This window comes from Paracoccus sp. TRP (genome assembly GCF_000185925.1).
In the GTDB taxonomy this organism is placed as follows: domain Bacteria; phylum Pseudomonadota; class Alphaproteobacteria; order Rhodobacterales; family Rhodobacteraceae; genus Paracoccus; species Paracoccus kondratievae.
On the sequence record NZ_AEPN01000002.1, the window covers coordinates 167,757 to 221,743 of the forward strand.

The 53,987-nt window shown below is 62.3% G+C and carries 57 protein-coding genes and 2 tRNA genes (2 of these 59 cut by a window edge); 20 read left to right on the forward strand and 39 right to left on the reverse strand.

From position 1 onward, the window contains the following. A protein-coding gene (locus tag PARACOCCUSGL_RS0102055) for a cell division protein ZapA (protein ID WP_010392526.1) crosses the window boundary here: on the reverse strand, nt 1-278 show its 5' portion. It extends 85 nt beyond the left edge of the window; only the first 278 of its 363 coding nucleotides appear in the window; the start codon lies at nt 276-278; its stop codon lies off the left edge, out of view. Between the two features lie 3 nt (nt 279-281). Next, nucleotides 282-836, reverse strand: coding sequence for a hypothetical protein (locus PARACOCCUSGL_RS0102060; RefSeq protein WP_010392527.1), 555 nt, complete (start codon nt 834-836; stop codon nt 282-284). A gap of 179 nt (nt 837-1,015) precedes the next feature. On the opposite strand from PARACOCCUSGL_RS0102060, the gene hisB reads away from it, so the two are divergent. Further along, on the forward strand, nt 1,016-1,603 hold the full coding sequence (hisB, locus tag PARACOCCUSGL_RS0102065) for an imidazoleglycerol-phosphate dehydratase HisB (protein WP_010392528.1): 588 nt from the start codon (nt 1,016-1,018) through the stop codon (nt 1,601-1,603). Continuing rightward, entirely contained in the window at nt 1,603-2,232 is a 630-nt protein-coding gene (gene hisH, locus PARACOCCUSGL_RS0102070; RefSeq protein ID WP_010392529.1) for an imidazole glycerol phosphate synthase subunit HisH, read from the forward strand. The genes hisB and hisH overlap by 1 nt, the downstream gene beginning before the upstream one ends. Before the next feature lie 108 nt (nt 2,233-2,340). Here the strand turns inward: hisH and PARACOCCUSGL_RS0102075 are convergent, their stop codons facing one another. Further along, nucleotides 2,341-2,727, reverse strand: a complete 387-nt coding sequence (locus PARACOCCUSGL_RS0102075) for a DUF2147 domain-containing protein (RefSeq protein ID WP_010392531.1) — start codon at nt 2,725-2,727, stop codon at nt 2,341-2,343. A gap of 168 nt (nt 2,728-2,895) precedes the next feature. Between PARACOCCUSGL_RS0102075 and hisA the strand changes: the two genes are divergently transcribed. Genes hisA through PARACOCCUSGL_RS0102090 form a run of 3 tightly spaced genes read left to right on the forward strand, consistent with a single transcriptional unit; the run spans nt 2,896 to nt 4,724 of the window. Further along, nucleotides 2,896-3,612 carry a 1-(5-phosphoribosyl)-5-[(5-phosphoribosylamino)methylideneamino]imidazole-4-carboxamide isomerase gene (gene hisA, locus PARACOCCUSGL_RS0102080; RefSeq protein WP_010392533.1) on the forward strand — a complete coding sequence of 239 codons (717 nt, stop codon included), beginning with the start codon at nt 2,896-2,898 and terminating at the stop codon, nt 3,610-3,612. Nucleotides 3,613-3,639: 27 nt separating this feature from the next. Beyond that, nucleotides 3,640-4,401, forward strand: coding sequence for an imidazole glycerol phosphate synthase subunit HisF (gene hisF, locus PARACOCCUSGL_RS0102085; RefSeq protein ID WP_010392535.1), 762 nt, complete (start codon nt 3,640-3,642; stop codon nt 4,399-4,401). Next, on the forward strand, nt 4,398-4,724 hold the full coding sequence (locus PARACOCCUSGL_RS0102090; protein WP_010392536.1) for a phosphoribosyl-ATP diphosphatase: 327 nt from the start codon (nt 4,398-4,400) through the stop codon (nt 4,722-4,724). The genes hisF and PARACOCCUSGL_RS0102090 overlap by 4 nt, the downstream gene beginning before the upstream one ends. Nucleotides 4,725-4,778: 54 nt before the next feature. Here the strand turns inward: PARACOCCUSGL_RS0102090 and rnd are convergent, their stop codons facing one another. The 3 genes from rnd to PARACOCCUSGL_RS0102105 form a co-directional block, all read right to left on the reverse strand. Next, nucleotides 4,779-5,957 (reverse strand): ribonuclease D, encoded by a 1,179-nt coding sequence (gene rnd, locus PARACOCCUSGL_RS0102095; protein ID WP_029371322.1) that lies wholly within the window; start codon nt 5,955-5,957, stop codon nt 4,779-4,781. Between the two features lie 121 nt (nt 5,958-6,078). Further along, nucleotides 6,079-7,209: a tRNA guanosine(34) transglycosylase Tgt gene (gene tgt / locus PARACOCCUSGL_RS0102100; protein WP_010392542.1), complete on the reverse strand. Its 1,131-nt coding sequence runs from the start codon at nt 7,207-7,209 to the stop codon at nt 6,079-6,081. A gap of 43 nt (nt 7,210-7,252) precedes the next feature. Next, the gene (locus PARACOCCUSGL_RS0102105) at nt 7,253-8,008 is read right to left on the reverse strand and encodes a GNAT family N-acetyltransferase (protein ID WP_040601627.1); all 756 of its coding nucleotides are present in this window, start codon (nt 8,006-8,008) and stop codon (nt 7,253-7,255) included. A gap of 103 nt (nt 8,009-8,111) precedes the next feature. Here PARACOCCUSGL_RS0102105 and msrB point away from each other — a divergent pair, with 103 nt between their 5' ends. Continuing rightward, entirely contained in the window at nt 8,112-8,522 is a 411-nt protein-coding gene (msrB, locus tag PARACOCCUSGL_RS0102110) for a peptide-methionine (R)-S-oxide reductase MsrB (protein ID WP_010392546.1), read from the forward strand. 38 nt (nt 8,523-8,560) lie between these two features. Here msrB and PARACOCCUSGL_RS0102115 read toward each other — a convergent pair whose 3' ends face one another. After that, nucleotides 8,561-8,992 carry an outer membrane protein assembly factor BamE gene (locus tag PARACOCCUSGL_RS0102115; RefSeq protein WP_010392547.1) on the reverse strand — a complete coding sequence of 144 codons (432 nt, stop codon included), beginning with the start codon at nt 8,990-8,992 and terminating at the stop codon, nt 8,561-8,563. 138 nt (nt 8,993-9,130) lie between these two features. Here PARACOCCUSGL_RS0102115 and PARACOCCUSGL_RS0102120 point away from each other — a divergent pair, with 138 nt between their 5' ends. Next, complete coding sequence (locus tag PARACOCCUSGL_RS0102120) at nt 9,131-9,661, forward strand: DUF177 domain-containing protein (protein WP_010392549.1); 531 nt, start codon at nt 9,131-9,133, stop codon at nt 9,659-9,661. On the opposite strand, the gene betA is transcribed toward PARACOCCUSGL_RS0102120, so the two are convergent. From betA to betI, 3 genes are all read right to left on the reverse strand, one after another. Further along, the gene (betA, locus tag PARACOCCUSGL_RS0102125; RefSeq protein ID WP_010392550.1) at nt 9,636-11,315 is read right to left on the reverse strand and encodes a choline dehydrogenase; all 1,680 of its coding nucleotides are present in this window, start codon (nt 11,313-11,315) and stop codon (nt 9,636-9,638) included. The two genes, PARACOCCUSGL_RS0102120 and betA, sit on opposite strands and share 26 nt — an antisense overlap. An 81-nt stretch (nt 11,316-11,396) precedes the next feature. Beyond that, nucleotides 11,397-12,842, reverse strand: coding sequence for a betaine-aldehyde dehydrogenase (gene betB / locus PARACOCCUSGL_RS0102130; protein ID WP_010392553.1), 1,446 nt, complete (start codon nt 12,840-12,842; stop codon nt 11,397-11,399). Beyond that, complete coding sequence (gene betI / locus PARACOCCUSGL_RS0102135; RefSeq protein WP_029371329.1) at nt 12,839-13,408, reverse strand: transcriptional regulator BetI; 570 nt, start codon at nt 13,406-13,408, stop codon at nt 12,839-12,841. Before betI ends, betB begins: the two co-directional genes overlap by 4 nt. Before the next feature lie 131 nt (nt 13,409-13,539). Between betI and PARACOCCUSGL_RS0102140 the strand changes: the two genes are divergently transcribed. The 3 genes from PARACOCCUSGL_RS0102140 to choV all read left to right on the forward strand — a co-directional run bounded on the left by PARACOCCUSGL_RS0102140 (nt 13,540) and on the right by choV (nt 16,576). Continuing rightward, nucleotides 13,540-14,493: a choline ABC transporter substrate-binding protein gene (locus tag PARACOCCUSGL_RS0102140; protein ID WP_010392557.1), complete on the forward strand. Its 954-nt coding sequence runs from the start codon at nt 13,540-13,542 to the stop codon at nt 14,491-14,493. A 168-nt stretch (nt 14,494-14,661) separates the two neighbouring features. Continuing rightward, nucleotides 14,662-15,513, forward strand: a complete 852-nt coding sequence (gene choW, locus PARACOCCUSGL_RS0102145) for a choline ABC transporter permease subunit (RefSeq protein WP_010392559.1) — start codon at nt 14,662-14,664, stop codon at nt 15,511-15,513. After that, nucleotides 15,506-16,576 carry a choline ABC transporter ATP-binding protein gene (gene choV, locus PARACOCCUSGL_RS0102150; RefSeq protein ID WP_227493350.1) on the forward strand — a complete coding sequence of 357 codons (1,071 nt, stop codon included), beginning with the start codon at nt 15,506-15,508 and terminating at the stop codon, nt 16,574-16,576. The genes choW and choV overlap by 8 nt, the downstream gene beginning before the upstream one ends. 34 nt (nt 16,577-16,610) lie before the next feature. Here the strand turns inward: choV and PARACOCCUSGL_RS0102155 are convergent, their stop codons facing one another. Continuing rightward, a complete protein-coding gene (locus PARACOCCUSGL_RS0102155) occupies nt 16,611-17,525 on the reverse strand; it encodes a DMT family transporter (protein ID WP_029371332.1) in 915 nt (304 codons plus the stop codon). A gap of 39 nt (nt 17,526-17,564) precedes the next feature. Then, entirely contained in the window at nt 17,565-18,164 is a 600-nt protein-coding gene (locus PARACOCCUSGL_RS0102160; protein WP_010392566.1) for a LysE/ArgO family amino acid transporter, read from the reverse strand. An 84-nt stretch (nt 18,165-18,248) separates the two neighbouring features. Between PARACOCCUSGL_RS0102160 and PARACOCCUSGL_RS0102165 the strand changes: the two genes are divergently transcribed. Then, nucleotides 18,249-19,118: a LysR family transcriptional regulator ArgP gene (locus PARACOCCUSGL_RS0102165; protein ID WP_029371334.1), complete on the forward strand. Its 870-nt coding sequence runs from the start codon at nt 18,249-18,251 to the stop codon at nt 19,116-19,118. A 31-nt stretch (nt 19,119-19,149) separates the two neighbouring features. Here PARACOCCUSGL_RS0102165 and PARACOCCUSGL_RS0102170 read toward each other — a convergent pair whose 3' ends face one another. The 10 genes from PARACOCCUSGL_RS0102170 to PARACOCCUSGL_RS0102215 all read right to left on the reverse strand — a co-directional run bounded on the left by PARACOCCUSGL_RS0102170 (nt 19,150) and on the right by PARACOCCUSGL_RS0102215 (nt 25,599). Further along, nucleotides 19,150-19,890 (reverse strand): YebC/PmpR family DNA-binding transcriptional regulator, encoded by a 741-nt coding sequence (locus PARACOCCUSGL_RS0102170; RefSeq protein ID WP_010392569.1) that lies wholly within the window; start codon nt 19,888-19,890, stop codon nt 19,150-19,152. Between the two features lie 38 nt (nt 19,891-19,928). Further along, nucleotides 19,929-20,201 (reverse strand): ribbon-helix-helix domain-containing protein, encoded by a 273-nt coding sequence (locus PARACOCCUSGL_RS0102175; protein WP_010392570.1) that lies wholly within the window; start codon nt 20,199-20,201, stop codon nt 19,929-19,931. After that, entirely contained in the window at nt 20,194-20,403 is a 210-nt protein-coding gene (locus PARACOCCUSGL_RS0102180; RefSeq protein WP_010392572.1) for a DUF4169 family protein, read from the reverse strand. Before PARACOCCUSGL_RS0102180 ends, PARACOCCUSGL_RS0102175 begins: the two co-directional genes overlap by 8 nt. Nucleotides 20,404-20,405: 2 nt before the next feature. Further along, nucleotides 20,406-21,800: a class II fumarate hydratase gene (gene fumC, locus PARACOCCUSGL_RS0102185; protein WP_010392574.1), complete on the reverse strand. Its 1,395-nt coding sequence runs from the start codon at nt 21,798-21,800 to the stop codon at nt 20,406-20,408. Nucleotides 21,801-21,885: 85 nt separating this feature from the next. Further along, nucleotides 21,886-22,440, reverse strand: coding sequence for a class I SAM-dependent methyltransferase (locus tag PARACOCCUSGL_RS0102190; protein WP_010392575.1), 555 nt, complete (start codon nt 22,438-22,440; stop codon nt 21,886-21,888). 82 nt (nt 22,441-22,522) lie between these two features. After that, on the reverse strand, nt 22,523-22,987 hold the full coding sequence (locus PARACOCCUSGL_RS0102195) for an SspB family protein (RefSeq protein WP_029371339.1): 465 nt from the start codon (nt 22,985-22,987) through the stop codon (nt 22,523-22,525). 176 nt (nt 22,988-23,163) lie between these two features. Next, a tRNA-Asp gene (locus PARACOCCUSGL_RS0102200) sits at nt 23,164-23,240 on the reverse strand. 27 nt (nt 23,241-23,267) lie between these two features. Further along, nucleotides 23,268-23,344: transfer RNA gene (locus PARACOCCUSGL_RS0102205), tRNA-Asp, on the reverse strand. A gap of 142 nt (nt 23,345-23,486) precedes the next feature. Next, a complete protein-coding gene (locus tag PARACOCCUSGL_RS0102210; RefSeq protein ID WP_010392579.1) occupies nt 23,487-24,338 on the reverse strand; it encodes a PRC-barrel domain-containing protein in 852 nt (283 codons plus the stop codon). A gap of 160 nt (nt 24,339-24,498) precedes the next feature. Then, nucleotides 24,499-25,599: an anhydro-N-acetylmuramic acid kinase gene (locus PARACOCCUSGL_RS0102215; RefSeq protein WP_010392581.1), complete on the reverse strand. Its 1,101-nt coding sequence runs from the start codon at nt 25,597-25,599 to the stop codon at nt 24,499-24,501. A gap of 58 nt (nt 25,600-25,657) precedes the next feature. Here PARACOCCUSGL_RS0102215 and tyrS point away from each other — a divergent pair, with 58 nt between their 5' ends. Beyond that, the gene (gene tyrS, locus PARACOCCUSGL_RS0102220) at nt 25,658-26,902 is read left to right on the forward strand and encodes a tyrosine--tRNA ligase (RefSeq protein ID WP_010392584.1); all 1,245 of its coding nucleotides are present in this window, start codon (nt 25,658-25,660) and stop codon (nt 26,900-26,902) included. Between the two features lie 45 nt (nt 26,903-26,947). Here tyrS and PARACOCCUSGL_RS0102225 read toward each other — a convergent pair whose 3' ends face one another. From PARACOCCUSGL_RS0102225 to PARACOCCUSGL_RS0102245, 5 genes are all read right to left on the reverse strand, one after another. After that, nucleotides 26,948-27,508 carry a DUF2585 domain-containing protein gene (locus PARACOCCUSGL_RS0102225; RefSeq protein WP_010392585.1) on the reverse strand — a complete coding sequence of 187 codons (561 nt, stop codon included), beginning with the start codon at nt 27,506-27,508 and terminating at the stop codon, nt 26,948-26,950. A gap of 56 nt (nt 27,509-27,564) precedes the next feature. After that, entirely contained in the window at nt 27,565-28,020 is a 456-nt protein-coding gene (locus tag PARACOCCUSGL_RS0102230) for a YaiI/YqxD family protein (RefSeq protein ID WP_010392587.1), read from the reverse strand. A gap of 256 nt (nt 28,021-28,276) precedes the next feature. Continuing rightward, the gene (locus PARACOCCUSGL_RS22330) at nt 28,277-28,492 is read right to left on the reverse strand and encodes a hypothetical protein (RefSeq protein WP_010392589.1); all 216 of its coding nucleotides are present in this window, start codon (nt 28,490-28,492) and stop codon (nt 28,277-28,279) included. A 582-nt stretch (nt 28,493-29,074) separates the two neighbouring features. Then, nucleotides 29,075-29,644: a peptidylprolyl isomerase gene (locus PARACOCCUSGL_RS0102240; RefSeq protein ID WP_369750402.1), complete on the reverse strand. Its 570-nt coding sequence runs from the start codon at nt 29,642-29,644 to the stop codon at nt 29,075-29,077. A 22-nt stretch (nt 29,645-29,666) separates the two neighbouring features. Beyond that, nucleotides 29,667-30,176, reverse strand: coding sequence for a peptidylprolyl isomerase (locus PARACOCCUSGL_RS0102245; RefSeq protein WP_010392591.1), 510 nt, complete (start codon nt 30,174-30,176; stop codon nt 29,667-29,669). A gap of 166 nt (nt 30,177-30,342) precedes the next feature. On the opposite strand from PARACOCCUSGL_RS0102245, the gene pgk reads away from it, so the two are divergent. The 3 genes from pgk to ftsY all read left to right on the forward strand — a co-directional run bounded on the left by pgk (nt 30,343) and on the right by ftsY (nt 33,967). Next, a complete protein-coding gene (gene pgk, locus PARACOCCUSGL_RS0102250; protein WP_010392592.1) occupies nt 30,343-31,539 on the forward strand; it encodes a phosphoglycerate kinase in 1,197 nt (398 codons plus the stop codon). A gap of 283 nt (nt 31,540-31,822) precedes the next feature. Then, complete coding sequence (locus PARACOCCUSGL_RS0102255) at nt 31,823-32,752, forward strand: class I fructose-bisphosphate aldolase (RefSeq protein WP_010392593.1); 930 nt, start codon at nt 31,823-31,825, stop codon at nt 32,750-32,752. A gap of 132 nt (nt 32,753-32,884) precedes the next feature. Beyond that, nucleotides 32,885-33,967 (forward strand): signal recognition particle-docking protein FtsY, encoded by a 1,083-nt coding sequence (gene ftsY, locus PARACOCCUSGL_RS0102260; RefSeq protein ID WP_010392595.1) that lies wholly within the window; start codon nt 32,885-32,887, stop codon nt 33,965-33,967. Nucleotides 33,968-33,970: 3 nt separating this feature from the next. On the opposite strand, the gene PARACOCCUSGL_RS20190 is transcribed toward ftsY, so the two are convergent. Genes PARACOCCUSGL_RS20190 through hisS form a run of 4 tightly spaced genes read right to left on the reverse strand, consistent with a single transcriptional unit; the run spans nt 33,971 to nt 37,613 of the window. Beyond that, nucleotides 33,971-34,339 carry a hypothetical protein gene (locus PARACOCCUSGL_RS20190; protein ID WP_010392597.1) on the reverse strand — a complete coding sequence of 123 codons (369 nt, stop codon included), beginning with the start codon at nt 34,337-34,339 and terminating at the stop codon, nt 33,971-33,973. 54 nt (nt 34,340-34,393) lie between these two features. Beyond that, nucleotides 34,394-35,068 (reverse strand): ATP phosphoribosyltransferase, encoded by a 675-nt coding sequence (gene hisG / locus PARACOCCUSGL_RS0102270; protein ID WP_010392599.1) that lies wholly within the window; start codon nt 35,066-35,068, stop codon nt 34,394-34,396. Continuing rightward, complete coding sequence (locus tag PARACOCCUSGL_RS0102275; RefSeq protein WP_010392600.1) at nt 35,065-36,132, reverse strand: ATP phosphoribosyltransferase regulatory subunit; 1,068 nt, start codon at nt 36,130-36,132, stop codon at nt 35,065-35,067. Before PARACOCCUSGL_RS0102275 ends, hisG begins: the two co-directional genes overlap by 4 nt. After that, on the reverse strand, nt 36,129-37,613 hold the full coding sequence (gene hisS, locus PARACOCCUSGL_RS0102280) for a histidine--tRNA ligase (RefSeq protein ID WP_010392603.1): 1,485 nt from the start codon (nt 37,611-37,613) through the stop codon (nt 36,129-36,131). Before hisS ends, PARACOCCUSGL_RS0102275 begins: the two co-directional genes overlap by 4 nt. 48 nt (nt 37,614-37,661) lie before the next feature. Here hisS and PARACOCCUSGL_RS0102285 point away from each other — a divergent pair, with 48 nt between their 5' ends. After that, nucleotides 37,662-37,877, forward strand: coding sequence for a SlyX family protein (locus tag PARACOCCUSGL_RS0102285; RefSeq protein WP_010392606.1), 216 nt, complete (start codon nt 37,662-37,664; stop codon nt 37,875-37,877). 28 nt (nt 37,878-37,905) lie between these two features. Here the strand turns inward: PARACOCCUSGL_RS0102285 and PARACOCCUSGL_RS0102290 are convergent, their stop codons facing one another. The 4 genes from PARACOCCUSGL_RS0102290 to PARACOCCUSGL_RS0102305 all read right to left on the reverse strand — a co-directional run bounded on the left by PARACOCCUSGL_RS0102290 (nt 37,906) and on the right by PARACOCCUSGL_RS0102305 (nt 45,247). Further along, the gene (locus PARACOCCUSGL_RS0102290; protein ID WP_010392608.1) at nt 37,906-38,430 is read right to left on the reverse strand and encodes a DUF4177 domain-containing protein; all 525 of its coding nucleotides are present in this window, start codon (nt 38,428-38,430) and stop codon (nt 37,906-37,908) included. 176 nt (nt 38,431-38,606) lie between these two features. Then, entirely contained in the window at nt 38,607-40,118 is a 1,512-nt protein-coding gene (gene gatB / locus PARACOCCUSGL_RS0102295) for an Asp-tRNA(Asn)/Glu-tRNA(Gln) amidotransferase subunit GatB (protein ID WP_010392610.1), read from the reverse strand. A gap of 81 nt (nt 40,119-40,199) precedes the next feature. After that, entirely contained in the window at nt 40,200-42,110 is a 1,911-nt protein-coding gene (locus PARACOCCUSGL_RS0102300; RefSeq protein WP_010392611.1) for a monovalent cation:proton antiporter-2 (CPA2) family protein, read from the reverse strand. Next, complete coding sequence (locus tag PARACOCCUSGL_RS0102305; RefSeq protein WP_010392613.1) at nt 42,110-45,247, reverse strand: hypothetical protein; 3,138 nt, start codon at nt 45,245-45,247, stop codon at nt 42,110-42,112. Before PARACOCCUSGL_RS0102305 ends, PARACOCCUSGL_RS0102300 begins: the two co-directional genes overlap by 1 nt. A gap of 198 nt (nt 45,248-45,445) precedes the next feature. Between PARACOCCUSGL_RS0102305 and PARACOCCUSGL_RS0102310 the strand changes: the two genes are divergently transcribed. Then, on the forward strand, nt 45,446-46,294 hold the full coding sequence (locus PARACOCCUSGL_RS0102310; RefSeq protein ID WP_040601652.1) for an SIMPL domain-containing protein: 849 nt from the start codon (nt 45,446-45,448) through the stop codon (nt 46,292-46,294). Nucleotides 46,295-46,342: 48 nt separating this feature from the next. Here the strand turns inward: PARACOCCUSGL_RS0102310 and PARACOCCUSGL_RS0102315 are convergent, their stop codons facing one another. The 4 genes from PARACOCCUSGL_RS0102315 to PARACOCCUSGL_RS0102330 all read right to left on the reverse strand — a co-directional run bounded on the left by PARACOCCUSGL_RS0102315 (nt 46,343) and on the right by PARACOCCUSGL_RS0102330 (nt 50,887). Next, nucleotides 46,343-47,629 carry an O-acetylhomoserine aminocarboxypropyltransferase/cysteine synthase family protein gene (locus PARACOCCUSGL_RS0102315; RefSeq protein WP_010392616.1) on the reverse strand — a complete coding sequence of 429 codons (1,287 nt, stop codon included), beginning with the start codon at nt 47,627-47,629 and terminating at the stop codon, nt 46,343-46,345. Between the two features lie 291 nt (nt 47,630-47,920). Continuing rightward, nucleotides 47,921-49,048 carry a Hint domain-containing protein gene (locus PARACOCCUSGL_RS20195; RefSeq protein WP_010392619.1) on the reverse strand — a complete coding sequence of 376 codons (1,128 nt, stop codon included), beginning with the start codon at nt 49,046-49,048 and terminating at the stop codon, nt 47,921-47,923. Between the two features lie 34 nt (nt 49,049-49,082). Beyond that, nucleotides 49,083-49,487: a hypothetical protein gene (locus PARACOCCUSGL_RS0102325; protein ID WP_138918263.1), complete on the reverse strand. Its 405-nt coding sequence runs from the start codon at nt 49,485-49,487 to the stop codon at nt 49,083-49,085. Between the two features lie 908 nt (nt 49,488-50,395). Then, complete coding sequence (locus tag PARACOCCUSGL_RS0102330; protein ID WP_010392623.1) at nt 50,396-50,887, reverse strand: ferritin-like domain-containing protein; 492 nt, start codon at nt 50,885-50,887, stop codon at nt 50,396-50,398. A 479-nt stretch (nt 50,888-51,366) separates the two neighbouring features. On the opposite strand from PARACOCCUSGL_RS0102330, the gene PARACOCCUSGL_RS21960 reads away from it, so the two are divergent. The 3 genes from PARACOCCUSGL_RS21960 to PARACOCCUSGL_RS0102355 all read left to right on the forward strand — a co-directional run. After that, on the forward strand, nt 51,367-51,531 hold the full coding sequence (locus PARACOCCUSGL_RS21960) for a hypothetical protein (RefSeq protein WP_010392625.1): 165 nt from the start codon (nt 51,367-51,369) through the stop codon (nt 51,529-51,531). Nucleotides 51,532-52,007: 476 nt separating this feature from the next. Beyond that, a complete protein-coding gene (locus PARACOCCUSGL_RS0102350) occupies nt 52,008-52,295 on the forward strand; it encodes a hypothetical protein (protein WP_010392633.1) in 288 nt (95 codons plus the stop codon). 681 nt (nt 52,296-52,976) lie between these two features. Further along, nucleotides 52,977-53,987, forward strand: the 5' portion of a protein-coding gene (locus PARACOCCUSGL_RS0102355) for a hypothetical protein (protein ID WP_138918264.1). The gene runs 624 nt beyond the window's last position; 1,011 of the gene's 1,635 nt are visible here — the first part of the coding sequence; it begins with the start codon at nt 52,977-52,979; the stop codon falls past the right edge of the window.

Below are 53,987 nucleotides of genomic sequence, written 5' to 3' on the forward strand. Positions count from 1 at the left end.
GGCACCACCGGCACTTCGACCCGCTGCGGATTGGTCTTGTGCCGCGCCAGCTCACGCTCCAGCGAGGCGACACGATCCTCAAGCGCCGAGGTCCGGTCTGCGAGCATCAGCCCGGCAAGCAAAAGCAGCCGCGGCTCGGGCATGCGGCCTGCCTGCGCCAGAATCGCCTGCGCCTCGTTATCCAGCAGTGAGGCAGCGCGTTTCAGCAGCCGCTCCTCCCCCTCCTGACAGGCCAGAGTGTAGGATTTGTGTCCGATCGAGAAGTCGACTTCGGCCATGGCTCAGCCCCTTTCCTCGTCCAGATTGGAACCTTCCTGCGGGCCATCCTGCCCCTTGGACGCAGCAGGCAGCGGCGCGGTGCCGATCATGCGATCAAGCGTCCCGATGATATCGTCCATCTGCGCGCGTTCGGCATCACGCGCGGCGCGAAGCGATTCGATTTCGGCCTCAAGCGCGCAACGGATATCATCCTGCGACTCGTCAGAGGAGCGGTCCTCGATCAGGGCGCGGTTGGCAGTCGCCAGCACCTCATTTGCACGGGCAAGCCGCGCGATCTCTTGCCCGGCATGAACAAGGCGCTGGTGCGCTTCGGCCAGTCGTGCCTCGCAGGTCGCCAGGGTTTCGGCCTGACGTTCGTGCTGGACCGCAAGTTCCTGTGAAAGACGCTGATTTTCGGCGCTGATTTCCTGCAGCCGCGCCTCGGCCTCGCCCTCTGGCGCGGCGTAGGGTGCATCCGAGGAAGTGGCGCCGGTTTGCGCCACACGGTCGATAAATTGGTCAATGCGGTCCAAGGCCGCGATCAACCGCCGTTCGCTGCCGTTCAGGTCATCTCTCATCGGCCAGGATCCTTTTCGGGTCGCTCGTCCTTTGCGGGTCGCCCGTCACTTTTCGCATTGCGTCGGCCATATGACAAGAACAGGCGGAAATTGCCGTCGGATCCTTGCTTGCGCATCGGCTTTTCAGGCGGCGGCTGCGGCCCTATAAGACAGCAAGCCTGCATGAGGAGAGACGCCAGATGCGCCGCGCAAAGATCACCCGCAAGACGGCAGAGACCGAAATCGAGGTCGAGATCAATCTTGACGGCAGCGGTCGCTATGACAACCAGACCGGCGTTGGCTTTTTTGACCATATGCTGGACCAGCTGGCCCGGCACTCTCTCATCGACATGAGGGTGCGGGCCAAGGGCGATCTGCACATCGACGATCACCACACCGTCGAGGATACCGGCATCGCCCTTGGTCAGGCGCTGACCAAAGCCCTGGGCGACAAGGCTGGTATCCGGCGCTATGGCTCGTTCCATCTGGCGATGGACGACGCGCTGGTGCGGGCGGCGCTGGATCTGTCAGCGCGGCCGTGGCTGGGCTGGAACGTCGACTTTCCGGCGCAAAAAATCGGCAGTTTCGACACCGAGCTGGTGCGCGAATTCTTTCAGGCGCTTTCGACCCATGGCGGCATCACGCTGCATGTCGATCGCCTGCATGGCGTCAACGCCCACCACATTGCCGAGGCGACCTTCAAAGCGATAGCACGGGCGCTGCGCGAAGCGGTCGAGCCCGACCCGCGCATGGCAGGTGTGCTGCCTTCGACCAAGGGCGCTCTCTGATGCGGGTTGCGCTGGTCGATTACGACAGCGGCAACCTGCACTCGGCCGAAAAGGCTTTCGCGCTCATGGGACGCGAGACAGGTGCTGAGGTGGTCGTGACATCGGACCCTGAGGTGGTTGCCCGTGCGGACCGGCTGGTGTTGCCCGGCGACGGCGCCTTTCCGGCCTGCCGTGCGGCGCTGGAGGCCGTGCCCGGCATGGTCGAAGCATTGCGCGAGGCAGTACTTGCCCGCGCCGTTCCCTTCATGGGTATTTGCGTCGGCATGCAGATGCTTGCCGAGATCGGGCATGAATACCGTGATACCGCGGGCCTTGGCTGGATCGGGGGAGAAATCGACCCCATCCGCGCGCCGGGGCTAAAGGTCCCGCATATGGGCTGGAATGATCTGACCGTGCTGCAGGCGCACCCGCTGCTTGATGGCATCTCGACCGGGGACCATGCCTATTTCGTCCATAGCTGGCAGTTTCGCGTGAACGATCCCGCGCATCTTTTGGCGACCGCCGATTACGGCGGGCCGGTAACGGCTGTGGTCGGGCGCGACAATATCGCCGGCACCCAGTTCCACCCCGAGAAATCTCAGGCCGTGGGTTTGCGTATCATTGGCAACTTTCTGCGCTGGAACCCGTGAGCGAGGGTGAGGGGGGGGGGGGGGGCCCCCCCCCCCACGCCCCTGAGGCCCCTCAACGGGGCCTCAGGGGCGTTCCCCCGGGATATTTGGGCACGAAAGAAGCCGGGGCTATTTGACCCGTACCCAGCGCTGTGTCTTGCAAAAGACCGCGACACAGCCCGAGACGTTCAGCGTTTTGCCGTCGAACTGCATCTTGGACTTGTAGGTTTTGTCCGCGCCCGGATCCCAGATCGTACCACCCGAGAATTTGCCGCCTCCGTCATCGTTCATCCCGGCGACGATGTTCTTGCCGGTATGAGGCGAAGAGATTTCCTTACCCGCCTTGTCAAAGCTTTTGATCAGACGGCCGCAATATTTGCCGCCGCAGTCATAGAACTCGACCATGCCGACATTGCCGTCGTCATTCGCCTGGGTCTGAAAGATGCCGCTGATGCCGTCGGCCTGGGCAATGGTGCCGACAAGGCAAAGCATGGCTGCGAAAGCCGGTATCTTCATTCTGATTCCCCTCCCTGGGATGTGGTTATGTCGGCAGGATGAGGGTGCGGGATATCGCCGATCAAGCCTGACGTGGGGTCGCTTTAGCGGCGCGTGTTGCAGGGCCACGGGTCTTTCGGATCGGCTCTGGCTGTGGCAAAGGTGCGCCACGCTATCAGGAGAGATGCGATGATCCTTTATCCCGCGATCGACCTCAAGGACGGCAACTGCGTGCGCCTGTTGCGTGGCGATATGGAGGCGGCGACCGTCTTTGGTACAGACCCGGCCGCGCAGGCGCGCGCCTTTCAGGACGCCGGGGCGGAATGGTTGCATCTGGTCGATCTGAATGGCGCCTTTGCTGGCAAGCCGGTCAACGCGGCCGCTGTCGAAGCGATCCTTGCCGCCGTCGATGTACCCGCCCAACTGGGTGGCGGTATCCGCGACATGGCGACCATCGAGAGCTGGCTTGAACGCGGGTTGGCGCGGGTCATTCTGGGCACAGTCGCAGTGGAGAACCCGGCGCTGGTCCATGAAGCATCAATGGCTTTCCCGGGCAAGATCGCGGTTGGTATCGACGCACGCGGCGGCCGGGTTGCAACGCGCGGCTGGGCCGAGGAAACCGATGCGATGGCAGCAGACCTCGCCCGCCGTTTTGAGGACACAGGGGTCGCCGCGATCATCTATACCGACATCGACCGCGACGGGGCCATGGGTGGTCCGAACATTGCGGCAACCGAAGCGCTGGCGCGGGCAGTGAATATACCGGTTATTGCTTCGGGCGGCGTCAGCTCGATGCAGGATCTGCTGGCACTGCGCGACACAGGCGTCATCGCCGGGGCAATCTCAGGGCGGGCGCTTTATGACGGCGCGATCGACCTGCACGCCGCGCTGAAGGCGCTGGCCTGAACGCGCAGGACAAGGTAGCAAAGCGTCATGCTTAAAACCCGTGTGATCCCCTGTCTGGACGTTGCCGATGGCCGAGTGGTCAAGGGCGTGAATTTCGTCGATCTCGTCGATGCGGGCGATCCGGTCGAGGCAGCGCGCGCCTATGACGCGGCTGGCGCGGATGAGATCTGCTTTCTCGACATCCATGCCACCCATGAAAACCGTGGCACCATGTTCGATCTGGTGACACGTACCGCCGAGGCCTGTTTTGTGCCGCTGACGGTTGGAGGTGGTGTGCGCAGCCATAAGGACGTGCGGGATCTGCTGCTGGCGGGCGCAGACAAGGTCAGCTTTAACTCGGCTGCCGTCGCAAACCCCGACGTCATCGCCGAGGCGGCCGACCGTTTTGGCAGCCAATGCATCGTCTGCGCCATTGACGCCAAGACCGTGGCCCCGGGGAAATGGGAGATATTTACCCATGGCGGGCGCCGACCGACCGGCATTGATGCGGTTGAGTTTGCCCGCACCGTCACCGCCAAGGGCGCGGGCGAGATCCTGCTGACCAGCATGGATCGCGACGGCACCAAATCCGGCTTTAACATCCCGCTGACCCGGGCCGTCGCCGATGCCGTCTCGATCCCCGTCATCGCCTCGGGCGGGGTCGGCGCGCTGGAACATCTGGCCGAGGGCGTGCTGGAAGGCCGTGCTTCGGCCGTGCTCGCAGCCTCGATCTTTCACTTTGGCACTTTCACCATCCGCGAGGCCAAGGAGCATCTGGCCGCCGCGGGCATCCCGGTACGACTGACATGAGCGACCTGCCCCAGACCGGCCTTTACCGCCTGGCCGAAACCATCGCAGCGCGCCGTGGCGCCGATCCCGAAACCAGCTGGACCGCCCGGCTGCTGTCGCGGGGACCCGAAAAATGCGCCGAGAAGTTCGGTGAAGAAGCAATCGAGGCGATCATCGAGGCGGTTAAAGGCGACCGCGAGCGGCTGATCAGCGAGGCGGCGGATACGCTATACCACCTGCTTGTCATGCTGGCCGCGCGCGATGTGACGCTGATCGAGGTCGAGCATGAGCTTGACCGTCGCGAGGGCCGTTCGGGCATCGAAGAGAAGGCCGCGCGCAAGTAACGCATGACCTGCCCGATCCGCCCACTGGATCTGGGCGGACCGGCCCGTATCCGATCAGGATGCGATCGGCACCGGCACGACGCGGACCGAACCATTCTGGGCCGAAAGCGCAATTTCGCCAGCCGCCAGCCGTAGCGCATCATTGCCAAAGACCTCGGCCCGCCAACCAGCCAGCGCGGGCAGATCGCGTGCGCCCGACGCGATGGCATCCAGATCCGACGCCGAAGCGATCAGACGAGGCGCGACCCCTGCGGCATCAGCTTTGGCCTTTAGCAGCACGCGCAAAAGCTCGGCCAGCGCAGCGTTACCGGGGCGGCCCGGCTCTTCCGGTGCGGGTTTGGGAAGATCCTGCGTCTCGACCCCCACCTTGACGGCGGCGAGGATGCCATTCGCGATCTCGCCCCGGCGCGCATCGCGCAAAAGCAGCCGCGACTTGGCAAGATCGCCTTCGGTCAGCGGGCGGGTCGAGGCCAGCTCGATCAGCGCGTCATCTTTGAACACGCGGGCGCGCGGGATGTCGCGCTCTTGCGCATAGGTCTCGCGGAAACGTGCCAGTTCGCGCACCACCGCAAGGAAACGGGGTGAGCCCGAGCGAGTGCGCACCCGCTCCCACGCGTCCTCGGGGCGGGTAATATAGGTCTCGGGGTTAAGCAGAACCGCCACTTCTTCGGCCAACCACGGCGCGCGGCCGGTCTTTTCTAGCTGCGCCGAGAGGAATTCATAGATCGCGCGCAGATGTGTCACATCAGCCAGCGCGTAGGATGCCTGCGCATCGGACAAAGGGCGGTGCGACCAGTCGGTAAAGCGCGAAGATTTGTCCAGCGGCTGGCGGGCAATCTTACGCACCAGCGTTTCATATCCGACCTGTTCGCCAAAGCCGCACACCATGGCAGCGATCTGGGTGTCAAACAACGGATCGGGCATGACACCCGCATCGTGGAAAAAGATCTCCAGATCCTGCCGCGCCGCGTGAAAGACCTTTACCGTCGGCTTGTGGCGGAACAGGTCGTAAAGCGGCTCAAGCGACAGCCCCTCGGCCAGCGGATCAATCAGCACTGCCACGCCACCCGGCGTCCTGGTGACCGAAGCCGGAGGCAGCGCAGCCTGAATCAGACACAGCTTGGAATAATAAGTCCGCTCGCGCAGGAACTCGGTGTCAAGCGTCACGTAGGGCTGGGCTTTGGCAAGTTTGCAGAACTCGGCCAGCTCGGCAGTCGTGGTGATGGTACGGATATTGTGTTTCTGATCGTTCTTGACGTTTGCGGGCATCGGGTTCTTTCAAGTGGCGGGGTGCCGCCTGCGATTCTTTCGGGATATCGCAGCATCACGAGATTTCAAGGCTCTACCCGACATATTATAACGGTTCGATATCGCCCTGTGCCCGCATTGCCTCGAATTCGGTCACGAACTCGGCCAATGTTCCCGCAGCAATGGCCTGACGCAGCCCCTCCATCAACTCCTGGAAGTAATGCAGGTTATGCCAGGTCAGCAACATGCCCGAGATCATCTCTCCGGCGCGGAAGACATGGTGCAGATAGGCGCGCGAATATCCGGTGCAGGCCGGGCAGGTACAGGCTTCGTCCAGCGGCCGGGGGTCGTCGGCATGGCGCGCGTTCTTGATATTGACCTGACCACGGCGGGTCCATGCCTGCCCCGTCCGCCCCGAGCGCGAGGGCAGAACGCAGTCCATCATATCAACGCCGCGCACGACAGCGCCGACGATATCGTCAGGCTTGCCCACGCCCATCAGATAGCGGGGTTTGTCGTCGGGCAGGCAGCCGGGGGCATAGTCGAGCACGCCGAACATCGCCTCCTGCCCTTCGCCTACGGCAAGACCGCCGATGGCATAGCCGTCAAAGCCGATGGATTTCAGCGCCTCGGCGCTTTCCTCGCGCAATTCACGGGTCACGCCGCCCTGCATGATCCCGAACAGCGCATGGCCCGGCCGATCGCCGAAAGCGTCGCGCGAGCGCTGCGCCCAACGCATCGACATGCGCATGGATTTCGCGACCTCTTCCTCGGAAGCAGGCAGGGCCGGGCATTCGTCAAAGGCCATGACGATATCCGAGCCAAGCTGGCGCTGGATCTCCATGCTCGTTTCAGGCGACAGAAAATGCTTCGAGCCATCGACATGGCTTGAAAAGGTCACCCCATCTTCGGTCAGCTTGCGCAGGCTCGACAGCGACATGACCTGAAAGCCCCCCGAATCGGTCAGGATCGGACGAGGCCAGTTCATAAAGCGATGCAACCCGCCCAGCCGGGCAATACGCCCGGCGCCGGGACGCAGCATCAGGTGGTAGGTATTGCCCAGAAGAATGTCCGCGCCGGTGGCGCGCACCGATTCGGGCATCATGGCCTTGACCGTGGCAGCAGTGCCCACCGGCATAAAGGCAGGCGTGCGGATATCGCCGCGCGGCGTGTTGATCACACCGGTACGGGCACGGCCATCAGTGGCCAGCACGGAAAACTGGAATCTGTCGCTCATGCCCGCGCAGATAGGAGGTTTTCCCGCCAGATGCAAAGGTGCCCTATGCCCCGGCCGCGCGTAAGAGTTTCGCCCGTGCGGGAGGAATGGCCCGGATTTCAAGCCCGGTGAACACATGCAAGGTGTCCAGCTGGCGATCCACCACCGCGTGATCGCTGACCCAGCCCCCCATCGCAAGATATGAGCGCAAGAGCGGCGGCATCGCCTCCATCGCCCGCCGGGGATCGGGTTTGCGCAGCCTCAGCGCGCGGGCGAAACGGAATACCTGCGGCGCTTTGACGCGCGGCAGCCAGCGTTTCGGGGCCAGATGCCGCTCACGCAGCATGGCAAAGGCATCCTCATAGCCATGAACATCAGTGCCGACAAAGCTGGAGCAGCCAAACAGCATCTCTATTTTCTGCTCATCGACATGCCGGGCAAGCGCACCCCAGGCCAGCCGCAGGATATCAGGATCGTGCCATTCAGGATGAATGCAAAAACGGCCGATCTCGACCATCCGGCCCTGAAAGCCGCTAAGCCGCGACAGATTGTAATGCCGGGCCGAATAGCTGCGCCCGATCTCGGCCCCTCCCGCAAGGGTCAGCATCCGAAAACAGCCAACCATAGAGCCGCTGGCACGTTCGCGAATCAGTACATGATCGCAGCCTTCGTCGTAATCATCGGCGTCCAGCGCGCCCTCGGTCGCGGGGCCATCATGCCCGCGGCGCAGGAAACACAGCCAACGCAGACGCTGTGCTGCGCGGATATCCTCGGCGCTTTCGGCGAATACGACCTCGAAACGACCTTTGCGCAATGCCATGTTCACATCTTTGTCCGATCCATGGACCGGCCCCGATCCGGCTTTTCTACCGCCCATCCTGCACCTATCTTGTAACAACAGCAAAGCAGGATTGAACAGGAAGATGGCAGACCGGATTTTTAAGACTGACGCCGAGTGGCGGGCCGAGCTGGACGCCGAGACCTATCGCGTCACCCGGCAGGCCGGGACCGAGCGGCCCTTTTCCCATCCGGGCTTTCCCAACGGCCCTGGACATTACGCATGCGTATGCTGCGGGGCGCGACTTTTTGAGGGGGATGCCAAGTTCGAAAGCCATTGCGGCTGGCCCAGTTTTTCACGACCCGGCGGCAATATCGACGAACATCTGGACCTTAGCCACGACATGATCCGCACCGAGGTACGCTGCCATCGCTGCGACGCACATCTGGGCCATGTCTTTCCCGACGGGCCTCCGCCCACCGGGCTGCGCTATTGCATCAACGGCGTTGCGCTGCGCTTTGTGCCCGAAGGCGAGACCGGCGAAGGGGCGCCCTGACGGCGCCACCCCCTCGCACATCGGACCTTGCCTTGGGTCTAGTCGCGCAGGAAGTCGCTGGCCTGCACGCGACCAACGTTGCCCAGCAGCTGACGGATCAGGCCAAGGCTGCTCACACCCGCATCGGTGACGCGACGCGACAGCACCACGACCTGCCCGCGCTCAAGCCCAAACCGCTCGACGTTGCTGACGACGCCATTCTCGGCAAAGCTGACGGCCACGACCTGACGGTCAATCTCGCGCGGTTCACGCGGACCGTAGAACTGCCAGCGCGAGCCGACGTAATACCAGGCCGAGCCGGTCAACAGCCCCTGCGCCGAGGGCCGGCCCAGCAGCCCCTCGATATCGGCTTGCGTGGTCTGGCCAACAACGACCTGGGCCAGCTGCTCCTCGGGGGGAACATAACCATGGTTGCGATAAGTGGCCTGACAGGCGGAAAGGCCAAGAGGTGCGGCCAACGCAAAACCCATGAGTTGCCGCCTGGAAATCTTCATCTTCTCTCTGTCCCCTTACGCGCCTGTTGACGCCGCTCGACCGGCTTAGCAAACTCGTGCCTCACGCTCAAGAATATCCAGACCAAGGGCAGATTTGCCCGCGAAAGGCCACCGATGACCACTTCCCCAGCCCCGCAGAGCCGCTTCCGCGTGGCGCATCTGAACCCCCGGCAGCCGACCGAGTTCGCGTTGGCCCCAGATACCACCGCCCGCGATGCGCTGGCGGATGAGTTGGGAATCAATGCCCTGCCCCGGCTGCGCTTTTCCGGCAGCATTCGCGCCATCGCGAATGACAGTTGGGAGGTGACCGGGACGCTTTCGGCGCGCGTCGTACAACCCTGTGTGGTCACACTCGCTCCGGTGGCGACGAATCTGCAGGAAGAGGTCCACCGCCTGTTCTCGCCCCATGTCGATTCGCCCGAAGGCGAAGAGGTCGAGATGCCGGACGAGGATGTCGAACCCCTTGGCCAGTTCATCGACGTCGAGGCAATCATGGTCGAGGCGCTGACACTGGCTCTGCCTCTTTATCCCCGCGCCCGGGGGGCCGCTCTCGACGCCCCTGAACCCAAAGAAGAAAAAGAAGAGCCGCGCAAGCCCTTTGCCGGGCTTGCCGATTTGATTAAAGACTCGAAGAAGCGCCCGTAACCCATTCGGTACGTTGCTTTTCCTGCCAATCCGCCGGGATTTCCGGCCCAAGATTCAGCCGCGGCAACATTCCCTGCCCTAGGATATGATCGGCGGCCTTTTCGCCGGTCATGATCGAAGGGGCGTTGAGGTTGCCGTTGGTGATGCGCGGGAAAATCGAGCTGTCGGCAACCCGCAGCCCCTCGACGCCAATCACCCGCAATTCAGGATCAACGACCGCCATCGGGTCATCCGCCCGCCCCATCCGTGCCGTACCGCAAGGATGAAAAGCCGACTCGGCATGGTCGCGAATGAATGCATCGATCTGTTCGTCCGACACCACTGCCTCGCCGGGCTGGATCTCATAGCCCTTGTATTCGGCAAAGGCAGGCTGGGTGAAAATCTCGCGCGTCAGCCGAACGCAGGCACGGAATTCAGCCCAGTCGTCCGGGTGCGACATGTAGTTAAAGCGGATCTCGGGCGCCTCCTTGGGATCGGCCGATTTCAGCCGGATCGTGCCGCGCGATTTTGAACGCATCGGCCCGACATGGACCTGGAAACCATGCCCCTCGGCCGCTGCTTTCCCGTCATAACGCACGGCAAGCGGCAGGAAATGATACTGAATATCGGGATATTCGACCCCGGCGCGCGAACGGATAAAACCGCAGCTTTCAAACTGGTTCGAGGCGCCAAGCCCGGTCCCGGTCGCCATCCATTGCGCCCCGATCGAGCCCTTCCCCCAAAGGTTCCAGTGCTTGTAAAGCGTGACCGGCTTGGTCGCAGTATATTGCATGTAGATCTCAAGGTGATCCTGCAAGTTCGCACCAACGCCTGGGCGATCCGCAAGAACCTCAATTCCATGCTCGCGCAAATGCTCGGCCGGGCCGATACCCGACAGCATCAGCAACTTGGGCGTATTGATCGAGCTTGCTGAAAGTATCACTTCATGTTTTGCGCGGAATACATTGATACCGCGCGTATTTTTAACCTCAACACCAACCGCCCGGCCATCCTCGATAATAATCCGCTGAGCAAGGCCGCGCCGCAGGCGCAAAAGGCCGGTTTCCTGCGCCGGGCGCAGATAGGCATTGGCCGCCGACCAGCGCCGGCCCTCCCAGATCGTCGCCTCCATGGCGCCAAAGCCTTCCTGACGGGCGCCGTTGTAATCTTCGGTCATCGGATAGCCGGCTTCGCGTCCGGCACGGATGAATGCGTTAAACAGCGGGTTCTTGCGTGAACCACGCGTTACATGCAGCGGCCCCTCGGTGCCGCGATAATCGCTGACCGCCCCGTGCGAGGTTTCCATCCGTTTGAAATAGGGCAGCACGTCGGCATAGGCCCAACCGTTCGCACCGCTTTCAGCCCAGAAATCATAATCCTTGGCATGGCCACGCACAAAAACCATGCCGTTGATCGAAGAGGACCCCCCGATCACCTTGCCGCGCGGGGTCACCAGCCGCCGCCCGCCCAGATGCGGCTCAGGCTCGGTCGAAAAGCCCCAGTCATAGCGGCGCATGTTCATAGGATAGGACAGCGCCGCAGGCATCTGGATAAAGGGGCCGATGTCACTGCCGCCATATTCAATGATATCAACGCGCTTGCCCGCCATCACCAGGCGATAGGCCAGCGCGCAGCCGGCAGAACCTGCACCGACGATCACATAATCCGGGATCATGCCTGTCCCTCCTTGGCCAAACCTGCTGATTTCTTCCGTGTAAAAATATCCATGCCTGCGCGAGCACAGGCGCGACGCCGGTCAGTAAGGCGCATCAACCCCTCCCGTGCCGACATAGACGGACTTCAGTTGCGAATAATGCTCGATGGCCGCCGCCGAGTTCTCGCGCCCGATCCCGGACAGCTTGACCCCGCCAAAGGGCGCCTCGACCGGGGTCAGGTTATAGGCGTTGATCCAGGTCGTCCCTGCCTCAAGCGCCGCCGCAACCCGATGTCCGCGCGCCAGATCGCGGGTAAAGACCCCCGCTGCCAACCCGTAGGGTGAGGCATTGGCGCGCGCAACCGCCTCTTCCTCGGTCTCAAAAGACAGAACCGACATGACCGGCCCAAAGATTTCCTCGCGCACGATCCACATCTCGTCACTGGCATCGGCAAAGACTGTCGGCGGGATGAATGCCCCCTCGCCCGCGCCGCCGCAGACCAGCCGGGCGCCTTCCTCACGGCCGCGCTCGATTGCCGCGCGAATCTTGGCGGCCTGTGCCGGGCTGACGATAGGGCCGTGCTGGGTTTCTTCATCCAAAGGATCGCCGATCCTGATCTTGCCCGCACGCTCGGCCAGCCGATCAAGGAATGCCGGCAGAATGCCACGCTGAACAAAGACACGCGTCCCGTTCGAACAGATCTGCCCCGAAGAGTAGAAGTTCGCCAGCATCGCCGCACCCACCGCATCATCAAGAGAGGCGTCGTCAAAAACGATCAGCGGCGACTTGCCGCCAAGCTCCATGGTCACATGGCGCATGCCCTCGGCTGCGGCGGCATAGACCTTTTGGCCCGTTGCGACCGATCCGGTCAGCGAAACCTTGGCCACACGCGGGTCCGTCACCAGTGCTGCACCCACAGCGCCGCGCCCTTGCACCACATTGAAAATGCCAGGGGGCAAGCCCGCCTCGGTCAAGATCTCGGCCAGTTTCAACGCGCCAAGCGGCGTTTCCTCGCTGGGTTTGAACACCATCGCATTGCCCATCGCCAGCGCGGGCGCGGCTTTCCAACAGGCGATCTGGCTGGGATAATTCCACGCACCAATCCCGGCGCAGACCCCCAAGGCCTCGCGGATTGTATAAACGAAATCACCGCCAAGCGGGATCATCTGCCCGGTGACAGTGGGAGCAAGCCCGCCGAAATATTCCAGCGCATCCGCCCCCGAAGGCCAGTCAGCGACACGGGTTTCCTGAATGGGTTTGCCGGTATCCAGCGTCTCCAGCCGGGCCAGTTCTTCGGCACGCTCACGAATGATCGCGGCAGCGCGAATCAGCACCCGGCCACGCTCAACCGGGCGCAGGGCTGCCCATGCCGGCTGGGCTGCTGCTGCGGCGGCGGTGGCGCGGGCAACCTGATCGCGGCTCGCCTCGCGCAGAGTGGCAATCGTCTCGCCGGTATAGGGATAGTGAACGGGCAGCGCCTCGCCCTCACCCTCGACATAGGCGCCGTCGATATAGAGGCTCGCCTGCGGTTGCGCGTCATGGCTCATGGCAGCACCTTTTCCAGATAGTCCAACGTCATACGTTCAGCGACGGCGGCATTCGCGTCATTCGAAAGCGCCGCGCGCAGATAAAGCCCGTCGATCAGCGCCCCAAGAGTACGGGTAATGCGCCTGGCCCCCTCGCCCGCCAGAGGCCGCAGCGCCACCATCAGGTTCGAGTTGAGCCGCCGGTGATAGACGCGCAAAAGGCGCGCCGCTTCGGGTTCGACCAGCGCCAGCGCGTAAAAATTCAGCCAGGCGGCAATGGTGTCGCGTTCAAAGTTCACACTGTCGAAACTGGCCGCCACGATGGCGTTCAGACGCTCACGCGGGACTGTCGCCCCACGCAGCGCCGCGCGGGTCGCAAGGCCATATTGCGTCAGGATATGTCGCATTGCGGCGAGAAAGATCCGCTCTTTCGAACCGAAATAGTGATGGGCCAGCGCCGAGGACATCCCAGCCTCGCGCGCAATCTGCGCCACGGTCACATCAAGCGAGCCCGCTCGCCCCACTGTGACGATAGCGGCGTTGATTAATGCGGCCTTTCGGATAGGTTCTGCACCAACTTTGGGCATGCTCAGGATACCATTTCGCCGTTCGGCTTCAAAATTCGCGTGGAAGACCCGCATCTGGCAGATCTTTGATTGACTCGTCAATCAATAAAAGCCTTAATTGACGCACCAGTCAACAAACCAGGGAGAACAAGATGACATTTCGCCGCACCACCGCCGCCCTTGCTGCCGGGCTCGTAGCTTCGCTCGCCACGGCAGGAACGGCAGCGGCAGAAGAACCCGCCGAGTGCCGCAAGATCGTCTTTTCGGATGTCGGCTGGACCGATATCAGCGCCACCACGGCGCTGGCGTCAAACGTCCTGCAAGCACTGGGATATGAGACCGAGACCAAGATCCTGTCCCTGCCCGTCACCTATACGGCCATGGCCAAGGATGACGTGGACGTCTTTCTGGGCAACTGGATGCCCAGTCAGGAAAACGATATCAAACCTTATCGCGACGCCGGCACGGTCGAGGTGCTGCGCTCAAACCTGACCGGGGCGAAATATACGCTGGCGACCAACAAGGCCGGCGCCGAACTCGGCATCGACGATTTCAGCAAGATCGCCGCTCATAAGGACGCGCTGGACGGCAAGATCTATGGGATCGAGCCCGGCAATGACGGCAACCGCCTGCTGCTGGAAATGGTAGCCGAGAACAAATTTGACCTTGGCACTTTCGAAGTGGTCGAAAGCAGCGAACAAGGGATGCTGGCCCAGGTCGCCCGCGCCGACAGTTCGGGCAAACCGGTGGTCTTTCTGGGCTGGGAACCGCATCCGATGAACACGCAGTTCCAGATGACCTATCTGGGCGGCGGAGATGATGTCTTTGGCCCCGATTTCGGCGGTGCCCGTGTCGATACCAATATCCGCGCCGGCTATGTCGAGAAATGTCCCAATGTGGGCAAATTCCTGCAAAACCTCGAATTCACCCTGCCGATGGAAAGCGAGGTCATGGGCCTGATCCTGAACGACGGTTCCGATCCCATGAAAGCGGCCAGCACATGGCTGAAGGCGAACCCAGATGCGGCCAAACCCTGGCTTGAGGGTGTGACCACCGTTGATGGCGGCGATGCCATTGCTGCGCTGGAAGCGGCCCTGTCCAAGTAAAGGACGGCAGGGCGGGCCCCGTCTCCCTGGCCGCCCTGCCCCGCCTTTACTACTATTCTTCATCCACCCTTGCCGGGAGTTCCCGCCCGAGCCACACTGTCGCAGCCTGATTTTTCAGGGCGGCGTCCGGGCGTCTGATCATCCCCGTTGGCAGAAAGAAAGGGACGCATGGACCAACTGACCGCATATCTGACCGACACAAAGATCCCGGTGGGCAAGACCGCCAAGGCGATCTTTGACTGGCTGAACGCCCATGCCGCGGTGGTCTTCAACTTCATCTCACGAGTACTTGACGGGCTGATCAACGGCATTCTGCATGCGCTTGAATTCCCCCATCCGCTGATCTTTACTCTGCTGGCTGTAGCCCTGACCTGGGTCCTGCAACGCAGCTGGAAGACCTGCCTGCTGGTCGCTCTGGGCTTTCTCTTTATCCTGAACCAAGGATATTGGGATCCGACGATGCAATCGCTGACGCTGGTGCTGTCGGCCTGCGTGGTTTGCATGGCAATCGGCGTACCCATGGGTATCGCTGCCGCACATCGGCCCCGGCTTTACGCATGGATGCGCCCGGTTCTGGACCTGATGCAGACGCTGCCGACCTTTGTCTATCTGATCCCCGCCATCGTCTTTTTCGGCATCGGCATGGTGCCCGGCCTGATCGCCACGGTGATCTTTGTACTGCCTGCGCCGATCCGGCTGACCCATCTGGGCATCAGCTCGACACCACAATCACTGGTCGAGGCAGGCACCGCCTTTGGCGCAACCCCCCGCCAGCTTCTGTGGAAAGTCGAACTGCCCTCGGCCCTGCCCCAGATCATGGCCGGCCTGAACCAGACCATCATGCTGTCGCTTTCCATGGTCGTCATCGCGGCGCTTGTCGGCGCCTCGGGTCTGGGCGTGCCGGTGGTACGGGCGCTTAACAGCGTGAACACCGCGCTGGGTTTTGAAAGCGGCTCCATCATCGTGGTGGTCGCCATCATGCTGGACCGCATGTTGCGGGTAAGGGAACGCGATGACTGAGGGGACGACGAAAGACATGCAAGCCGCCCGCAATGCCGTCGAATTCGACAATGTAAATATCGTCTTTGGGGACTCGCCCCAGGCTGCTCTGCCGCTGATGGATCAGGGGCTTGATCGCGGCCCGATCAAAACCGCAACCGGTCAGGTGCTTGGCGTGCACAACTGCTCGCTTACCGTGCGCGAGGGCGAAATCCTTGTGCTCATGGGTCTGTCCGGCTCGGGCAAATCCACGCTTTTGCGGGCAGTGAACGGGCTTAACGCGGTTTGCCGCGGCGAGGTGCGGATCTGGGACGGGGACCGCATGGCCTCGGTCACGAAAGCCTCGGGGGCCGAACTGCGGCGACTGCGGCGCGAACGTATCGCCATGGTGTTTCAACAGTTCGGCCTGTTGCCCTGGCGCACGGTGCGCGAAAATGTCGGGCTGGGGCTGGAACTGGCGGGCATCCCGGTCTCCGAACGCCGCAAGCGCGTCGATGCGCAGCTTGCGACCGTCGGCCTTACTGAATGGGCCGAACGCAAGGTCGGTGATCTGTCGGGTGGGATGCAACAGCGCGTCGGCCTTGCCCGCGCCTTTGCAACCGAAGCGCCGATCCTGCTGATGGACGAGCCTTTTTCGGCGCTTGATCCGCTGATCCGCAACCGGCTGCAAGATGAGCTGCTGGAACTGCAGGAACGTTTCCGCCGCACGATCATCTTTGTCAGCCATGACCTTGATGAAGCGTTCCGTATCGGCAACCGCATTGCGCTGATGGAGGGCGGCCGCATCGTTCAGGTCGGCACCGCGCGCGAAATCATCGCCAATCCGGTCGACGCCTATGTCGAGGACTTCGTAGCCCATATGAACCCTCTGGCAGTGCTGACAGCCGAGGACGTGGCCGAAGGCGGCGACGCCCCGGGTGAGCCCCTCGACCGCGAAACCCCGGTGCGCGAAATCATCCAGCACATGACCGAGACCGAGGCAGATGCCCTGCCCCTGCAGGGCGGCGGACGGGTGACGCGGCAAGGGATCATGTCGCGGCTGGTCGCCCAGCCCGGCAAAGGCGGCGGGGCTGTCGAGCATTAAGACCGCCCTTGGCGGCGCGATTGTGGGGGCATGTTCAGCTTTCCCGCGTCGCGCCCGCCAAAGGTGTGATCGCGCGCTGACGCAACCGCGCCTCGCGCCAGGTGATATAGCTGATCGCACCGATCATGATCGCGCCACCGAGCAGCACCCAGATCTCGACCGGCTCGCCAAAGGCCAGCGCCCCAAGCAGGCTGGCCCAGATCAGCTGCAAAAAGGTTATCGGCTGGGTGACTGTCAGCGGCGCAGCGACAAAGGCGCGGGTCATCGCATAATGCCCGGCCGTCGCAAAGACCGCCGTGCAGGCCAGCACGGCATATTGCACCAGCGTCGGCTGTATCCAGACCAGGGCCGCAATCGGTGCAAGACCGACGCAGACTGTCAGCGACATCATCGCCACGACTACGGTTGCCGGCACCAGCTCTGACAACCGCTTCGCCACCAGATAAGAAGAACCAAAGGTCAGCGCCGCACCAAGCTGGGCGAAATGCCCCGATTCAAGCGCGCGAAAGCCGGGGCGCAGCACAATCATCGCCCCCGCCAGCGCCACACCGATGGCCAGCCCCCGCCGCCAGGAAATCCGCTCTCCCATCAGCAGGGCCGCGCCCAGCGTCACCATGATCGGGTTTAAGAAACCAATGGCGGTGACCTCGGCCACCGGGATGCGAGCCATGGCATAGAACCACAGGATCACCGCCACAACATGCAGCGCCCCGCGCAGGGTGAACAGCGCCCAGACACGCGGCGCAAAACCTTGTCGCAGCGCCGGCCACAGTACCGGGATCAGGAACAACAGGCCAAAGGCAAAGCGGATAAAGGCGTTTTCAGCAGCGGGCAGGTCCTGCCCCAGCCAGCGCACCGTACCATTGACACCGACAAAGCACAGGCCAGCTGTCAGCATCCACAGGATACCCGACAACTCGCTGCGAGTGACTTGAGAAAGCCTGATCATCCGGCCAGCCTTGCCCTCTAAGACGGGGCAGCGCAAGGCTCAGCCGTTAAGGATCAGCCCCAGCGCAATTGACCACATGATGACCCCCACCAGCGCGTCAAGCACCCTCCACGCGACCGGGCGCGCAAACAGCGGGGACAGCCAACGCGCGCCATAGCCAAGCGCGAAAAAGAACAGCACCGAGCCCGAGGCAGCCCCGAACGCAAAGCCCGCCTTGCTATCCCATGAAGCCGAGACCGAGCCCAGCAGCACCACAGTGTCCAGCCAGACATGAGGATTCAGCCAGGTCAGCCCTGCCAGCACCAGCAGCGTGGCCCCCAGCCCGGCCGTCCTTCCCGACCCGGCTTGCAAGGCCTCGCCACCCCGCCATGCGGCACGAAAGGCACGCGCGCCATAGATGATCAGAAAAGCCGCCCCACCCCAGCGCATGGCCTGCAAAAACCACGGCGCCCGGGCAGCAAGCGCCCCTGCCCCCATCACCCCTGCAACGATCAGGATGGCGTCCGAAAGCGAGCAGAATGCGCAGGTCGCCAGCACATGCCGGCGCATCAGCCCCTGTTTCAGCACAAAGGCATTCTGCGCCCCGATGGCAACAATCAGCGACAGCCCGGTTCCCAGACCGGCAAGATAGGCACTCATGGTTTTCTCCTTTGTGCCCGTTGTCTTGCTCCAAGGCTGTCGTTCAGGCAAACTCAAAATCCTTATGTAGATTCAGGTATTCTAATGATGGACTACGCGGCCCTGTCCGCCCTTGCCGAAATCATCCGCCGCGGCAGTTTCGAAGCGGCGGCAGCGGCACTGGGCGTAACGCCCTCAGCCGTGTCGCAGCGCATCAAAGGGCTGGAAGAGCGGCTGGGACAGGTGCTCATCCATCGCGGACCACCCGCGACAGGGACCGAAACAGGTTTGCGACTGATGCAGCATCTGGATCAGGTGCGACTGTTGGAAAGCACACTCGCGGCCAGTCTGCGCCCGGCTGGCGGGCCGGCGGTGCTGCGGCTTGCGGTGAACGCCGACAGTCTTGCGACCTGGTTTCTGCCCGTGCTGACGGCGCTGCCCTTGCTTTACGATCTGGTGGTCGATGATCAGGACCATGCCCGCAACTGGCTGCGGCAGGGCCAGGTCTCGGGCGCGATTTCATCCGAGCCGGTACCGGTACCGGGTTGTGACGCAATCGCCTTGGGAAATATGCGCTATCTCGCATTGGCGACACCCGATTTCATCGCCCGTTATTTCCCCGACGGCGTGACCGAGGCCAGCCTGCGCACCGCCCCGGCCATCATCTTTAATGCCAAGGATGCGCTGCAATCGCGCTGGGTACAGCTTGCCACCGGCCGCAGGCTGCATGTCCCGGGCCACCTGATCCCGGCATCCGAGCCCTTTGCCCGCGCGGTCGAGCTTGGCCTTGGCTGGGGCATGATTCCCGAAACCATGGCTGAGTTGGCGCTACGTGCAGGCCGCATGCAGCCTTTGCGCCCTGATCTGCCGCTGGACGTGCCGCTGTACTGGCATGTGCAACGCGCGATGGCCCCGGCACTCGCCCCTCTGACCGCCGAGATAAGAAAAAGGGCCGCAGCAGACCTGCGACCCTGATCCGTTTTGACTTTCCGACGCAGGGAAAGGATCAAAGCTGGGCGGCGACATCCTCGGGAATGTCAAAATTCCCGGTGACGTTCTGGACGTCGTCGTCGTCTTCCAGCGCCTCGATCAGCTTCATCAGCTTCTGGGCGGTTTCCAGATCGACCTCGGTCGGGGCCTGCGGTTTCCAGATCAGCTTGGAGTGTTCAGATTCGCCAAGACTGGCCTCAAGCGCCTGCGAGACTTCGGCCAGATCGGTATCCGAGGTGTAGATCCAGTGGCCATCTTCATCGCTTTCGACGTCCTCGGCCCCGGCCTCGATCGCGGCCATCATCACCGTATCGGCGTCCCCTGCTTCGGGCTTGTAAAAGATCTCGCCCTTGCGGTCGAACATGAAGCTGACCGAGCCGGTCTGACCCAGATCGCCGCCATGTTTGGTGAAATAGCTGCGCACATTCGATGCGGTGCGGTTGCGGTTGTCCGTCATCGCCTCGACGATGATGGCGATGCCGTTCGGGCCGTAACCTTCGTAACGGATTTCGTCATAGTTCTCGGCGTCGCCGCCTTGCGATTTCTTGATCGCGCGCTCGATCACGTCCTTGGGGACCGAGTTCGTCTTGGCCTCTTTGACCGCAAGCCGCAGACGCGGGTTCTTTTCCGGGTCGGGATCGCCCATCTTAGCGGCGACGGTGATCTCTTTGGCCAGCTTTGAGAACAGCTTCGAGCGGATCGCATCCTGCCGCCCCTTGCGGTGCTGGATGTTCGCCCATTTGGAATGGCCTGCCATGGTTCTGTCCAAATCCTGTGGATGTATTGCAGGCGCTTTTAGTCAGCACTCCCCAGTCCTGCAAGCTTTTGCCTTAGCGCGGCCAGCACATATAACCGCAGCGCGGTGGCAAGCCCCACTTCGGGCGGGCGCGCAGCGTCGATTTCAGCAATCAGCATGGCGGTAGTGCGCTGGCTCTCACGGGCCAGATCGCGCAGCTCGCGCCAGAACCCCTCTTCCAGACTGACCGAGGTGCGATGCCCGCCAATGGTGACCGAGCGTTTGACCGGGGCCGTCAGGACCGGCAGCAACAGCGGCGGCCGATCAGTCATTGGCGTCCTCTGGCCGGTCGCGGCGATGCTGGTCAAGATGACGGGCCATACGTTCGGCCGCCTGTTCTTCGGCCAGCCGGGCCGCCTTGCTGCGACCGAATTTCGCTGCGTTCTCTTCACCCTGACGACGCGCAGCCGCACGGGCGGCGGTTTTACGCGCCGCCCGCAGGTTGATGACCTTGCCGGAATCCGGGCTGGTCAATTTCAGTCTTCCGGACCGATCATCTGCTCGGGGCGGACAATCCGGTCAAAGGTTTCGCCATCGACAAAGCCCAGGTTGATCGCCTCTTCGCGCAGAGTGGTGCCGTTCTTATGCGCGGTCTTGGCCACCTTGGTCGCATTGTCATAGCCGATGGTCGGAGCCAGCGCCGTCACCAGCATCAGCGATTCCTTCATCAGCTTGTCGATGCGGGCGATATTCGCCTGCGTGCCGACGACCATATTATCGGTAAAGGACGAAGCTGCATCGCCCAGAAGCTGCATGCTTTGCAGGACGTTGTAGCTCATCATCGGGTTATAGACGTTCAGTTCGAAATGGCCCTGGCTGCCGGCAAAACCGACGGCAGCATCATTGCCCATCACATGCGCGCAGACCATGGTCAGGGCCTCGGCCTGGGTGGGGTTCACCTTGCCCGGCATGATCGACGAGCCGGGCTCGTTCTCGGGCAGGATCAGTTCGCCCAGACCCGAGCGCGGCCCCGAACCCAGCAGGCGCATGTCGTTGGCGATCTTGAACAGTGATGCCGCCACCGTCTTGAGCGCGCCCGAGAACATGACCATCGCGTCATGGGCAGCCAAAGCCTCGAACTTGTTCGGGGCGGTGACAAAGGGCAGGCCCGAGATCTCGGCGATCTTGGCCGCGATGGACGTGTCCCAGCCCTTTTTCGTGTTCAGCCCGGTACCGACCGCCGTGCCGCCCTGCGCCAGTTCATAGATATCGCCAAGCGCGGCTTTCACACGCTCGATCCCTTTGGCGACCTGGTGGGCGTAGCCGCCGAATTCCTGACCCAGCGTCAGCGGCGTCGCATCCTGGGTGTGGGTGCGTCCGATCTTGATGATGTCCTTGAACTCCTCGGCCTTGGCGACCAGCGCCTTGTGCAGCTTTTCCAGACCGGGCAGCAGCACGTCACGTGCCTGAAGGGCGATGGCCACATGCATGGCCGTCGGGAAGGTGTCGTTCGACGACTGCCCCATGTTCACATGATCATTCGGGTGAACAGGCTTTTTCGAGCCCATCTCGCCGCCAAGGATTTCGATGGCGCGGTTGCTGATGACCTCGTTGGCGTTCATGTTCGACTGGGTGCCCGAACCGGTCTGCCAGACGACCAGCGGGAAGTTGTCGTCAAACTTGCCTGCAACCACTTCCGAGGCAGCTTGCACCATGGCCTTGCCGATCGCCGGGTCCAGCTTGCCCATGGCCATGTTCACCTCGGCCGCGGCCTGTTTGATGATGCCCAGCGCCCGGATGATCGGCACAGGCTGTTTTTCCCAGCCGATCGGAAAGTTCAGGATCGAACGCTGCGTCTGCGCCCCCCAGTACTTGTCGGCAGGAACCTCCAGCGGGCCGAAGCTGTCGGTTTCGGTGCGGGTCTTGGTCATGTCGGATACCCCTTGCGATTTTGCCGGCCTTGTAGCCCCGAAGCGCCAGATTCGCAAATAGTATGCGAAAGTATGCAGTTAGCGCTCATGCTCCCTGACGAAAGACATAGACGCGGGCTGGGGGCAAATTCGCCCAGATTCTAGGGCTTTTCACATGGGTCAGGTTAAAGCGCGCCCGCACCACCTCGGACAGCGGGGGCCGCGGACCATAGGTGATCTGCACGAAAGGCGCGCCCCGTTTCATCCTCGACAATGCCGCACCTACGATTGCCGCTTGCAATGCATCAGGCATCAGCAACGTCGGCACGCCCGAGATCACTGCATCCAGTTCCCGGTACCCGACGTTGACCATCTCTTGCGCAGGCAGGTTGTGGACAACGGTACGGGGAAAGCGTTGGCGCAGCCGGTCGCAGAACGCGGCGTTCAGCTCATAAAGCTCCAGCCGTTCAGGGGACAGGCCCGACGCAAGAATGGCGCGGGTGATTGTGCCGGTGCCCGCGCCGATTTCGGCCACGGCCTCCATCTGCCGGGTGACGGGCCGCGCCATCTCATTCGCGGCTGCGCGCCCGGTTGGAACGATGGCACGGATTTCAGAGGGACGGCGAAGGAATTGGCCAAGAAACAGCGACAGATCGGACAAGCGGAAACCTCCTGCTAGCAAGCCGGTCTCCGCCTTTATTACCTGGCCGTTACAGTGATGTGACGTTCAGGCTGGTGCGGAATCATTTGCGCCATTTGTCGAGGCTGACCACCTCGGCACCGCCCTTTGGAGTATCGTCATCGGGCTTTTCGGGGGTGGCCTCTTCGGCCTCTTCCTCTTCATCCTCGTCTTCTTCGTGGTTTTCAAACCGCAGGCCGAATTCGACCGAGGGGTCCACAAAGGTCCGCAGGGCGTCAAAGGGGATGTAAAGCGGCTCGGGCGAGTTGCCAAAGTTCAGCGTGACGCTGAACCCATCCGGCGTTACCGAGAGATTGTCAAACCAGTGCTGCAACACAATGGTCATTTCCTCGGGGTAACGCTCGCGCAGCCAGTCAGCCATCTGCACGTCCGAATCGCGGGTGTCGAAGGTGATAAAGAAATGATGCTCACCGGGCAGCCCCTCACGCGCCACCGAGTCCAGCACATCCGCAATCAGCCGCTGCATGGCCCGATGCATCATTCCGCCGTAATCTATTCCGCGTGCCATGGCGTCCTCCGTCGTGCTTGGGGGCCAGCATAGGGAATTGGGACGGCTTGAAAAGCCCCTAGCGACAACCTCAGCGTGGCAAACGCTGTCGCCGTTCACGCCTGCAGGCGGCGGAAAACCTGTAGCAAGGCAGTACTTGCGCGGATCGAAAAAATTCTGGGATATCAGAGAGAAGATGGCGCGGTTGACGGGGCTCGAACCCGCGACCCCCGGCGTGACAGGCCGGTACTCTAACCAACTGAGCTACAACCGCGCATCGTTTCGGCGATATATGTGGTGGTGGCGCGGTTGACGGGGCTCGAACCCGCGACCCCCGGCGTGACAGGCCGGTACTCTAACCAACTGAGCTACAACCGCGCAGACCACTTTCCCCGGATCGCCGTCCGGGGTGCGAGGGGGTTTACGCATGGGGGCGCGTGGCGTCAAGGCCGATCTTGTGCAAAAAACAAATGGGCGCCCCGAAAGGCGCCCCGCTTTGTGTCAGAAAAGGTGTGCGGCCTTACTTTCGCACGGTCTTTACGTCGAAATCGGGCAGCGCCTCGAGCTCGGCTTTGGTGTAATTGGTGGCAAAGAAAGTGTCATTGCCGATGGTCACCAGATGGATCGCATCCTTGCCAAGCAGCACTTTCTTGGCACCGATTCCCAAAAAGCCCCCGATATCGGCGATATAGCCGACGACCTGGCCCGAATCATCCAGCACGATATCGTTCACCTTGGCGATGTCCTGCCATTCGGCCGGACGCTCTTCGACCGCAGGATCAACCCATTCGGTGGTCGAGGGCTGGTTGGTGGTCCAGATGCGACGGCTGGTCAGCCAGCTCGACAACACGCCGGGATCAGCCTCGGAAATCGCGGGCGGATTGACGTCGGGCGGAGCGACCACAGCCTCGGCAGCCGCTTCTCCCGCGGCAGCAGCGTCGTCCGCAGCAGTGGCGGCGGCGTCAGCGGCACTATCAGCCGCCGCGGCAGCATCCTCGGCCGCATCAGTGGCGGCATCCGCAGCGGCATCGCCCATCCCGGTCGCGGCATCCGCCGCGTCATTCGCAGCATCGGCGGCCGCGTCACCCGCCTCGGCCGCAGCGTCGGCGGCGGCATCCGCGGCCTGACCCGCGGCATCGCCTGCCTCGGCCGCCGCTTCAGCAGCAGCCCCGGCAGCATCGTCTGCCGCATCGGCTGCGGCAGCGCCAGCGTCTTCGGCGGCCTGCATGGCCTGATCAGCAGCATTCTCGGCTGCGGTAGCGGCGTCCTGAGCCTGCTCGGCCGGAGTCACGGGCAGCGTCGCCGGTTCGGTTTGCGCAAAGGCAGGACCGGCAAGGGCCAGCGTGGTGGCAGCAATGACAAGAGGTTTCATGGACGTTGTCCTTTCCGGTTGTCGTTGTCTCGAACGGCGCACGCGCCGTCATTACGTTCGTCCAACGCCCCTGTCAGAGGCATCGTTCCCCCCAGAGTGGTGCTGGAATGATCACAAGGCGGAAATCCGCCCGTGAGCGGTGGCGTCACCCGGTCCCGTTTTAGCGACGGCGCGGATGGCTGATGCGACCACCGCAAACCGGCCCGGGTGCACCCGTGGTGCCAGGACCCGAGGTCGGCAGCCCCCGCAACACCCGCACTGCGAGCCAGCCAAAGGCCTGCGCCTCAAGCATGTCCCCGTCGAGCCCCGCGTCCTCGACCGGCGCGACATGGGCAGGCAGCCTTGCAGATAGCGCCGCCATCATCGCCGCATTGTGACGCCCGCCACCGCAGACAAGCACCCGTTCCACCGGGGTCAGCGCCGCCAGCCCCGCCGCCACCGCCGCCGCCGCCGCATGGGTCAGAGTCGCCGCCGCATCGGCATCCGAAAGCCCCGCGACCTCGGCCACAAGAGCGGGAAAGGCGTCGCGATCAAGCGATTTGGGCACCGGTCGGGCAAAATAGGGATCGCACAGGAAACGGGCGATAACCTCTTCGGCGGGCGTGCCTTGCAACGCAAGCTGACCGCCCTCATCCCTTGCCAGCCCGTGACGGGCGCGCATCAGGTCATTGATCGGCGCATTGGCGGGGCCGGTATCAAAGGCAATACAGCCCCCCGGTGCCTCGGGCGATGCAGCGGCTGGATCAACCAGTGTCAGGTTGCCGACGCCGCCAAGGTTCAGAAACGCAACCGGCGCGCGCGGCAAAAGCCCCTGCCCCATTGCCCATTCCGCGCAGGCCCAGTGGAAAAAGGGGGCAAGCGGCGCGCCTTCGCCGCCCTGTCGCACGTCCTCGGAACGGAAATCCCACACCACGGGCCGGTCAAGCAGTTGCGCGAGTGCCGCGCCGTCTCCGGCCTGATGTGTGCCACGACCGCCCGGATCATGGGCAAGCGTCTGGCCGTGATAGCCGACCAGCTCGGCCTCGGGAAAGGTTTCGGCCAAGGCCGCATGGGCCGCAACGGACAGCGCAGCGGCCTCGGCCACATCAGGCCCGCCCGGCCATTGGCCAAGCGCGGCGTGAAGCAACCCCGCCTCATTATCCGAATAACCGCGCCACGTGCTGCGACCAAAACCAGCGATACGCTGACCGTCCGTTTCGATCACCGCCGCATCCACCCCGTCAAGCGAGGTTCCCGACATCATCCCCAGCGCCCGGATCATCGCGCTTTCCCTTCGCTGTTTCCCCCGGTATATCCGCGCCAGTGGAAAGGAACAGCCCATGACATATCGTGCCAAATCCGATTTTCTTAACGTGATGATCGAGCGTGGCTATCTGGCAGACTGCACCGACCTGCAGGCGCTGGATGAGGCCCTGATCAACGGAGCGGTGACGGCATATATCGGCTATGACGCGACCGCGGCCAGCCTGCATGTCGGGCACCTGCTGAACATCATGATGCTGCGCTGGTTCCAGAAAACCGGCAACCGTCCGATCACCCTGATGGGCGGCGGCACCACCAAGATCGGCGACCCGAGCTTTCGCTCGGAAGAGCGTCCTTTGCTGACGCCCACTCAGATTGATGAGAACATCGCCGGTATGAAGCAGGTCTTTGCCCGCTACCTCGATTATGGCGAGGGGCGCGCGATGATGCTCAACAACGCCGAGTGGCTGGATAGTCTGAACTACCTCGATTTCCTGCGCGACATCGGCCGGCATTTCAGCGTGAACCGGATGCTGTCGTTCGAATCGGTCAAGTCCCGGCTTGACCGCGAACAGTCGCTAAGCTTCCTCGAATTCAACTACATGATCCTGCAGGCCTATGATTTTCTTGAACTGCACCGCCGCTATGGCTGCCGGCTGCAGATGGGCGGCTCGGATCAGTGGGGCAATATCGTCAACGGGATCGACCTGACCCGCAGGGTGCTCGACGCCGAGATCTGGGGCCTGACCTCGCCGCTGCTGACCACCTCGGACGGGCGCAAGATGGGCAAGTCGGCGGGCGGGGCTGTCTGGCTGAATGGCGCGATGCTGTCGCCCTATGAGTTCTGGCAGTTCTGGCGCAACACCACCGATGCCGATGTCGGCCGCTTCCTTAAGCTTTATACCGAGCTGCCGGTGGATGAGTGCAACCGTCTGGGCGCGCTGTCCGGGTCGGAAATCAACGCCGCCAAGATCATCCTTGCCAATGAGGTGACGACGCTGCTGCACGGGGCCGAGGCCGCCGCCAGCGCCGAAGCCACCGCACGTCAGGTCTTTGAACAGGGTGGCGCCGGCGGCGATCTTGAGGTGGTGACGGTCAGCCCCGACGCTCTGGCGGCCGGGCTGACGGTGGTGCAGCTGCTGACCCAGACCGGCATCACCACCTCGGGCAAAGAGGCCAAGCGCCTGATCGCCGAAGGCGGGCTGCGGCTGAACAACGAGGCTGTCTCGGACCCCTTGCTTGCGGTTGACGCGGCGCTGATCGGGGATGGGCTCAAGGTCTCGGTCGGCAAGAAAAAGCACCGTATGGTGCAAATGGGATAACCCAAAAGGCCGGCAGAAACGCCGGCCTTTTTCATCACCCCGCCCTTAGCCCGCCTGCCAGACCCGTACCGCCTCAAGCGGCCAGACCAGCATCAGCACATTCAGGATCAGCCCGTCGCGGATCAGCCAGGTAGTCAGCGCCTCGAACCCCAGAACCAACAGGACAGAGGCCCAGACCGGCAAGCGCGAGGCCAGCATAAAGCCCAGCACCATCGCCAGAATATCCGCGACCGAGTTCAGCACGCTGTCGCCATAATAATCGAGCGAGATGGTCACCGAGCGATAGCGTTCGATGATCGCATCCGAGTTCTCGACCAGCTCCCATGCCGCTTCGACCAGCGTGGCGATGGCCAGTCTCCAGCCAAAGCTGATCCGGCGCGCAACCAGCCATAGTCCCGCATAGAACAGGATGCCGTGGATGATATGAGAGGGCGTGTACCAATCCGCGATATGCTGCGAATTTTCAGAGGTCATGGTCTGGCCATACCACAGCTTGATATGGCCACATTTGCAGATCGGCTCGCGTCCGATCCACAGTAACCAGGCCGCAGCCAGAAGGATGATGAAAAAGGTGGCCCAGTAAGGGGCAAGGCGGCGTGTAAACATAAAGGAAACTCAAATCATTCTCGCGGCCCGCTGTCCATGGGGTGAATCGCGACGCCTCAGCCTGCGCGCAGCGCCGCCGCCATCACCCTGTCCAGCGCCTGCAAAAAGCGCGCCCGCTCGGGCTTGCCAAAACTTCCGCCCCGACCCTGATGAAAGGGATCGGCGGCGCGGATATCCTGCATCAGATCGCGCGTCGCCAGCCTGGGACCGATATTCGTCGCGGTCAGCACCTCGCCGTCGTGCTGCACCACCTGCGCCCCGGCCTTAATGCAGCGATCCGCCAAAGGCAGGTCAGAGGTCACCACCACATCGCCCCGCCCACAATGCGAGGCGATCCACCGGTCCGCTGCGTCCAGCCCTTCTGACACGATCACAAGCGAGACGAGCGGATTGGCCGGAGGCCGCAATCCGCCATTGCAGACCAGCACCATTGGCACGCGCAGCCGGGTTGCGACCCGTTCGGCCTCGGCCTTGACCGGGCAAGCGTCGGCATCAATGTAAAGCGTCGTCAACGGGCTCTCCGTTCAGAGGAAATGGGGTCTCTGCCCTGCGCCTCAGGCGGCGCGATGGCGGTTTCGGGCGATTGCCGTGATGCAGCCGAGGTTTCTCACGCCTTCTTTGCCTGCAAAAGATAGGTCATGGGGATCGGCGCCTCTCACCCCTCATAAATGTCATATCCGGGTTCCCGTATCGAGTGTCCGAATTCCTTTAGTGACGTAATAGCCAGTCCGGCCACGGCACAGGCGTCACGATTTCGCCAAGCGTATGTCAAAACCAGTAACCAGTGGCACCAGCGCCATGATCTATGCCGTCATATGAGATCAGGCCGTCCTCTTTGATCGGGTCTTTATGGAAATAGCAGATAGCAGGCTCATGCAGCATGGCGCTGTCTGGGTCGAACATTTGCATGGCAGGGTGGGTTTCATAAATTACCAGATGGCCACCCGGAGAAAGAAGCTTGGCGACGATCTGAAAGAACCCCATCAAGGGCGGAAATCCAGTTCAGCACGCCAATTGCGATCAGAACCAGATCAAAGGTGCCGATGTCCTTTGGCAGACCATATATATCAGCCTTGATCAGGCGAGGTTTCAGGCCGACCTCCGCTGCAAGAAGCCTCGCCTGCCCAAGAAAAGCGCCTGACTGATCTATACCTGCCGACGGCTGAATGCCTGGTGACACCAGCGATAGCAGTTCACGGGCACTATTGCGTCCCGCCTGAACCGCCGGTTTCCATCAAGGCCAAGGGTCTGGATTGTCCCTGTCAGCACCTGATCCAACACGGAAAATCCTGACTGGACGGCTTGCTCTAAAAGTCGCTTCCATCTCTCTCCCTGCCCGTGCAACGAGGCGGACGCATCCCATCCAGCCTTGTTTGCGGCTGTGAATGATGTGATCGGGTCCGTCATGACGAATGCTTCTCGGCAATGACAGCGTTACGAACCCGCCCGAGGGTTAACGGAATATGGGCGCAGAGTAGCGGCTGAAACGCCTCAGGCTGTCCGGGCAGATATCTCCCGACAAAAAAAAGCCCCGCACAGGCGGGGCTTTCGGGTCTGTTGGCGGTTTTATTCCGCGACCGTCACCTTGACCATGTAATCAGGATCGACCACCGCGCCATTGGCGGCCGGATCGCCCTTTTTGACCGCGTTAAGCACATCCCAGCCGTCGATCAGCTGACCAACCACGGTATATTGCCCGTCAAGGAAGGTCGCCGGGGCCAGGTCGATAAAGAACTGGCTGTTGGCGCTGTCCGGGTCCTGCGAACGGGCCATGCCCACGGTGCCAGCCTGAAAGCTGACATCGTTGAACTCGGCTTTCAGGTCAGGCAGGTCCGAACCGCCCATGCCGGCGCGGGCGGTGTCGCCGCCGTGCTTGCCGAACTCGACATCGCCGGTCTGGGCCATAAAGCCGTCGATCACGCGGTGAAAGACCACCCCGTCATAGGCACCCGATTTCGCCAGCGTCACCAGACGCTCGACATGTTTCGGGGCCTTGTCGTTATAAAGGTCCAGCACGATGCGGCCCTTGGGATTACCCTTGGAATCGGCAACCTCGATCACAAGGTTCGGCCCCGGACCGTCGGTCACCCCCGGCAGCCCCTCGGCCATGGCGGTATGGGCGGCCATGCCAGCCATCAGCGATGCGGAAAGCAGAACCTTACGCAACATCGGCCGCCACCTTTACCGAGATCATCCGGTCGGGGTTCGCCGGCGGCTCGCCGCGAGCGATGCGGTCCACGTGCTCCATCCCCTCGATGACGCGGCCGTAAACGGTGTATTGGCCGTTCAGAAAGTGGTTGTCCTTGAAGTTGATGAAGAACTGGCTGTTGGCCGAGTTCGGGTTCATCGACCGCGCCGCGCCCAGCGTGCCACGGTCATGTGGCAGACGCGAGAACTCGGCCGGCAGGTCCGGCAAGTCCGAACCGCCGGTCCCCGCGCGCGAGGGGTTCCAGCCGTTTTCCATATTGGCATGTTCGACATCACCGGTCTGGGCCATGAAGCCCTCGATCACGCGGTGAAAGGCCACGTTGTCATATTTCCCGGCGCGGGCCAGCTCTTTCATGCGATCGACATGTTTCGGCGCAACATCGGGCAGCAGCTCGATCACCACCGGGCCGTCCTTCAGCTCGATGATGACCGTGTTCTCGGGATCCTTGATCTCGGCCATGGGGGTCTCCTTCTGATGGCTTGGGCAAAGGCATAAGCGTTTCGCCCCGCCCAGACAACGCCACCATTTGCCGAGGCGATCCCCCGCCGGCGCTGGTTGACGAAAATGTCATGATGCAGGAAAACAGCGCCGGGGCGGCGGAGCCCAGCATGAAAGGGACGAGAGCATGGCGGATTTCAACACGATCGACGACCTGGATCTTGACGGCAAGGTGGTGCTTGTCCGCGTGGACGTGAACGTCCCGGTCGAAAATGGTCAGGTCACCGACGCTACCCGGATCGAAAAGATCGTGCCGACCGTCAAGGATATTCAGGCCAGGGGCGGTATCCCGGTGCTGCTGGCCCATTTCGACCGCCCCAAAGGCAAACGCGTCGACAGCATGAGCCTGAAAGTCGTCGTTCCGACGCTGGAAAAGGCGCTTGGCCAGCCGGTGAAATTCTCGGAAGAGGCCATCGGCGGCCCGGCGAAACGTGCCGTCGCCGATCTGGCCAGGGGCGATGTGCTGCTGCTGGAAAACACCCGCTTCTATCCGGGCGAGGAAAGCAACGACCCGACCTTTGCCGCCTCTCTGGCCGCGCTGGGGCAGGCCTATGTTAACGACGCCTTCTCGGCCGCGCATCGCGCCCATGCCTCGACCGAAGGGATCGCGCGGCTGCTGCCCGCCGCCGCCGGCAGGCTGATGGAGGCCGAGCTGAAGGCGCTGGACGCCGCGCTTGGCAATCCGCAGCGCCCGGTCGTCGCGGTGGTCGGGGGCGCCAAGGTCTCGACCAAGCTCGACCTGCTCGGCAACCTCATCGAAAAGGTCGATCACCTCGTCATCGGCGGCGGTATGGCAAACACCTTCCTCGTCGCTCAGGGGATCGAGGTCGGCAAATCTCTGGCCGAACGCGACATGGCCGATACAGCGCGTGAGATTCTGGGCAAGGCGGAACAAGCCGGATGCACCATTCACCTGCCGGTGGACGTGGTTGTCGCGCGCGAGTTCAAGGCGGGTGCCGAGAATGAGACTGTGGCGGCGGATGCCTGCCCGGCCGATGCCATGATCCTGGACGCTGGTCCGGCAACGGTGGCCAGGATCACCGAAGTCTTTGACACCAGCCGCACGCTGATCTGGAACGGCCCGCTTGGCGCCTTTGAGATTCAGCCCTTTGACGCAGCGACCAATGCCGCCGCGCAAGAGGCCGCCCGCCTGACGCAGGAAGGCAAGCTGATCTCGGTCGCCGGTGGCGGCGATACGGTGGCAGCCCTGAACAAGGCAGGCGTGGCAAGCAGCTTTACCTTTATCTCGACCGCCGGGGGCGCGTTCCTTGAGTGGATGGAGGGCAAGGAACTGCCCGGCGTCGCTGCCTTGCAGAAGCGCTGAAACCGCAAGGATGGGATCAGGGGCCGCAATGGCCCCTTTTTTCCTATCTGTCAGCCCCGCATCCCGGCACGCCCCCTTGCGAATCTCCTGGATGGTCACAGACAGGGGAAAACCCGGCGCGGCGGAAATCGTGGCCAAACCCCGACAAAAATGGCACGCACTGTGCCTTCTTTCCCGACAGGCAGGCGGGGTCCGGCCTGACAGATGCGCCGTTAGCGCAATCTGAATTGCCCTTGCCAACCGGTCTGCTAATCACCGCCTCAAGTCAGAAATGGAGTTCCCGATGCAGATGACCGATACCGTCCGCAAGATCCTCGCCAATTATGAAGGCGAAGCACCGGGCGTGAAGGCCCAACTGGCCCGCATGCTGATGACCGGCAAACTGGCCGGCACCGGCAAGATGATCATCCTGCCCGTGGACCAGGGGTTCGAACATGGGCCGGCGCGCAGCTTTGCCCCGAACCCTGCCGGCTACGACCCCCATTATCACTATCAGCTCGCCATCGACGCCGGGCTGAACGCCTATGCAGCGCCGCTGGGCATGATCGAGGCAGGTGCCGACACCTTTGCCGGCCAGATCCCGACCATCCTCAAGGTGAACTCGGCCAACTCGCTGATGTCGGACACCGCCGGCAAGAACCAGGCGATCACCGCTTCGGTCGATGATGCGCTGCGGCTGGGCTGCGCGGCCATCGGCTTTACCATCTACCCGGGCAGCGACATGGCGCTGGACATGATCGAAGAGATCGTCGAGATGCGCCGCGAAGCCGCCGCCAAGGGTGTTGCGACCGTGATCTGGTCCTATCCGCGCGGCGAAGCGATCTCGAAAGACGGCGAAACTGCGATCGACATCGCGGCCTATGCAGCCCAGATCGCGGCCCTGATCGGTGCGCATATCATCAAGATCAAACTCTCGACCGATCACCTTGAGCTGCCCGAGGCCAAAAAAGTCTATGAATCCAATGGTATCGACATTTCGACCCAGGCCAAACGGGTCGAACACTGCATGCAGGCCGCCTTTAACGGCCGCCGTCTGGTGGTGTTCTCGGGCGGTGCTGCCAAGGGCGCGGATGCGGTTTACGACGACGCTCGCGCCATCCGTGACGGCGGCGGCAACGGCTCGATCATCGGCCGCAACAGCTTCCAGCGTTCGCGCGAAGATGCGCTGCAAATGCTGCAAAAGCTGGTCGATATCTATCTGGGCAAAGCCTGATCTCAGGCCCCCGGCGAGGAAGATATCCCCGCGGAATATCTGGTCGAAACAAGCGGCGTCCCTTGCGGGGCGCCCTTTTCCTTTGGGCCAAGATTGCCTAGTCTCTGGCCCGACAGACAGAAGGATGGGTGCATGTCGTTTTTCTCAAAGCTGCGCGACCGGTTGACGCGATCCTCGTCGAAGATCGGCGCGGGGCTGGAGGATATCGTCTCGGACGGAGCTGCACAGACCCAGCCACCGGCTTCCGAACCGGCCCCCGCCCCGGCAACCCCAGCCGCGCCCCCCGCCCCGGCACCGGACACCGCCCCGGCGGCTGAAGCCGAGACCCGGCCCGGCGTTCTGGGTCGTCTGTTTGGCCGCGCCACAGCCCCCGCCGAACCCCGGCGCGAGCTTGACGATGCGATGCTGGAAGAGCTGGAAGAGATGTTGATCCAGGCCGATATGGGCGTCGAGACCGCGCTGCGCGTCACCGCGAATATCGCTGAAGGCCGCATGGGCCGTCGCGTCTCGGCGACCGAGCTGAAAGAGCTGCTGGCCAATGAGATCACCCGCATCATGACGCCGGTGGCCAAGCCCCTGCCCATCTATCCCAAACGGCCGCAGGTGGTTCTGGTGGTGGGCGTTAACGGCTCGGGCAAGACGACGACGATCGGCAAGCTTGCCAGCCAGTTCAAAGCGGCGGGCAAGAATGTCGTGATCGCCGCAGGCGATACATTCCGCGCCGCTGCCGTCGAGCAATTACAGGTCTGGGGCCAGCGCGCCGGCGTGCCGGTGCTGACCGCGCCCGAAGGGTCCGACCCTGCAAGCCTTGCCTTTGACGCCATGACCAAGGCCGAGGCCGAGGGCGCGGATCTGTTGATGATCGACACGGCCGGACGGCTGCAAAACCGTCAGGACCTGATGGAAGAGCTGGCAAAGATCGTCCGCGTCATCCGCAAAAAGGACCCGTCAGCCCCGCATAACACCCTGCTGGTGTTGGACGCGACCACGGGCCAGAACGCGCTGAGCCAGGTCGAGATCTTTCAAAAGCTGGCCGATGTGTCGGGTCTGGTGATGACCAAGCTGGACGGCACGGCGCGCGGCGGCGTGCTGGTGGCGCTGGCCGACCGCTTTGGCCTGCCGATCCATGCCATCGGCGTCGGCGAACAGATCGACGATCTGGACGCCTTTGACGCCAGCGATTTTGCCCGCGCCCTGGTCGGACTGGACAGCTAAAGCTTACGGCTTGACCAGATGCGCGTCGGTCCGGGTATCCTCGGCCGGGGCGACATTGCCGACCGGATCAGCCTCGGGCATCGTCACCTCTTGCGGCGGGGTAAAGGCCGCGGTCAGCTCGGCGGTCTTTTCCTGTTTGTCATAGATGCAGACATAGCGGTCGGCCGCCCCATCCTCAAAGGCGGTAATCAGCAAAGCCGCGCCATAGCTTTCCGAGCCAAAGGGGTTGACCTCAATCATGGTCTCGCCCTCTTGGGGGGCAAGCGCCGAACAGGCGGTCTCGACATCCTTGCGGAACTGTTCCCACTCGGCCTCGGAAGAGGCAAGCGCGGGGCCGACGGACAAGAGCAGCATCAGGATGGCGTGGCGCATCGGCTTTCTCCCTTTTCGTGCGACAAACCTAACGCGCCAGAACGCCTTGGGTTTCTAAATCCCCAGCAGGGCAGCGAAATCCCTTACCTCACCCTCATCCCCGGCAGCAACGGAACGCAGCAGCGTCGCCTGCGACTGCAAGACAGGTTCGCCAATGACCTTGAGGTGGTTGGCACGCAGCGTCTCGCCCGAGGATGTGATATCGGCAATCGCCTCGGCCGTCAGGTTCGCAACCGTCCCTTCAGTCGCGCCCTGACTGTCAACCAGCTGATAATCCGCGACTTCTTCGGCTGACAACCAGGCACGCACCAGCCTGTGATATTTGGTGGCGATACGCAGGCGAAAGCCGTGTTCCGCCCGGAAATCGCGGGCAATGGCAGCGAAATCGTCCAACGTTTCGCAATCGCTCCAGCAGGCAGGAACGGCAAGGATCAGGTCGGCGTGGCCAAAGCCCATCGGGGCCAGTTCTTCGACATGGCTGCGCCAACCGGCCAGCTTTTCCCGAATCAGATCAATGCCGGTCACACCCAGATGGATGCGGCCCGCCTGCAATTCACGCGGGATCTCACCCGCCGACAGCAACACCAGCGTCACATTCGCAGCGCCCTCAACCCGGCCCGCATATTCACGCTCCGAGCCCGCGCGCGACAGGCGCACGCCACGGGCGGCGAACCAGTCAAAGGTCTGCTCCATCAGCCGCCCCTTGGACGGCACGCCCAGCCGGATCATGACAAGCCTCCCAGTTCATGGACAAGGCCCGGGCGGATGATGCCCCCGACAGCAGGAATCGAGCGACCCCGCGCCTGCCCCAGCACCGCCGCCAGCGCGTCATAACGCCCGCCCGAGGCGACCGGAGGCCAGTCCTCGCGTCCCAAAGCGGCAAAGCTGAAGGTCATGCCGTCGTAATATTCCATCGTATGCCGACCATGGCTTGCATCGAACCGGATCGCGCCAACGTCGATGCCTCGGGCCGACAGCGCAGTCAGGTTACGCTCAAGCCGGTCCACGGCCTCGGCGATATCGGGGATTTCGGCACTGAGGATGCGCAGTTGGCGCAGCGCCTCGGGCGCAGGTGCAGAGATAGCGAAAAGCTGTTCAAGCCGCGTAACCCATTGCGCGGACAAAGGCGCCTCGGCAACATCGCTGCGCAACCGGTCAATGCGGGCCTGCATCTCATCGGCCGAACGCAAGCCCGTCCAGGGCGCGGGGTTGTCGGGAAACTCGCGCGATTCGGCCGGCGCGGCAAAACGCGCAAGCAGCCGGGCAAAGCGCCGTGGCCGCCAGATATGATGCAGCAGCGCCGCGCGCCGCGCGCCCGACAGCGGCAGGGCGCGCACCGCATCCATCAGCAGGTCCATATCGCCCATGGTCGCCTGCAAACGCAGTGGCGCAAGGATGTCGTGAAAAAGCGCAAAGACCTCGGCATCAGCATCCGGGTCGCGGGCGAAAAGCTCAAACCCCGCCTGCAGATATTCGTTGTCGCGCGGATGTTCGGGCCGGGTTTCGCCGTGGTCCTGTTTGCGGAAAACCTCGCCCAGATAGCAATAGCGGGCCGGCTCGGCACCGTTTGCCATATGCATCTGCACCACCGGCACGGTGAAATCGGGGCGCAACATCATCTCACCCCGGATCGGGTCCTGGGTGACATAGGCGCGGGCGCGAATGTCCTCGCCATAAAGGTCAAGAAGCGTCTCGGCCTCAAGCAGGATGTCGGGCGCGACCTCCTGCGCCCCCGCAGCGCGAAAGGCGGCAAGGATCTGCTGGCCGATGGCCTGTTTCTCGCGCTTGCTCATCCGAGGATACGCCGCACTTCCGCGACAAGCTGGTCGCGGGGCACCTCGGTCTGGGCCGGCTGGGCCTTCCATTCCTCATGGCTGGCCTCGGCTGCGATCCTGGCCCCAAGGATCAGGTCCTTGACCTGCACGACGCCCCGCTGGGCTTCATCCGTACCCTGGATGATGGCGACGGGCGCGTTGCGCTTGTCAGCATATTTCAACTGGTTGCCAAAGTTCTTGGGATTGCCAAGATATACCTCGGCCCGGATGCCGGCGGCGCGCAATTCAGCGGCCATGGCCTGATATTCCGCCATACGGTCGCGGTCCATGACGGTAACGACTACCGGGCCCTGATCGGAGCCGCCCATCAGCCCCTTGGCGCGCAACGCAGCAAGCAGCCGATCCACACCGATCGACACGCCAGTCGCCGGGACCTTCTGCCCGGTAAAACGCTCGACCAGCCCATCATAGCGCCCGCCGCCCGCGACCGAGCCGAATTGACGCTTGCGACCCTTTTCATCAAGGATCTCAAAGGTCAGCTCGGCCTCGAATACCGGGCCGGTGTAATAGCCAAGCCCGCGCACGATCGAAGGATCGATGACGGCACAATCCTCACCAACCCCCATGGCGGCCAGCATCGCAGCGATCTGTTCCAGCTCATCAACGCCCTCGACCCCAATGGCAGAGGTGCCGACAGCGGCGCGCAGATTGGCCAGTGTCTGGGTATTGTCCGCGCCCTTCGAGGTCAGGAAGGCCAGTACCGGCGCAGCCTGTTCGGCTGTCAGCCCCACACCCTCGATAAACGCACCGCTGTCATCCTTGCGCCCCGTCGTCAAAAGCTGGCGGACGCCCTCTTCTCCAATCTTGTCGAACTTGTCGATGGTACGCAGGACAGCATCGGCAGCCTGTCCCTCGGTCACGCCCATAGCCTCAAGAATGCCGTTCAGCACCTTGCGGTTGTTGATGCGGATCAGGTAGTCGCCGCGCCGGATCCCCGCATGCTCCAGTGCCGCAGCCAGCATGGCGCAGATCTCGGCATCCGCCGCGACCGAGGCCGAACCGACCGTATCAGCGTCGCATTGATAGAACTGGCGAAAGCGGCCTGGACCGGGCTTTTCGTTGCGCCAGACCGGCCCCATCGCATAACGGCGATAAGGCGAAGGCAGATCGTTCCGGAACTGTGCCGCGACCCGTGCCAAAGGCGCGGTCAGGTCATAGCGCAGCGCCAGCCAATCGCCCGAACCACCGCCCGGCACCTCGGCTTCTTGCCAGGCAAAGACGCCGGCATTGGGGCGGTCCACGTCGGGAAGGAACTTTCCCAGCGCCTCGACGGTTTCCACCGCACTGGTTTCAAGCGGCTCAAAGCCGTGGCGATGATAGATCTCGGCGATGCGGTCGAGCATCTGCTTGCGCTCGGTCACATCCGCACCGAAATAGTCACGGAACCCCTTGGGCGTCTCGGCCTTGGGGCGGGGCTGTTTCTTCAGATCTTTCGCCATGGTTTGCCTCGGGCTTTTCCATGGGCGGGTCTAACGGATGGAGGATGGATGGACAAGCAGACGCAGGACCGGATTGAACGGCTGGAAGAGGCCGTGGCCTATCTGACGCGTACCGTCGAGGATCTGTCGGCCATTGTCGCCCGGCAAGAGGGTGAGATCACCCGCCTTGGGCGCCATGTCGGCATGTTGATGGAGCGAGAGGCCGAACGAGAGGCCGAGGCGGGCACCGTTCCGCTGGCAGATCAGCGCCCACCGCATTGGTAGGCGCCCCGCCTCGCACGATATGTGACGATTAACGGCTGGCCGGGCCAAGACGCGGCCCGGTCGGGGCGGGCGCCTGGGGTGCGGTCAGCGGCGGTTCGGACACCCGGCTCCGGGCGTTCGGCGCAACCGGTGCGGTCAGAGGCGCGGCGGGTTTCGGCGCTGCGCGCATCGGCTGGCTGAACGGCCCACGCGGCTGGGCCGCAGCCTCATCCTCGGGCTGAGCCTGGGTTTGCGGCTGCGCTTCGGCAGGTTCCGCGACCGGTGCGGCAACCGGCGGCGCGACAGGCTCGGCCAGCGGCACCTCTTGTCGGGTCGAAACGGCCAGCGCTCTACGAAAAACCAGCAGGTTGTGATAGACGGTGGTCCGGCTTGTCAGACCCGAACGCTCTTCTGCCGGCAAGGTCTCGGCGCGGACATATTCCCAGCCATCACGGCCCATCTCGTTCAGCACATCGCTGAGCGTGGCGGCAAAGCGTTCGATCCCACTGCGGGCACCCCTGGCCTTTTCGCCGCGCGCGGGTGCAGGAATGACGGTGTATTCATAGCTGGTCATGCGTCTGCCTTTCCTTTGTCGCGCAGGTTAGGCGAGATGAAACGTCAAGGGAAGCACCTCGCGCAGCAGCACCCCTAGCCCGCCCTGCACGAGCGCGTGAGGCCGATCAAAGGCCCCGCATGAAAAAAACCGCCCCCGGCACGAGGGCGGCTGGGTGATCAGGGGAAAGCCGGGCTTCAGCTCAGCTTCCTGGCGACCAGTTCGTTCACAGCAGCCGGGTTGGCCTTGCCGCCGGTCGCTTTCAGCACCTGACCAACGAACCAGCCAGCCAGTTTGGGGTTGGCCTTGGCCTTTTCCACCTGCGCCGGGTTTGCGGCGATGATCTCATCAACCGCCTTTTCGATCGCGCCCAGATCGGTAACCTGCTTCATGCCGCGCTCTTCCACGATTGCGGCGGGGGCGCCCCCTTCGGTCCACAGTATCTCAAACAGGTCCTTGGCGATCTTGCCCGAGATGTCGCCCTTGGCGATCAGGTCGATCACCCCGCCAAGCTGCGCTGCCGAAACCGGAGAATTCTCGACCGTCAGCCCCTCTTTGTTCAGGCGGCCGAACAGCTCGTTGATGACCCAGTTTGCCGCCTGTTTGCCATCGCGGCCAGCAGCGACCTGCTCAAAGAAATTGGCGTTCTCGACCTCGGCAGTCAGCACGCCGGCGTCATATTCCGACAGGCCGAGTTCAGTGACGAAACGCACCTTTTTCTCATCCGGCAGTTCAGGCATCGAGGCCGCAATGCCATCCACCCACTCCTGCTCGATCTCAAGCGGCAGCAGGTCGGGATCAGGGAAATAGCGGTAGTCATGCGCCTCTTCTTTCGAGCGCATCGAACGGGTCTCGCCCCGGTCAGGGTCATAAAGCCGGGTCTCTTGCTCGATCTTGCCACCATCTTCGAGAATGGCGATCTGGCGGCGGGCCTCATATTCGATGGCCTGCTGGATAAAGCGCAGCGAGTTCATGTTCTTGATCTCGCAGCGGGTGCCAAGATGGCTGTGATCGCCCGTTTCCTGATAGCGCTCATAGGCACCGGGCTGGCAGACCGAGACGTTCACGTCGGCACGCAGGTTACCGTTCTGCATGTTGCCGTCACAGGTGCCAAGATAGCGCATGATCTGGCGCAGCTTGGCGACATAGGCGGCAGCTTCTTCAGGGCCGCGGATATCGGGGCGGCTGACGATCTCCATCAGCGCCACGCCGGTGCGGTTCAGATCCACGAAGGACATGTTGGGATCCATGTCGTGGATCGACTTGCCGGCATCCTGTTCAAGGTGGATCCGCTCGATCCGGACACGGCGGGCGACGCCCGGGGCCATGTCCACGATCACTTCGCCTTCGCCCACAATGGGGTGATAAAGCTGGCTGATCTGATAGCCCTGTGGCAGGTCAGGATAGAAATAGTTCTTGCGGTCAAAGGCCGAGACCAGATTGATCCGGGCCCTGAGCCCCAGCCCGGTCTTGACCGCTTGCGCAACGCAGAATTCGTTGATCACCGGCAGCATGCCGGGCATGGCGGCATCGACGAATGCGACATGGCTGTTCGGTTCGGCCCCAAAGCCGGTCGAGGCACCCGAGAACAGCTTGGCATTCGACGCGACCTGAGCGTGAACCTCAAGCCCGATGACCAGTTCCCAGTCCTGTTTCGCCCCCTGAATGACTTTGGGTTCCGGGGCGGTATAGGTCAGATGGTCAAGCATGGCATTTCCCTTGGCAAGGTTGCCCTGCCTTCTAGGCGCTTGGCGCGCGGCTCGCAAGAGTTGCGCGCGGATCGCAGCTGCCTAGCGCCCACCGGGGCGGCCCGGACGGGTCAGGCCATGTTCGGGCGCCTCATCCTGATCGGCAACGATGGGGGCCGCGCTGGGACCATGGGCAAACCGCTCCATCAGAGCGTTTTCAAGGTGGCGGTTCAGGTCGCGGCTCAGCGCTATATATTCCGGGTTCTCATCCACCGGAACGCCGGGCTTCCACACCTCGGCCAGTTCGCGCAGATGCGCACGGTCCATGCGATAAAAGATGCGCTCAAGCTCGGACGCCTCATAGGGGGACAGCCCCATATTTTCGAGCACATAGCGTCCCGCGCGCAGCGAGCTGTCAAAGGTTTCCCGCACGATATGATCGGCCCTGGCAGCATAGAGACGAAAAACGTCGATCCGGTCCCGCGCCCGGGCGATGATGACGATATCGGGGCGCTTTTCACGGGCATAGCGGATCAGACGCAGGTTCGCCTCGGGGTCGTCCAGCGCCGCGACCAGCACCCGCGCCTTGTCAAGACCGGCAGCCATCAGAATCTCGGGCCGGGTCGGATCGCCGAAATAGCCTTTGAAACCGAAACGCCGCATAAGCTGGATCACCTCAAGATCGTGATCAAGCACGGTCGTCTTGTACCCCGACATCGTCACCAAGCGGTTCAGCACCTGTCCAAAGCGCCCCACCCCGGCAATGATGATCGGCTGCTGCTCTGAAATCTCATCCGCGATATCGCTCGCCCTTTCCTCGGCGATACGGCGCGAGATGAAATCCGACAGGATGAACAGCAGCGGCGTCGCCAGCATCGACAACGCAATGACAAGCAGAAACCCCTGCGCCACCAGCCGGGGCAGAATGGCCAGCGACACGGCATAGGAAATCAGCACAAAGCCGAACTCGCCCGCCTGCGCAAGCGACAGGGTAAACAGCATCCGGTCACGCCCGCGAATACCTGTCAGCCGCGCGATCAGATGCAGGATCAGCGCCTTGATGGCGATGACCGTCACCGTGATCCCGATCACTGTCACCGGATATTCGGACAGCAGGCGAAAATTCATCCCTGCCCCGACGGTGATAAAGAACAGCCCAAGCAGCAGGCCCTTGAAGGGCGCGATCTGGCCCTCAAGCTCATGGCGGAACTCAGAGCCTGCCAGCATCACCCCGGCCAGAAAGGTGCCAAGCGCGGGCGAAAGGCCGACGAACTCCATCAACGAGGCGATTCCGACAACGATCAGCAGCGCCATCGCAGTGTCGAGCTCATTCAGGCGTGCGGTATAAACCCAGCGAAACAGGGGCCGGATCAGATACTGGCCGATCAGCACCACCGCCCCTACCGCGCCAAGCGTGACCAAGGCGGCCGCCCAGCCGGGCAGCGCATGCATGAAAGCCTCACCAATATGCTCTTCGGCCTGCGGCAGGGGGGCACGGGTCGCCAGCAGCGGCATCAGCGCCAGCATCGGAATGACGGCAATGTCCTGGGTCAGCAGCACCGCAAAGGCCCCGCGCCCGCCCGGTGTATGCATCAGCGATTTTTCCGACAGTGTCTGCAGGACGATGGCGGTCGAGCTTAGCGCCAGGATCATCCCCAGCGTGACCGAAACATGCCAGTCCTGCCCCAGCGCCATGCCAACCAGCGCCAATAGCACCACGGTGCCGACGATCTGCATGCTGGCAAGGCCCAGCAGGCGCTTGCGCATCTGCCACAGCGCCTGCGGCTCAAGCTCCAGCCCGATCAGGAACAGCATCATTACCACGCCAAATTCGGCGAAATGCTGCAAATCGGCCATCTCGCCCGGCGTCCCGGCAAGCCCGAGCACCGGACCAATGACAATCCCCGCAATCAGATAGCCCAGAACCGAGCCCAGCCCCAGTCGCGCAGACAGCGGCACAGCGATCACCATTGTCATCAGATAGACAGTGGCGATCAGCAGGAATGTCTCCATCAGCGCCCGTCCAGCATGCGCAATTCGTGAACCCGGCCCGCCTTGACATAGGTCAGCCTGCCGTCACCGATCGAGTTGATCGTGCCGCCGTCAATGCGGTCGCCGATACGGACCGTCACCACCTTGCCGTTGCGCAGCCGGATCAGCGCGCGGCTGGCCTTGCCCGCGCCAATGATGCCAATGATCGTCGTCCGGCCTACATTAAGGCCGCGCGGTTGCGTCGCAGCCTTGGCCACACTGGCCGAGGTCGGGCTTTTGGACAGGGCGGCGGCGGCAATCTCGGGCTCGTTATCGACCTCGGGTGGCTTGTATTCCTGACGGCGGGCGCGGGCTGCGCGTTCTTCGGCCTCGGCCTGCGCACGGGCGCGGGCTTCGGCCTGGGCGCGGGCCTCGGCCTCGGCCTTGGCGTCAGCGGCGGCACGGGCACGAATGCGCGCCTCGGCCTGCGCCTGAAGCTGCTCGTCAAGCTTGCGGCGCGCGGCAAGCTCTGCCTCGCTGGGTCCGGCAGCGGCGGGCGGCTCAGGCGCGGCAGCCGGGGCATCTGGCGCCGCTGCTGCGGCGGCGGCGACAGGAGCATCTCCGCGCCGGGGCGGCAGCGGCGATGACGCCAGCGCCGAAAGCTGCACCCCACCCGGAGTTGCGGGGGACGCGGCGACCGCAGCCGAGATCGCCTCTTCGACCGCCTGACTGGGAATGGCAGCTCGACCGGAACGTGCTGGCGGACGCGGTGAGCCACGCAAAAGCCCGCCCGAATCCCGGGCGGGCGCGGCAGCCGTGACGCGTTCGGGCCGGTCCGGTGGCGGCGTGGTCGCCGATCTGATTGCAGCATCAATGGCTGAAGGGCTGACCGCATCGCTGGCTGTGGCCGGAGACGCCCCACCCGGCTTATGCGGCGGGCGGACCTGCGCCAGCCGCGCATCAGGTGACGGATCGGGCAGACCCGTGACCAGCGCACTGCGGCCCAGATCCTGAATCAGCAGGCGCAGATGCAGTTGCTCAGCCGGGGTCAGCTCATCATTGGCCTGGACGGCACCCAGAACCTCGGGCGTCGAGCCTTCGGGGCGCGAGGGCGGGCGGGCCGAACCGCGCAGCGTCGCCGCCCGGCTATTGTCAGTGGCCGCCGGTGGCGGCTGGACCGCCGCACCCGAGGCCGCAGGCGCAGCGCGGCGCGCACGTTCAGGCGGACGGGCACCCGAGATCGGCTGAGTCTTACGCTGGCTCGCCTCATAAGGCAGCGGATCAGAAGGCACACGAGGAGCAGAATCGGCGCGCGGCGTGGTGGTCTGCGGCGCGGCGCGGCGCGGGGCAAGCTGCGGACGGGCCGAACTGGTCAGCTGCGTTGCCGCCGGGGCGGGCTTTTGCTGCGTCACCACGGCACGGGAAGGCCGCTGCGCCGGAGCAGGTGCCCGAGCAGTGGTCTGAGCCGGGGCTTGCGCCCGAGGCTGCGTCGGTGCCGGAGCCTCGGCAGCGCGGTTTTCAGCGGGTCGGGTCTCGGCAGGTTGTGTCTCGGCAGGTTGAGGCTCGGCAGGCTGCGGATCAGCCGCGGCGGTCAGCGCAGGCTCGGCAGTAACCGGCTCTTCGACCGGCGCGGACGGGGTGGCAGGCGTGACCGAAGGCGGCACCACCGCAGCGGCAACCGCCGCAGCAGCGACGATGACACGACGCTTTTCCTCTTCGGTCAGCGCCGAAACCGGGGGCGCGGCAGGCTCACTGACTGCCACTTGCCCGGCCGAGGTCTCAGGCTGGACCGCGGCAGGCTGCTCCCCGGTCGGGGCGATTCCCGGTTCGGCGGGGGTTTGCGGCGCGGTTTGCTGCTCCGGGACGGTCCCAGCGATCTGCGGCGCATCCTTTTCGGGCACGAGGAAGGCCCAGATCAGGATCAGACCGACCACCAGCGCCCCTAGCATACCAAGCAGGCTGACAAGGCCGCCACGCTCACCCGGGCGGCGCGGCTGAGCAGGCGCGCCGCCCAGGCTCCGCGCCTGACGGGCACCGGCAGCACGCTCATGCACCGCGCGGGCACGCGGATTCAGCCCGGCATTCGCAGGCGCGGCAGGGTGGTCCTCTGCTGCGATATGCGGCGTCGCAGGTTCATCGGACGCAACGGGGGCATCATCCGCTTCAGTGGCGGGAACTTCGGCAGCGGTCTCAACAGGTGCGGCCTCGGACGCTGCATCGCCTTGTGCCTCGGCAGCGTCAGAAACAGGTTCCGCGTCTGCTGCAGAGACGGTCTCTTCAGCCTCAGCGGCAGCATCGTCCGCCTGCGGCTCAACGGGTGCCTCAGCAGCAACCGGATCGGCATCCTCGGCGGGTTCCTCTTTGTCCTCCACAGCCTCAGCGGACGCAGGATCTTCTACCGCGCCATCATCGACTGAGGTCGCAGCCTCACCCTCTGTCGCAGCCTCGCTCGCGGGCTCATCTTTGGGGCTTGCCCCGGAGATCTTGGCCTGTTCATCAGCAGCAGCCGGAACCTCGTCAGGGCCGCTTTCCACAGCCGGCTCATCCGGGCTGTCTTGCAGGTCCAGAGCTGCCTGCGCTGTGGTTTCCTTCTGCGCCTCATCGTCGATAAGCAGCGCGCCTGCTGTCACGCCTGCTTGCGTCAGGCCGATCCTGGGACGGGGGCGCCGCACGGGGTCCAGCACAAAGACCGGCTCTCCGGGGTAAAGATCGGCAGGAGGGGTGGCGCAAAACCCCTGCCCCTCAAACCCGTATTGCTCGGCGAATTCGCGGGCTTCACGCAAGGTCTGGCGAGCCACGGCGGCCACGCGCACGCTGTCGCCGTCACCTTCCCAGTCAAAGGCCAGATCCTGGATCTTATACGGGGTCAGCCCGTCCAGCGCCCGACCCACTGCCAGTTCACGATCTGCACCGGGCGCGACAGTCAGGGTGGTATAAAGGATCTGGTCGTCGGGAATGATCAGGGTAACCGGCAGTACCTCGTCCGAACCGGTCGCCATGTTGCGCAGGCGCACGAAATCATCACGAAAGTCAGGTGCCGAGAAATCGACCGAGCCAAGATGCCGCCAGCCCGCAGGCGCCGCGCCATCCCCATGTTCCAAAACCCGGTCGCGCCGTTGCAGATGCACGGCGTCCTCGCTGAAAGAGAGGGCGTATTCAGGAGCGGAATCAAGCGACATCTATAGGCTTTGCCTTGCGGTTCCGGGCGCCGGGGCGCGTATTCATGATTGATAGTTCCGGACTAACGCAGAACGCCACCCGTGAAAAGCCAAACACCTGATTGTGAGGCATCCATCGGCGTGTTTCCGGTGTTATAGCGGCTCATGACAGCAATCGCGTGGAAGGGTCCGCCCAGCCCGCGTCAAGGAGAGATGACCATGTCCCAATTCCGCCCCCTCATCGCTGCAACTGCGCTGATGGTTCTGGCCGCAGGCCCGCTGGCTGCGCAAACCGCGCAACCCGACGTGCCTGCGCCCCCTGCGCCCATGGGACATCACAGCATGAAAGCCATGAAACACGCCCCTTTTGCCAAGCTGACCGTGACCGGCACCGGTCATGCCACCGCCCAGCCTGATATGGCCACGGTCTCGGTCGGGGTCAGCACCCGCGCCGCCACCGCCGCCGAAGCCATGTCACAAAATGCCGAACAGCAGAAAAAAGTGATCGAGACGCTGAAGGCCGAGGGGATCGAGGCGCGCGATATCCAGACCGCTGGTCTGAACCTGTCGCCGACCATGGATTATTCCGATCAGGGCAAACCGCCGAAGCTGACCGGCTATACCGCGCAAAACACCGTTTCGGTGCGGGTGCGCGACGTGGCGGGTCTGGGACCGGTGCTCGACAAGCTGGTCACCTCGGGCGCAAATGAGATCGGCGGTATCGTCTTTTCGCGTGAGGACATGACCGAGGCCGAGGACAAGGCCCGCACCGAGGCCGTCGCCGATGCACGCCGTCGTGCCGAAGTGATGGCCGAAGCGGCAGGCATGCGGCTGGGCGGCCTGCTGTCGCTTTCGGATGCCGCAGTCAGCAGCGGGCCGCGCCCGATGATGGCGATGCGTGTCCAGGAAAGCGCCGCGGCCGACACCCCGATCGAGGCCGGAGAGCTGGGGATCAGCACGAATGTCACCGCAGTCTTTGCCATGCTGCCGGCTGATGCGCCGGAAGTCGACGAGCCGGGCGACGCCCCCGCAACCGAGGCGGGGACCGAAGACGCCCCGGCGAACTGATCACAATCATAAGGGCGGCGCGGCAAGGCACCGCCCTTTTTCCTTGTCTCAGGCCGTGGCTGCCGCCAGCGCCTGATCCAGATCGGCAATAATATCCGCCGCGTCCTCGATCCCGATCGAAAGCCGCACCACATCGGGGCCCGCGCCCGCCGCGATCTTTTGCTCATCCGTCAGTTGGCTATGCGTGGTCGATGCTGAATGGATGACCAGCGAACGCGAATCCCCAAGGTTCGCCACATGGCTGAACAGCTTGAGGTTATCGACCAGTTTCACCGCCGCGTCATAGCCGCCCTTGATCGAGAAGGTAAAAAGCGCCCCTGCCCCTTTGGGATAGACGCGCCGCGCCGTCTCGTTCCACGGCGACGAAGCAAGGCCCGCATAGGTGACCGAGGTCACGCGCGGGTCGTTTTCAAGCCACTCCGCAACTTTCTGGGCGTTCTCGACATGGCGGGCCATGCGCAGGCCAAGGGTCTCGATCCCCATCAGCGTGTAATGGGCGGCCTGCGGGTTCATGGTCATGCCCAGATCGCGCAGCCCGATGGCGATTCCGTGGAATGTGTAGGCAAGGGCACCAAAGGTTTCGTGGAATTTCAGCCCGTGATAGGCAGGCTCGGGTTCGGACAGGCTTGGGAATTTACCCGAGGCGGACCAGTCGAACCTGCCGGAATCAACGATCACGCCGCCGGTTACCGTACCATTGCCGGTGATATATTTGGTCAGGCTGTGAACGACCAAAGTCGCGCCCAGTTCGATAGGCTTGCACAGCCATGGCGTCGCCAGCGTGTTGTCCACGATCAGCGGCAGGCCGACCTCATCCGCGATCCGCGCCACAGCAGGAATATCAGTGACATAACCGCCCGGGTTGCTGATCGATTCACAAAAGATCGCGCGCGTATCGTCATCGACCGCCGCCCGCACCGCCTGGGGATCGTCCAGATCGACAAACTTTACCCCCCAGCCAAAGCGTTTGATGGTCTGGCTGAACTGAGTGATCGTCCCACCGTAAAGCCGGGTCGAAGCAACGATATTGCGACCCGGCCCCATCAGCGGAAACAGCGCCATGATCTGGGCCGCATGGCCTGACGAACAGCAGACGGCGCCCGCGCCGCCTTCAAGCTCGGCCACGCGGGCCTGCAGCGCGGCGACCGTCGGATTGGTCAGGCGGGAATAGATGTAGCCAACCTCTTGCAGACCAAAAAGCCGCGCGGCATGGGCCGCATCCTTAAAGACATAGGCCGTGGTCTGATAAATCGGCACCTGCCGCGCGCCCGTTGCGGGATCAGGCGCAGTACCCGCATGAATAGCGGCCGTGTCGAAGCCCCAGTTGTCGGACATGAATTCTCTCCCCTTCTTCGCGGGAAAAGACTAGGGTCAGGACCAGGGTTTCGCCATAAAAAACCTGTCGCAGGACACAGGAAAGAACGGCGTTTCTGTTCAGCCCAAAGGGGTAAAACAGGTTATCTGCCGGATGCTGCGGAGAAAGGAAAAATCGTGCTTTCGAAAGGGCTGGAACGCAGATCCTGCATTTCGGCGCAACGTCCGCCTCGTCCCGGGTCAGAGCCGGTGACACAGACGAAAAAGCGGCAGGGCAAGGCCCCGCCGCTTTGGCAGATCTGATGCGCAGCCTTAGTTGACCAGGGCCTTGCCGTTGCTGATATGACGCACCGCCAGCTTGCGCCCCGCGCGGCCCGAAGGCATCAGGCGCACGGGCTGAACCGCGTCCTGCCCCTCCAGCACCCCACGCAGTTGGGGCATGATTTGCAGGATCTCATCCACCGCCGCAGCGCCCAGCCCTTTAAGAGCCTCCGCGCCCAGATAAAGCGACTCGGTCGGTGCGCCGTTCGAGAAAACGATCTCATGCTGGTCAAACATCATGTGAAAATATTCGACCCGCTCTGTCCCGGTCTCGATGTCGATCCCCTCGACCTGCAACAGCTGCTTGGCCGCCACCAGAACCTCGGTGGTGCTGAACATCCGCTGAGCAATACGCGAGCGTACCAGGATGCGGTGCTGCGGCGAGACAAGAAGATCCGTCTCGGGCGTATTCGCGCCAAGCGCCCCGGCCCTGATGCGGATAGGCCGCAGATTGGCCGGGATGGGCTTGTCATGACCTCCGACAACTGCGCTGCCGATCCATTTTACCGGGCGGAAACCGCTGTCCATCGTCCGGACCAGCGTCCCGGGCCGGATGTCCTCAATGGCGACCGGTCCGTCGATGGTTTCGATCATCGTGCCACGCACGAAACAGACCTTGGTAAAGTTCAGCGTGACGGTGAAGGTGTCCGATTCGTTGAAGGTGCCGAATGCGTTACGTTCACGTGCGCTGACGACAAAGGTGACCGTCAGAGTCTCGCCATAAGCCAAGTCCTGCCATGCCGCCGCCGTCGGATCGAAGGCGTAATGAACCGTATCATGATCGTAGTCGTCTTGGACGAGTTCGATCGGATTGGTGCTGGGAAGATCGATACCGTCCCCGTCTACCATGGACGCAGAGCCCACGGAAGGTGCAGTCCCTATTGTGTATTCGTCCCATTCATTGTTCAGGGGATTTGGCGCCCAAGAGGTCCAGTCATCAGGGATGATGGGCAGGTCAGCGGTACGATGAAGCTGCACAATATCCTGAGAAAATACAGAGGAACTGACTACCGTACCATCCGCCGTCGCAAGATACCCTTCGGGGGTAAGATAGTAGCTGTCAGTGAACGAGGTGCCGCCAAGAAAGCCGGCGATGCCGCCATAGGCGATCTGTGCCATTAGTTTTCTCCATACCTAAAACTATTCATGCCCCTCAGACATGAATGGGTTTGATAGATCCGCCGCCCTTGCCGTCATGGGCAAAGACAACAGGCTGAGGTCTTCCATTCGGTTCGATCGGGGCGAGGCAGCGAAACCTTTCCTTACCCTCTTCGACAGGCAGGTTCTTTGCGGCCCAACCAAGGGCCGCAACCAGATGTTCGGCTCCGCCAGGTGCTGACAGGGCGATCAGCCAAAGATTCCCTTCAGTCCCGATATCCGAGGGCCTGAGACCGGAAATACCCATGGCGGCATAACGCTTTTCAGCATCCTGAGTCAGCCAGGACCACATCAGAAGTACGTCTGCGGGTCCCTGACTTTCGCCCAATCGCAACAGCTCAACCTGATGAAGATCGTGACATTTCGCCGCGACAGCCTTGAACAGCCCTATGGGGACCATGTCCCAAGCGCTGTCATTGAACGCAAACGCCAAAATATCCGTCGGTTTCATATGGGCCTTGAACGAACTGAGTAATTGTCACCTCGGCAGCCGATTTGGAAACCGATTACATTAACCATCACACCATCTTTTCAATAAGCGCCAGTGTCTTTTTAGACAGTTACCCATATGCATCAGTCAGCGCCAACATCGACCTCACCGCGCAAAGTCATGTATTATTATGAAGTAATATCAATTAATTATCATATGAATCGGCACCATGACCGGCCATCAGAAGGCCCGGAACATAACCATGATATCTGCCTGTGGATCACAAAAAAAGATGCAGCACCAACAAGATCCCCTGCCCTTCTCAGTATTATGATACCACCTTCAGCCCGAAAGTGACGCCGCGTAATTCCTGGGAAACTGCGCGCGACCCCCATAAAAACACGCAATGATTGAATTGCAGGGCAGCAAGTATCCAATTAGCCGGTTTTGATTCTGCACCTTTCGGTTTTGCCGATCATGTATTAGCAACTTTTGGTTGCATTATTCTTTCTGAACACAAAGACGACGATCAATCGACCGACCTTTCCCTCGGCCAAGAAAAGCACAGGTAGCAACGCCCCATGGCTGACATGATCAGCATGTATTGGAAATGAGTTTGCAGAAATCGAAGCATCCAGCCAGAGGGATTGGCCTTATAGTCAAAGAGATTGATTTAGACATAAACGTTCGACATCTTACCACGCCATTCGCTCTGACATGCAGGACGCTTCAACCGCACCACACATCACTGGTCAGTCCGATGATGCAGCCTTCACAGACGTCGTCCCGATGCAAAACCCGCCCGGAAAAACGCAGGGCGGGCTAGCAATCAGATGTGTTCAAGACAGTCAATCGCGCGGCAAATTTTATGAGCTGCGCTATTTTTTCGACGCTTTCCCGCCCTCATTCACCGCCATCACGGCCAATGCGGTAAGCTTGGAGTTCGCAGCCTTCTCTTCGTCAAGAATCGAGGTCAGCAACGTATGCGCCTCTTCATGACCCAGCACCTTGGCCCATTCGCGCAGGGTGCCATAGCGGGCGATCTCATAATGCTCGACCGCCTGCGCGGCACCGATCAGCGCCACGTCCAGCGCATGACCCGAGGCCTCTTCGATCAGCCCGTCCGCCTCTTTCAGAAGACCGTCCATGGCATCGCATTTCTCGCCCTCGGCCTTTTTTCCGATAGACTTGAACACCGCCTCAAGGGTCTTGATATGGCCTTTGGTCTCCGTCAGATGGTCCTCAATGGCGACCTTCAGTTCCGCATTGTTGGCCGATTTTGCTACCTTGGGCAGAGCTTTCGACAAGGCGTTCTCGGCCCAATAGATATCTTGCAACGTGTGTTCGAAAGCGTCCTGCAGCGTTTTCATAAGACAACTCCTCCACTGACATCGCCGCCTGGCGCGGCATTCAGGAGCAACGCGCAGGGGCTGGCGGGGTTCCGGGGACATCAGTGTGGGATTCGCAGCTTGTCCACAAGAAGAGCAGTGCAGGCCATGCCATGCCATGCCATGCCATGAGGCGATCTTTAAGGCAGTTCAGGACCTCAAACCATCGCCTGCCCGGTTACATGTCCAATCGCAAGGGCTTGGATGCCCCCTTCCAGCGGGCTATTCGTAACCACAAGCCATTAATAGGCAGGCATGAAAGTAACATGGCGGAAAGATGTGAGGGCGCTAGACCATGACCCTATAGACCCTGGTGATCCCAAGGCCAGCAATTCTCAGAATATCTCTGAAAAGTGATGGTGCGGTCGAGAAGACTCGGTTATCATTATTTTCCAACCGAGTAGGCTTAGTTTGCGTAACTTCTGCGGAACACATTCGCCCCACCACAGAGGGCTGACAGCATGAGCCGTGCGCAGGGATACGAGCTTATCGGCATCGCATGGCTGTTCCTGGCCGCCTATGACCGCCCCTTGGATATGGGGTCACTGGCCTATTTCTGCGCCGCGTTCTGGGCGTTCCGGCGTGCTGCTGACGCCGCTTTCCGTAGTCCCACCACAGAGGAATGACGCCATGAGCGCCGCCCAGCCGTATTGGTGCAGGTGCGGGAACTTTGCCGTCTTGGGCCAGAACTTTCTCGATGGCCGCTGGTGGTGCGAATGCATCCGCTGCGAAGCCGGTGTGATCGCTGACACTAAGGCTGACGCATTGCGCATGTGGAATGAGCAACACGGCGATAGAGCCACCCACCCCCGCGACGAGAAGGAGAGGACATGAGTGACTGGCAGCCGATTGAGACGTGTCCGGACAGGCCGATGCCAGTCCTTCTGTTCTTCGCAAATGCACACGTCCTGTTGGGTGACGTATGGGTTCCCATACAGGACAATCTTGAACCATTCCGCGAGGGGCGGATGGACGTTGGATTCTGGGACGGAAGCACCTGGTGCGATAGTGGCAGCGGACACGATTTGCTAGAGGATTGGCGATACCCGGATTGGACTCCCACCCACTGGATGCCCCTGCCCCATCCCCCGGAGGACGCGCGATGAAGCGATATGCGATGGATGCAGAGGCCGAATTTGGGCAGGATGCATGGGTTGTGGAGCGCGAATCCAGCATCGGCGCTTGGGTGAGGCATGATGAAGCCGCCGCCGAACTCACCCGCCTCCGCACCGAGGTGGAGAGGCTGCAAGCGCATTCGTATCGGCTCGAATGCTGGTTGCGCTCGAACATGCAGGAGAAAACCGCGAACCTAGCCCGTGCCGAACGCGCCGAAGCCGCCCTATCCGACGAGCGGGCACACGCGGATGCGCTGGCGGGGGCGCTGAGCTAGATCGACGAGCATTGCCAGAATGAGGGCTACGGCAACCCCATCGTGGATAACCGCATTGTAGACCGCTGCGAGGAAACAGCACGGGATGCCCTCGCCCAGCACCGCGCCCGGCGTCAGGGGTGACAATCAGCGACGTAGTCACCACCCTCTTTCCCGTCGCAACGCCTCCAGATCGGCGGCGGGATCGCAGCCCATTTTCGGGAACTCTGTCGGGACGATCATGGTCTTAGCGCCCCGACGACCGCACACCGTGCATCGCGCCCGACGCAGCACCTCGTCACGATGCACCCAATGACCCAGCCCTGCCGGGCCTTCATGGCCACAATGGCACCAGATATGGACGATATAGCGAGCAGGCGATTCTGGCATTCCATGACAGGAACACAACAAGAACGATTGAGTCTAGGGGGGCAGCGTCACATCGACGCCATCTGGTCCAGTAGCAGCGCGCCATGAGATCACCGGCGCCTGAAACGCTAAAACCCCGCCCCGGTCGAACCGGGGGGTGTCTTTGCTCCGGCACTAGCCGCAGTTCGGAGTGCGATGTGTTCACGCGCCGAAAGGTAGATCGCCGGCGATTTCCGCAGCACAGCCTCTCTTGACCCACTCGGTTCAGCATGGCAGGTACCGGCCAATCGTACAGTGCGCATCCCTGCGCGCACCAAAAAATGTGTTATTACCTTGCGTGATATTATTTTCACTTCGGACGGCAGCCAGATTGAATCAGCATTCTTTGGCTACGGATTCCAAGGAACGGACCTAGTGATCGGACATGAAGGATTTCGTGCGTTCACGGAGTCCGGTCGACGCTTCCAGAGTGACAACGATGGCTGTTATTTATACGTTCAGGCTGATGGATCTGGAAATACAATTTTCTCTACCGATTTTCGCGGATATTTTCCACTATTTTATTACAGCAGCGGTTCAAGCTGGATTGTCTCCCCATCGTTTGAACTTGTCGCGCGGGCAGCTAGGCGCAGAAACCTGCCTCTTACGCTATGCAAAGCGCAGCTCGACGCTTGGAAATCCAACTCCGCGTTGCTACAGGCCCCCACATCTGAGCGCACGCCGTTCGCAGAAATTCGCTTGCTATCCTATGATAAAAAAATCATCGCTGGTGACAAACTGATAGTAAGTCATCGCAAACGGCAACCAGCCCATAATTCTTACGAGACTGCTTTGTCAGATTTGCTCGCCATATGGGGAGGTCGGATAATGACTATCCTCGACGGTGGCATGGCTATCCGCGCCGATTTGACAGGAGGAGTCGATTCCAGGACAGTTTTCTCTGTCATTCTCCACACACTGCAAATGACAGGTAGATGCGATTTTCTGTCGTCAGAAGCAATTTTGTTCAACTCTGATCGACGCCAGCAGGAGGATTTTGCTGTTGCCTGTCAAATTTCAGACTTCTTTGGGTTCCCGATTAACAACCCGAACCGTCGTCAGTACACCCTACTTGAAGACGAGACGTCATACATAACGTGGAGGCGCTACAACTTGGCCCGATACTCTCCACACATTTTGCCCGTGGCGTCCCAAGATAGCACCATTATCACTTTTAACGGCGTCGGCGGAGAAGATCATCGAGATTTTTATGAGAGTTTTGGGCGAGGTCCGCTCGGCGAATATATCGCAAATTTTCAGCCTATTTTCGCTAACCCAAAAGATTTCGGCGCGTGGATGGGCGAC

Coding starts and splice junctions, on each gene's coding strand:
- gatB (WP_010392610.1), bottom strand. CDS start 40,118: ATGCTTGACCATCTGACCTATACCGCCCCGGAACCCAAAGTCATTCAG.
- PARACOCCUSGL_RS20195 (WP_010392619.1), bottom strand. CDS start 49,048: ATGGCACAGATCGCCTATGGCGGCATCGCCGGCTTTCTTGGCGGCACC.
- PARACOCCUSGL_RS0102075 (WP_010392531.1), bottom strand. CDS start 2,727: ATGAAGATACCGGCTTTCGCAGCCATGCTTTGCCTTGTCGGCACCATT.
- hisA (WP_010392533.1), top strand. CDS start 2,896: ATGATCCTTTATCCCGCGATCGACCTCAAGGACGGCAACTGCGTGCGC.
- PARACOCCUSGL_RS0102240 (WP_369750402.1), bottom strand. CDS start 29,644: ATGGCTGGCATGGCCGCCCATACCGCCATGGCCGAGGGGCTGCCGGGG.
- PARACOCCUSGL_RS0102090 (WP_010392536.1), top strand. CDS start 4,398: ATGAGCGACCTGCCCCAGACCGGCCTTTACCGCCTGGCCGAAACCATC.
- PARACOCCUSGL_RS0102325 (WP_138918263.1), bottom strand. CDS start 49,487: ATGGTCCCCATAGGGCTGTTCAAGGCTGTCGCGGCGAAATGTCACGAT.
- PARACOCCUSGL_RS0102310 (WP_040601652.1), top strand. CDS start 45,446: ATGTCCCAATTCCGCCCCCTCATCGCTGCAACTGCGCTGATGGTTCTG.
- tgt (WP_010392542.1), bottom strand. CDS start 7,209: ATGAGCGACAGATTCCAGTTTTCCGTGCTGGCCACTGATGGCCGTGCC.
- PARACOCCUSGL_RS0102060 (WP_010392527.1), bottom strand. CDS start 836: ATGAGAGATGACCTGAACGGCAGCGAACGGCGGTTGATCGCGGCCTTG.
- PARACOCCUSGL_RS0102245 (WP_010392591.1), bottom strand. CDS start 30,176: ATGGCCGAGATCAAGGATCCCGAGAACACGGTCATCATCGAGCTGAAG.
- PARACOCCUSGL_RS0102285 (WP_010392606.1), top strand. CDS start 37,662: ATGGACAAGCAGACGCAGGACCGGATTGAACGGCTGGAAGAGGCCGTG.
- PARACOCCUSGL_RS0102350 (WP_010392633.1), top strand. CDS start 52,008: ATGAAGCGATATGCGATGGATGCAGAGGCCGAATTTGGGCAGGATGCA.
- PARACOCCUSGL_RS0102175 (WP_010392570.1), bottom strand. CDS start 20,201: ATGACTGATCGGCCGCCGCTGTTGCTGCCGGTCCTGACGGCCCCGGTC.
- PARACOCCUSGL_RS20190 (WP_010392597.1), bottom strand. CDS start 34,339: ATGCGCCACGCCATCCTGATGCTGCTCTTGTCCGTCGGCCCCGCGCTT.
- PARACOCCUSGL_RS0102105 (WP_040601627.1), bottom strand. CDS start 8,008: ATGGCATTGCGCAAAGGTCGTTTCGAGGTCGTATTCGCCGAAAGCGCC.
- PARACOCCUSGL_RS0102215 (WP_010392581.1), bottom strand. CDS start 25,599: ATGATCCGGGCGCTGGGGATGATGTCGGGAACCTCGCTTGACGGGGTG.
- ftsY (WP_010392595.1), top strand. CDS start 32,885: ATGTCGTTTTTCTCAAAGCTGCGCGACCGGTTGACGCGATCCTCGTCG.
- PARACOCCUSGL_RS0102290 (WP_010392608.1), bottom strand. CDS start 38,430: ATGACCAGCTATGAATACACCGTCATTCCTGCACCCGCGCGCGGCGAA.
- hisH (WP_010392529.1), top strand. CDS start 1,603: ATGCGGGTTGCGCTGGTCGATTACGACAGCGGCAACCTGCACTCGGCC.
- PARACOCCUSGL_RS0102225 (WP_010392585.1), bottom strand. CDS start 27,508: ATGTTTACACGCCGCCTTGCCCCTTACTGGGCCACCTTTTTCATCATC.
- PARACOCCUSGL_RS0102275 (WP_010392600.1), bottom strand. CDS start 36,132: ATGAGCAAGCGCGAGAAACAGGCCATCGGCCAGCAGATCCTTGCCGCC.
- PARACOCCUSGL_RS21960 (WP_010392625.1), top strand. CDS start 51,367: ATGAGCCGTGCGCAGGGATACGAGCTTATCGGCATCGCATGGCTGTTC.
- PARACOCCUSGL_RS0102165 (WP_029371334.1), top strand. CDS start 18,249: ATGATGGACTACGCGGCCCTGTCCGCCCTTGCCGAAATCATCCGCCGC.
- PARACOCCUSGL_RS0102255 (WP_010392593.1), top strand. CDS start 31,823: ATGCAGATGACCGATACCGTCCGCAAGATCCTCGCCAATTATGAAGGC.
- hisS (WP_010392603.1), bottom strand. CDS start 37,613: ATGGCGAAAGATCTGAAGAAACAGCCCCGCCCCAAGGCCGAGACGCCC.
- choW (WP_010392559.1), top strand. CDS start 14,662: ATGGACCAACTGACCGCATATCTGACCGACACAAAGATCCCGGTGGGC.
- choV (WP_227493350.1), top strand. CDS start 15,506: ATGACTGAGGGGACGACGAAAGACATGCAAGCCGCCCGCAATGCCGTC.
- betI (WP_029371329.1), bottom strand. CDS start 13,408: ATGCCCAAAGTTGGTGCAGAACCTATCCGAAAGGCCGCATTAATCAAC.
- PARACOCCUSGL_RS0102305 (WP_010392613.1), bottom strand. CDS start 45,247: ATGTCGCTTGATTCCGCTCCTGAATACGCCCTCTCTTTCAGCGAGGAC.
- PARACOCCUSGL_RS0102170 (WP_010392569.1), bottom strand. CDS start 19,890: ATGGCAGGCCATTCCAAATGGGCGAACATCCAGCACCGCAAGGGGCGG.
- tyrS (WP_010392584.1), top strand. CDS start 25,658: ATGACATATCGTGCCAAATCCGATTTTCTTAACGTGATGATCGAGCGT.
- PARACOCCUSGL_RS22330 (WP_010392589.1), bottom strand. CDS start 28,492: ATGGGGTTCTTTCAGATCGTCGCCAAGCTTCTTTCTCCGGGTGGCCAT.
- hisB (WP_010392528.1), top strand. CDS start 1,016: ATGCGCCGCGCAAAGATCACCCGCAAGACGGCAGAGACCGAAATCGAG.
- PARACOCCUSGL_RS0102140 (WP_010392557.1), top strand. CDS start 13,540: ATGACATTTCGCCGCACCACCGCCGCCCTTGCTGCCGGGCTCGTAGCT.
- PARACOCCUSGL_RS0102210 (WP_010392579.1), bottom strand. CDS start 24,338: ATGAAACCTCTTGTCATTGCTGCCACCACGCTGGCCCTTGCCGGTCCT.
- PARACOCCUSGL_RS0102120 (WP_010392549.1), top strand. CDS start 9,131: ATGACCACTTCCCCAGCCCCGCAGAGCCGCTTCCGCGTGGCGCATCTG.
- hisG (WP_010392599.1), bottom strand. CDS start 35,068: ATGATCCGGCTGGGCGTGCCGTCCAAGGGGCGGCTGATGGAGCAGACC.
- PARACOCCUSGL_RS0102330 (WP_010392623.1), bottom strand. CDS start 50,887: ATGAAAACGCTGCAGGACGCTTTCGAACACACGTTGCAAGATATCTAT.
- PARACOCCUSGL_RS0102300 (WP_010392611.1), bottom strand. CDS start 42,110: ATGGAGACATTCCTGCTGATCGCCACTGTCTATCTGATGACAATGGTG.
- PARACOCCUSGL_RS0102115 (WP_010392547.1), bottom strand. CDS start 8,992: ATGGGTTTTGCGTTGGCCGCACCTCTTGGCCTTTCCGCCTGTCAGGCC.
- betB (WP_010392553.1), bottom strand. CDS start 12,842: ATGAGCCATGACGCGCAACCGCAGGCGAGCCTCTATATCGACGGCGCC.
- pgk (WP_010392592.1), top strand. CDS start 30,343: ATGGCGGATTTCAACACGATCGACGACCTGGATCTTGACGGCAAGGTG.
- PARACOCCUSGL_RS0102315 (WP_010392616.1), bottom strand. CDS start 47,629: ATGTCCGACAACTGGGGCTTCGACACGGCCGCTATTCATGCGGGTACT.
- msrB (WP_010392546.1), top strand. CDS start 8,112: ATGGCAGACCGGATTTTTAAGACTGACGCCGAGTGGCGGGCCGAGCTG.
- fumC (WP_010392574.1), bottom strand. CDS start 21,800: ATGACCAAGACCCGCACCGAAACCGACAGCTTCGGCCCGCTGGAGGTT.
- hisF (WP_010392535.1), top strand. CDS start 3,640: ATGCTTAAAACCCGTGTGATCCCCTGTCTGGACGTTGCCGATGGCCGA.
- PARACOCCUSGL_RS0102155 (WP_029371332.1), bottom strand. CDS start 17,525: ATGATCAGGCTTTCTCAAGTCACTCGCAGCGAGTTGTCGGGTATCCTG.
- PARACOCCUSGL_RS0102160 (WP_010392566.1), bottom strand. CDS start 18,164: ATGAGTGCCTATCTTGCCGGTCTGGGAACCGGGCTGTCGCTGATTGTT.
- betA (WP_010392550.1), bottom strand. CDS start 11,315: ATGATCCCGGATTATGTGATCGTCGGTGCAGGTTCTGCCGGCTGCGCG.
- PARACOCCUSGL_RS0102195 (WP_029371339.1), bottom strand. CDS start 22,987: ATGGCACGCGGAATAGATTACGGCGGAATGATGCATCGGGCCATGCAG.